The organism is Sphingobium sp. AP49, from assembly GCF_000281715.2.
Classification (GTDB): Bacteria; Pseudomonadota; Alphaproteobacteria; order Sphingomonadales; family Sphingomonadaceae; genus Sphingobium.
Window position 1 is genome coordinate 4213627 of the sequence record NZ_CP124576.1, and the last position, 56033, is coordinate 4269659.

54 protein-coding genes (2 of these 54 only partly in view) are annotated in these 56033 nt (G+C 65.9%); 29 read left to right on the forward strand and 25 right to left on the reverse strand.

Going from position 1 to position 56033, the window contains the following annotated elements; translation table 11 throughout:
* Positions 1–646: the 3' portion of an NAD(P)-dependent oxidoreductase gene (locus PMI04_RS19885; RefSeq protein ID WP_007713060.1), read on the forward strand. 308 nt of this gene lie to the left of the window's left edge; the window shows 646 of its 954 coding nt (coding positions 309–954); its start codon lies beyond the left edge, outside the window; the stop codon is at positions 644–646.
* Between the two features lie 162 nt (positions 647–808).
* Positions 809–940: a hypothetical protein gene (locus PMI04_RS19890; RefSeq protein ID WP_007713062.1), complete on the forward strand. Its 132-nt coding sequence runs from the start codon at positions 809–811 to the stop codon at positions 938–940.
* Positions 941–990: 50 nt separating this feature from the next.
* Here the strand turns inward: PMI04_RS19890 and PMI04_RS19895 are convergent, their stop codons facing one another.
* The 3 genes from PMI04_RS19895 to PMI04_RS19905 form a co-directional block, all read right to left on the reverse strand.
* Positions 991–1869 carry a UTP--glucose-1-phosphate uridylyltransferase gene (locus PMI04_RS19895; RefSeq protein ID WP_007713063.1) on the reverse strand — a complete coding sequence of 293 codons (879 nt, stop codon included), beginning with the start codon at positions 1867–1869 and terminating at the stop codon, positions 991–993.
* Positions 1870–1959: 90 nt separating this feature from the next.
* Entirely contained in the window at positions 1960–2436 is a 477-nt protein-coding gene (locus PMI04_RS19900; RefSeq protein ID WP_007713064.1) for a hypothetical protein, read from the reverse strand.
* 140 nt (positions 2437–2576) lie between these two features.
* Positions 2577–2750 (reverse strand): DUF1674 domain-containing protein, encoded by a 174-nt coding sequence (locus tag PMI04_RS19905; RefSeq protein ID WP_007713065.1) that lies wholly within the window; start codon positions 2748–2750, stop codon positions 2577–2579.
* A gap of 86 nt (positions 2751–2836) precedes the next feature.
* On the opposite strand from PMI04_RS19905, the gene htpX reads away from it, so the two are divergent.
* From htpX to PMI04_RS19930, 5 genes are all read left to right on the forward strand, one after another.
* Entirely contained in the window at positions 2837–3793 is a 957-nt protein-coding gene (htpX, locus tag PMI04_RS19910; protein ID WP_007713066.1) for a zinc metalloprotease HtpX, read from the forward strand.
* 356 nt (positions 3794–4149) lie between these two features.
* The gene (locus PMI04_RS19915) at positions 4150–5460 is read left to right on the forward strand and encodes a transcription antitermination factor NusB (RefSeq protein WP_007713068.1); all 1311 of its coding nucleotides are present in this window, start codon (positions 4150–4152) and stop codon (positions 5458–5460) included.
* A gap of 51 nt (positions 5461–5511) precedes the next feature.
* Complete coding sequence (locus PMI04_RS19920) at positions 5512–5997, forward strand: hypothetical protein (RefSeq protein WP_007713070.1); 486 nt, start codon at positions 5512–5514, stop codon at positions 5995–5997.
* A gap of 92 nt (positions 5998–6089) precedes the next feature.
* On the forward strand, positions 6090–6752 hold the full coding sequence (rpe, locus tag PMI04_RS19925; protein WP_007713073.1) for a ribulose-phosphate 3-epimerase: 663 nt from the start codon (positions 6090–6092) through the stop codon (positions 6750–6752).
* A complete protein-coding gene (locus PMI04_RS19930; RefSeq protein WP_007713075.1) occupies positions 6749–8518 on the forward strand; it encodes a heparinase II/III family protein in 1770 nt (589 codons plus the stop codon). The genes rpe and PMI04_RS19930 overlap by 4 nt, the downstream gene beginning before the upstream one ends.
* Positions 8519–8718: 200 nt before the next feature.
* Here the strand turns inward: PMI04_RS19930 and PMI04_RS19935 are convergent, their stop codons facing one another.
* A complete protein-coding gene (locus PMI04_RS19935; RefSeq protein ID WP_007713077.1) occupies positions 8719–10665 on the reverse strand; it encodes a S9 family peptidase in 1947 nt (648 codons plus the stop codon).
* Between the two features lie 160 nt (positions 10666–10825).
* On the opposite strand from PMI04_RS19935, the gene purH reads away from it, so the two are divergent.
* The 5 genes from purH (at position 10826) to PMI04_RS19960 (ending at position 16904) form a co-directional block, all read left to right on the forward strand.
* Positions 10826–12418, forward strand: a complete 1593-nt coding sequence (gene purH, locus PMI04_RS19940) for a bifunctional phosphoribosylaminoimidazolecarboxamide formyltransferase/IMP cyclohydrolase (protein ID WP_007713079.1) — start codon at positions 10826–10828, stop codon at positions 12416–12418.
* 229 nt (positions 12419–12647) lie between these two features.
* The gene (locus PMI04_RS19945) at positions 12648–12980 is read left to right on the forward strand and encodes a UrcA family protein (RefSeq protein ID WP_007713081.1); all 333 of its coding nucleotides are present in this window, start codon (positions 12648–12650) and stop codon (positions 12978–12980) included.
* Between the two features lie 187 nt (positions 12981–13167).
* Positions 13168–14694, forward strand: a complete 1527-nt coding sequence (locus PMI04_RS19950; protein WP_007713083.1) for an NAD(P)/FAD-dependent oxidoreductase — start codon at positions 13168–13170, stop codon at positions 14692–14694.
* 4 nt (positions 14695–14698) lie between these two features.
* Positions 14699–15118: a GtrA family protein gene (locus PMI04_RS19955; protein WP_007713085.1), complete on the forward strand. Its 420-nt coding sequence runs from the start codon at positions 14699–14701 to the stop codon at positions 15116–15118.
* Positions 15096–16904, forward strand: a complete 1809-nt coding sequence (locus PMI04_RS19960; protein WP_037486948.1) for a hypothetical protein — start codon at positions 15096–15098, stop codon at positions 16902–16904. The genes PMI04_RS19955 and PMI04_RS19960 overlap by 23 nt, the downstream gene beginning before the upstream one ends.
* Here the strand turns inward: PMI04_RS19960 and msrB are convergent.
* The 3 genes from msrB to PMI04_RS19975 are packed head-to-tail and all read right to left on the reverse strand — an operon-like array spanning position 16862 to position 19509.
* Positions 16862–17338 carry a peptide-methionine (R)-S-oxide reductase MsrB gene (msrB, locus tag PMI04_RS19965; RefSeq protein WP_037486964.1) on the reverse strand — a complete coding sequence of 159 codons (477 nt, stop codon included), beginning with the start codon at positions 17336–17338 and terminating at the stop codon, positions 16862–16864. The two genes, PMI04_RS19960 and msrB, sit on opposite strands and share 43 nt — an antisense overlap.
* 18 nt (positions 17339–17356) lie before the next feature.
* Positions 17357–18547, reverse strand: a complete 1191-nt coding sequence (locus tag PMI04_RS19970; RefSeq protein WP_007713096.1) for an ABC transporter permease — start codon at positions 18545–18547, stop codon at positions 17357–17359.
* Entirely contained in the window at positions 18544–19509 is a 966-nt protein-coding gene (locus PMI04_RS19975; protein WP_007713098.1) for an ATP-binding cassette domain-containing protein, read from the reverse strand. The genes PMI04_RS19970 and PMI04_RS19975 overlap by 4 nt, the downstream gene beginning before the upstream one ends.
* Before the next feature lie 22 nt (positions 19510–19531).
* On the opposite strand from PMI04_RS19975, the gene queG reads away from it, so the two are divergent.
* The gene (gene queG, locus PMI04_RS19980) at positions 19532–20590 is read left to right on the forward strand and encodes a tRNA epoxyqueuosine(34) reductase QueG (protein ID WP_007713101.1); all 1059 of its coding nucleotides are present in this window, start codon (positions 19532–19534) and stop codon (positions 20588–20590) included.
* On the opposite strand, the gene PMI04_RS19985 is transcribed toward queG, so the two are convergent.
* Positions 20571–20939 carry a hypothetical protein gene (locus PMI04_RS19985; RefSeq protein ID WP_007713111.1) on the reverse strand — a complete coding sequence of 123 codons (369 nt, stop codon included), beginning with the start codon at positions 20937–20939 and terminating at the stop codon, positions 20571–20573. The two genes, queG and PMI04_RS19985, sit on opposite strands and share 20 nt — an antisense overlap.
* Positions 20939–21613: an EI24 domain-containing protein gene (locus tag PMI04_RS19990; RefSeq protein WP_007713113.1), complete on the reverse strand. Its 675-nt coding sequence runs from the start codon at positions 21611–21613 to the stop codon at positions 20939–20941. Before PMI04_RS19990 ends, PMI04_RS19985 begins: the two co-directional genes overlap by 1 nt.
* Positions 21614–21732: 119 nt before the next feature.
* Between PMI04_RS19990 and PMI04_RS19995 the strand changes: the two genes are divergently transcribed.
* Positions 21733–22731, forward strand: coding sequence for an adenosine kinase (locus tag PMI04_RS19995; RefSeq protein WP_007713115.1), 999 nt, complete (start codon positions 21733–21735; stop codon positions 22729–22731).
* A gap of 70 nt (positions 22732–22801) precedes the next feature.
* On the opposite strand, the gene PMI04_RS20000 is transcribed toward PMI04_RS19995, so the two are convergent.
* The 3 genes from PMI04_RS20000 to tsaD are packed head-to-tail and all read right to left on the reverse strand — an operon-like array spanning position 22802 to position 26387.
* Entirely contained in the window at positions 22802–24334 is a 1533-nt protein-coding gene (locus PMI04_RS20000) for a lipopolysaccharide biosynthesis protein (RefSeq protein WP_007713117.1), read from the reverse strand.
* A 33-nt stretch (positions 24335–24367) separates the two neighbouring features.
* Complete coding sequence (locus PMI04_RS20005) at positions 24368–25339, reverse strand: NAD(P)H-dependent glycerol-3-phosphate dehydrogenase (RefSeq protein WP_037486952.1); 972 nt, start codon at positions 25337–25339, stop codon at positions 24368–24370.
* 13 nt (positions 25340–25352) lie between these two features.
* Positions 25353–26387 (reverse strand): tRNA (adenosine(37)-N6)-threonylcarbamoyltransferase complex transferase subunit TsaD, encoded by a 1035-nt coding sequence (gene tsaD / locus PMI04_RS20010; RefSeq protein WP_007713124.1) that lies wholly within the window; start codon positions 26385–26387, stop codon positions 25353–25355.
* Positions 26388–26431: 44 nt separating this feature from the next.
* Here tsaD and hemC point away from each other — a divergent pair, with 44 nt between their 5' ends.
* The 4 genes from hemC to PMI04_RS20030 all read left to right on the forward strand — a co-directional run bounded on the left by hemC (position 26432) and on the right by PMI04_RS20030 (position 29776).
* On the forward strand, positions 26432–27358 hold the full coding sequence (gene hemC, locus PMI04_RS20015) for a hydroxymethylbilane synthase (RefSeq protein WP_007713126.1): 927 nt from the start codon (positions 26432–26434) through the stop codon (positions 27356–27358).
* Positions 27355–28014: a uroporphyrinogen-III synthase gene (locus PMI04_RS20020; protein WP_283184819.1), complete on the forward strand. Its 660-nt coding sequence runs from the start codon at positions 27355–27357 to the stop codon at positions 28012–28014. The genes hemC and PMI04_RS20020 overlap by 4 nt, the downstream gene beginning before the upstream one ends.
* Before the next feature lie 28 nt (positions 28015–28042).
* Positions 28043–28915, forward strand: a complete 873-nt coding sequence (locus tag PMI04_RS20025) for a hypothetical protein (protein ID WP_007715308.1) — start codon at positions 28043–28045, stop codon at positions 28913–28915.
* Between the two features lie 111 nt (positions 28916–29026).
* On the forward strand, positions 29027–29776 hold the full coding sequence (locus tag PMI04_RS20030) for an alpha/beta fold hydrolase (RefSeq protein WP_037487506.1): 750 nt from the start codon (positions 29027–29029) through the stop codon (positions 29774–29776).
* 862 nt (positions 29777–30638) lie between these two features.
* Here the strand turns inward: PMI04_RS20030 and gltX are convergent.
* Together gltX and PMI04_RS20040 are read right to left on the reverse strand one after the other, a co-directional pair.
* Positions 30639–31967 carry a glutamate--tRNA ligase gene (gene gltX / locus PMI04_RS20035; protein WP_007711885.1) on the reverse strand — a complete coding sequence of 443 codons (1329 nt, stop codon included), beginning with the start codon at positions 31965–31967 and terminating at the stop codon, positions 30639–30641.
* A 182-nt stretch (positions 31968–32149) separates the two neighbouring features.
* Positions 32150–33811, reverse strand: coding sequence for an NAD+ synthase (locus PMI04_RS20040; protein WP_007711883.1), 1662 nt, complete (start codon positions 33809–33811; stop codon positions 32150–32152).
* 222 nt (positions 33812–34033) lie between these two features.
* On the opposite strand from PMI04_RS20040, the gene PMI04_RS20045 reads away from it, so the two are divergent.
* A complete protein-coding gene (locus PMI04_RS20045; RefSeq protein ID WP_007711880.1) occupies positions 34034–34969 on the forward strand; it encodes a ribose-phosphate pyrophosphokinase in 936 nt (311 codons plus the stop codon).
* A gap of 101 nt (positions 34970–35070) precedes the next feature.
* Here the strand turns inward: PMI04_RS20045 and PMI04_RS20050 are convergent, their stop codons facing one another.
* Both PMI04_RS20050 and PMI04_RS20055 read right to left on the reverse strand, forming a co-directional pair.
* The gene (locus PMI04_RS20050) at positions 35071–35307 is read right to left on the reverse strand and encodes a hypothetical protein (RefSeq protein ID WP_007711879.1); all 237 of its coding nucleotides are present in this window, start codon (positions 35305–35307) and stop codon (positions 35071–35073) included.
* A 49-nt stretch (positions 35308–35356) separates the two neighbouring features.
* Positions 35357–35797: a VOC family protein gene (locus PMI04_RS20055; protein WP_007711878.1), complete on the reverse strand. Its 441-nt coding sequence runs from the start codon at positions 35795–35797 to the stop codon at positions 35357–35359.
* Positions 35798–35870: 73 nt separating this feature from the next.
* Between PMI04_RS20055 and PMI04_RS20060 the strand changes: the two genes are divergently transcribed.
* Complete coding sequence (locus tag PMI04_RS20060) at positions 35871–36698, forward strand: inositol monophosphatase family protein (RefSeq protein WP_007711877.1); 828 nt, start codon at positions 35871–35873, stop codon at positions 36696–36698.
* 566 nt (positions 36699–37264) lie between these two features.
* On the opposite strand, the gene PMI04_RS20065 is transcribed toward PMI04_RS20060, so the two are convergent.
* The 3 genes from PMI04_RS20065 to PMI04_RS20075 form a co-directional block, all read right to left on the reverse strand.
* On the reverse strand, positions 37265–37801 hold the full coding sequence (locus PMI04_RS20065) for an O-acetyl-ADP-ribose deacetylase (RefSeq protein WP_007711876.1): 537 nt from the start codon (positions 37799–37801) through the stop codon (positions 37265–37267).
* Between the two features lie 4 nt (positions 37802–37805).
* The gene (locus tag PMI04_RS20070) at positions 37806–38219 is read right to left on the reverse strand and encodes a VOC family protein (RefSeq protein ID WP_007711875.1); all 414 of its coding nucleotides are present in this window, start codon (positions 38217–38219) and stop codon (positions 37806–37808) included.
* A 69-nt stretch (positions 38220–38288) separates the two neighbouring features.
* On the reverse strand, positions 38289–40451 hold the full coding sequence (locus PMI04_RS20075) for an AsmA family protein (protein WP_007711874.1): 2163 nt from the start codon (positions 40449–40451) through the stop codon (positions 38289–38291).
* A 159-nt stretch (positions 40452–40610) separates the two neighbouring features.
* Here PMI04_RS20075 and rpmI point away from each other — a divergent pair, with 159 nt between their 5' ends.
* From rpmI to PMI04_RS20105, 6 genes are all read left to right on the forward strand, one after another.
* On the forward strand, positions 40611–40814 hold the full coding sequence (rpmI, locus tag PMI04_RS20080) for a 50S ribosomal protein L35 (RefSeq protein WP_007711873.1): 204 nt from the start codon (positions 40611–40613) through the stop codon (positions 40812–40814).
* A gap of 13 nt (positions 40815–40827) precedes the next feature.
* Positions 40828–41190 (forward strand): 50S ribosomal protein L20, encoded by a 363-nt coding sequence (gene rplT, locus PMI04_RS20085; RefSeq protein WP_007711871.1) that lies wholly within the window; start codon positions 40828–40830, stop codon positions 41188–41190.
* Between the two features lie 190 nt (positions 41191–41380).
* Positions 41381–42001, forward strand: coding sequence for a LysE family translocator (locus tag PMI04_RS20090; protein WP_007711867.1), 621 nt, complete (start codon positions 41381–41383; stop codon positions 41999–42001).
* 71 nt (positions 42002–42072) lie between these two features.
* On the forward strand, positions 42073–43164 hold the full coding sequence (pheS, locus tag PMI04_RS20095) for a phenylalanine--tRNA ligase subunit alpha (protein ID WP_007711866.1): 1092 nt from the start codon (positions 42073–42075) through the stop codon (positions 43162–43164).
* The gene (pheT, locus tag PMI04_RS20100; RefSeq protein ID WP_007711864.1) at positions 43161–45578 is read left to right on the forward strand and encodes a phenylalanine--tRNA ligase subunit beta; all 2418 of its coding nucleotides are present in this window, start codon (positions 43161–43163) and stop codon (positions 45576–45578) included. The genes pheS and pheT overlap by 4 nt, the downstream gene beginning before the upstream one ends.
* Before the next feature lie 17 nt (positions 45579–45595).
* Positions 45596–46300: a DUF4386 domain-containing protein gene (locus tag PMI04_RS20105; protein WP_007711862.1), complete on the forward strand. Its 705-nt coding sequence runs from the start codon at positions 45596–45598 to the stop codon at positions 46298–46300.
* On the opposite strand, the gene PMI04_RS20110 is transcribed toward PMI04_RS20105, so the two are convergent.
* Positions 46290–46775 (reverse strand): hypothetical protein, encoded by a 486-nt coding sequence (locus tag PMI04_RS20110; protein ID WP_007711859.1) that lies wholly within the window; start codon positions 46773–46775, stop codon positions 46290–46292. The two genes, PMI04_RS20105 and PMI04_RS20110, sit on opposite strands and share 11 nt — an antisense overlap.
* 125 nt (positions 46776–46900) lie before the next feature.
* Between PMI04_RS20110 and PMI04_RS20115 the strand changes: the two genes are divergently transcribed.
* Both PMI04_RS20115 and PMI04_RS20120 read left to right on the forward strand, forming a co-directional pair.
* The gene (locus PMI04_RS20115) at positions 46901–47794 is read left to right on the forward strand and encodes an aldose 1-epimerase family protein (protein WP_007711856.1); all 894 of its coding nucleotides are present in this window, start codon (positions 46901–46903) and stop codon (positions 47792–47794) included.
* A 44-nt stretch (positions 47795–47838) separates the two neighbouring features.
* Entirely contained in the window at positions 47839–49416 is a 1578-nt protein-coding gene (locus PMI04_RS20120) for a peptide chain release factor 3 (protein WP_007711854.1), read from the forward strand.
* Between the two features lie 103 nt (positions 49417–49519).
* Here the strand turns inward: PMI04_RS20120 and PMI04_RS20125 are convergent, their stop codons facing one another.
* Complete coding sequence (locus PMI04_RS20125) at positions 49520–50770, reverse strand: MFS transporter (RefSeq protein ID WP_007711849.1); 1251 nt, start codon at positions 50768–50770, stop codon at positions 49520–49522.
* A 103-nt stretch (positions 50771–50873) separates the two neighbouring features.
* Positions 50874–53231, reverse strand: a complete 2358-nt coding sequence (locus PMI04_RS20130; RefSeq protein ID WP_007711847.1) for a TonB-dependent receptor — start codon at positions 53229–53231, stop codon at positions 50874–50876.
* A 203-nt stretch (positions 53232–53434) separates the two neighbouring features.
* Between PMI04_RS20130 and PMI04_RS20135 the strand changes: the two genes are divergently transcribed.
* On the forward strand, positions 53435–54061 hold the full coding sequence (locus PMI04_RS20135; RefSeq protein ID WP_007711844.1) for a TetR/AcrR family transcriptional regulator: 627 nt from the start codon (positions 53435–53437) through the stop codon (positions 54059–54061).
* A 147-nt stretch (positions 54062–54208) separates the two neighbouring features.
* Here PMI04_RS20135 and PMI04_RS20140 read toward each other — a convergent pair whose 3' ends face one another.
* The 3 genes in view from PMI04_RS20140 to PMI04_RS20150 are tightly spaced (each overlapping or abutting the next) and all read right to left on the reverse strand, a layout consistent with a single transcriptional unit that may run on beyond the window.
* Positions 54209–54895, reverse strand: a complete 687-nt coding sequence (locus PMI04_RS20140; protein WP_007711843.1) for a pentapeptide repeat-containing protein — start codon at positions 54893–54895, stop codon at positions 54209–54211.
* Positions 54896–55489 carry a methionine biosynthesis protein MetW gene (metW, locus tag PMI04_RS20145; RefSeq protein ID WP_007711841.1) on the reverse strand — a complete coding sequence of 198 codons (594 nt, stop codon included), beginning with the start codon at positions 55487–55489 and terminating at the stop codon, positions 54896–54898.
* Positions 55486–56033, reverse strand: the 3' portion of a protein-coding gene (locus tag PMI04_RS20150) for a homoserine O-acetyltransferase (RefSeq protein WP_007711839.1). Its footprint extends 604 nt past the window's final position; 548 of the gene's 1152 nt are visible here — the last part of the coding sequence; the start codon falls outside the window, past its right edge; the stop codon is at positions 55486–55488. The genes metW and PMI04_RS20150 overlap by 4 nt, the downstream gene beginning before the upstream one ends.

Consider the following 56033-nt stretch of genomic DNA (forward strand, 5'->3'; position numbering starts at 1 on the left):
GTTCGTCATGACATCGACGACATCGCTGATGATCAGCCAGGCGGTTCGTGACGAGGCCGGCGATGCGGCGGTATGGCTGGACGAGCAGAGCGGGCCGCTGGAACCGCGCAACATCTATGGCGTGACCAAGCTGGCGGCCGAAGGGCTGTGCCGGGTGCAGCAACTGGAGCATGGCATCGGCTGTACCCTGTTGCGCACTGCGCGTTTCTTCCCTGAAGATGACGATAGCGACGGCAGCCTGCCGGGGCAGAATCTGAAAGCCAACGAGTTTCTCCATCGCCGACTGACGGTCGAGGATGCGGCACGGGCACATCTGGTCGCGCTGGAGCGGACGCCGCCGGCCCAGTGCGAAGCCTATCTGCTGTCCGCTCCGACGCCGTTCGTCCGGGACGAAGCCGAGGCGTTGAAGCGCGATGCGGCGGCGGTGATCGTCCGCCATTTCCCCGAGGCAGCCGAACTATATGCCCGGCGGGGCTGGCAGCTGCCGACGTCGATCGGCCGGGTCTATGATGCGGGACTGGCACAGCGGCAGATGGGTTTTCGCTGCGAAACCGACTTTGCCGCGATCCTGGCATCGCTGCGGGCCGATATGGCTATGCCCTTCATTCATGATGCCAATTATGTGTCGCCGGCCGTCCGAAATTGACAGCGAAGCTGACAGGCGAAGCGCCATGTTGCATTACTGATTTCAGCATGGCCCGTCCGGCAATTCGTTACTTGAAATCATGAATGATGATCGATCCGCTGCATCAATGTGAGCGGAAGGATGAATGTGACTTTGCGTTGCGCATGAGTGATAATAGTTCGCATGAGCAAGATTGAAACCGCAATCGCCCTGCCGATCCGGCAGATGGTCAACCCGCTGCAACTGGCGATGGGCGGCGCAATCGCCCTGTCGGGCGTGGCGCTGCTACTGGCGCAAGCCGCCAGCCTCGCCTGACCGTGCAAAGCGGCATGGGATGGCCGAAGCCACCCCATCCGCCCGGCGCATCAGCCGGCCAGTTCGGCCTTGGCGAATTCACGGATATGGGCGCCGATATCGTCGCGCTCCAGCGCCAGGGCAAGATTTGCCTCGACATAGCCCGCCTTGGAACCGCAGTCGAACCGACGACCGTCGAAGGTGACGCCGTGGAAGGGCTGCTTGCCGATCAGCGCGGCCATGGCGTCGGTCAGCTGGATTTCCCCACCCGCGCCCTTTTCCTGGGTTTCCAGGATCTTCATGACGTCGGGCTGGAGGATGTAGCGGCCCGGCAGGATGAGATTGGACGGCGCGGTGCCGAGCTTGGGCTTTTCCACCAGGCCCTTCACTTCCGTCAGGGCGCCGTCGCGGGCACCCGGATCGATCACGCCATAGCTGGGCGTCTGGTCCATCGGGATTTCCAGCGCGCAGACGAGATTGCCGCCAACCTTTTCATAGGCATCGACCATCTGCTTCATGCAGCCCTTGCCCGGCGCACCCTTCATGAATTCGTCGGGCAGGATGATCGCGAACGGTTCGTCGCCGACGATGTCGCGGGCACACCAGATGGCATGGCCCAGGCCCAGCGGTTCCTGTTGCCGCAGGAACACCGCATTGCCGGGCGCCAGACGGGTGCCTTCGAGCGCCGACAGATCCTTGCCGCGTTCGCGCTGGGTCGCTTCGCATTCATAGGCGATGTCGAAATAATCCTCGATCGCGCCCTTGCCGCGCCCGGTGACGAAGATCATCTGCTCGATCCCGGCCTCGCGCGCTTCATCCACCGCATATTGGATCAGCGGCCGATCGACCACCGGCAGCAATTCCTTGGGCACCGACTTGGTCGCGGGCAGGAAGCGCGTGCCAAGGCCAGCGACGGGAAAGACGGCTTTGCGAATCGGCTTGGTCGACATGGGACTCCGTTCAAGATGGACGACGGGATGGGGGTGGAATTGCGAACTGGACGAGAAAGGTCAAGCGTTAGGGAAACTTGGCAATATTTGTCAGATTGCGAGCAGACGCTGGGCCACTTGTTCAAGCGCGGCGATTTCACCTTCCAGCTGTTCCAGGCTGACATGCTGGGGATTGTTACGCACATCACGGCACACGAAGCCGCCCGGTGCGGGTTGCTGGAACCCGCCGATGATGAGCGCGCGGAACCGGTCGATCCGCTGGACATCCCGCTCTACCTCCGCGATTTCCATCAGCGCGCTGGCATTGCGCCGGTCGCGCATCGCCACCATCGTCCGCAATTCGGTCATCAGCTTCGTCATGTTCGGGCGGGTCCGCGCGCCCACCGTGCGCACAGCGCCCATCGTCTCGCGCAATAGCTGGATGCGCGCCTCCAGACTCTGCTCCAGCATCGTCCAGGCGCACACCAGCCGCCCGACCCCGCACAGCAGCGCCGCATCCTCCGGCGCATAGGCCGCCACGGACTTCACATTGATATCCTGCACCAATTCAGTGCCCAGGCCCCGCATGCTCCTCATATTCCGATTGTGCGCAGCCATGATCGGAAAGACCAGAGCATGGTCCTGCATCCGCCCGCAGCATGGACACGGGCCAACGGCAGGCGTGCAAAATCATCGGCGAACCGAAGAGGATGCCCGGCCAAGCCCGGTCAGAAATCGACCGCGATGCCCTTTCGCTCCCAATCGCCATAGCGGACCGGGCTCAGTTCCTCGTCCAGCACCGGCTGCTGATCAAGCGGATCGGGTTGCGGCACGGGCGGGTTCTTGGAGAGATGCTCGGGGGCCTTCACATGCGCCGGGCGCTTGCCGTTGAAATGTCCCATGGCGGGCCTTTCGATTGCGGAGCGCGCGTGGCGCTCCCATATTCCGGTGAGGCCCGCTATCTGGGCCGCAAAGGAGCGATGTGCAAGTGAGTGGTTTTCGCACGGTGATGCTGTTGTCGGCGCTGACGGCGCTGTTCATGGCGCTGGGCTATACGCTGGGCGGCAGCGGCGGCGCGGTGATCGCCCTAATGGTGGCGGCGGGGATGAACCTGTTCACCTTCTGGAATGCCGACACGATCGTACTCCGCATGCACAATGCGCGCGAGGTGGACGCGCAGAGCGCGCCCGAATTTTACGGCCTGGTCCAGGCGCTGAGCCAGCGCGCCGGCCTGCCGATGCCGCGCGTCTATGTGATCGACCAGGACGCGCCCAACGCCTTTGCCACCGGCCGCAATCCGCAAAATGCCGCCGTGGCGGCGACCACCGGCCTGCTCAACATGCTGACCCGCGACGAGGTGGCGGGCGTGATGGCGCATGAACTGGGCCATGTGAAGAATCGCGACACCCTGATCATGACGATGGTCGCGACCATTGCCGGTGCCATTTCGATGCTGGCCAATTTCGGCCTCTTCTTCCGCGGTGGCGGCAATAATGAAAATGGCCATGGCAACATGATCGCGACCTTGCTGGCGGTGATCGTCGCGCCCTTTGCCGCGATGATCGTGCAGATGGCGATCAGCCGCACCCGCGAATATGGCGCCGACCAGGCCGGCGCGGAGATCAGCGGCAATCCGCGTGCGCTCGCCTCCGCCCTCGCCAAGATTTCGGGCCGGGCCGAGCTGATCCCCAATCCGGTGGCCGAGCGCAATCCGGCCGCCGCCCAGCTTTATATCGTGCCCGTCCATGTGAGTGAAATCTTCTCCACCCACCCGGCGACCGAGAAGCGCATCGCCGCGCTGGAGGAGATTGCGCAGGATATGGGTCAGAGCGATGGCCCGCCGCCCATGAGCCAGTCGTTAAAGACTGCCCCGCGCGCATCAGCCCTGTCGCCGGTGGCGGCACCCAAGCGACGCCGCAGCGCGCTGGACCCCAACGGGCGCTAAGCGACAATGGAAGAGATTGGCGAGGTTGCCGTCAAGATTGCTGGCGTGGCGCTGCGCGGGGCGGCCGGCATGGTCGTTGACATCGCCGTCGATTATATTTTTTTCCCGCCATGCCCCGCGCCTGTTCCATGCGATCGGCCGACGCACGATCGCGATCGTTACACTGGGACGCAAACGCATTCCGTCATCCTTGCGCGTAGTGCCCAAAGGGATGGTACCGCGTCCGCGCCGATCGGACTGGGTAGCGCTGTGGGTTGGGGTCGCCACCAGCATCGGACTGGTCGCGGCGGCCATCTACACGGCCCTGTGTTTCGTTTGAAGATGACCCCAGGGCCAAAAGCGCGTAGGGGCCGCTGATGTCCCGTCCTTCTACTGCCCGTTCCCGCGCGCCCCGCGCCGATGATGTCCCCGGCCTGCCCGCCCGCCGCGCTGCGCTGAAGCTGCTGGACGCGGTGTTGCGCCGGGGCGATCCGCTGGAACTGGCGCTGCATGGCGCGACCCAGGGCCTCGCCGACCGGGCCGACCGCGCCCTGGTCCATGCCATCGTCGCCGAAACGCTGCGCCACCTGCCCGATCTCGACGCGCTGATCGATGGCGCGACCAAGCAGCCCCTGCCCGACGATGCCAAGGCGCGCATGGTGCTGCGCATCGCCCTGGTCCAGGTGCTGGCGCTGGGCACCGCCCCCCATGCGGCAATCGCCACCGCGCTGCCGCTGGTCGATGGCGGCCCGCGCAAGCTGGTCCATGGCGTGTTCGGCACCGTGACCCGTGCCGAGCCGAGCCTGCCCGTGCCGCCCACCCTGCCCGCCGACGTCGCCGCGCGCTGGGCCGGGCAATGGGGTGAGGCGATGCCGCTGGCCGCCGCCCATGCCTATGCCGTGCGGCCGCCGGTCGATGTCAGCCTGCGCGACCCGGCCGAGACCGACAAATGGGTCGAGGCGCTGGGCGGCACGAGCCTGGCGCCCGGCCATGTCCGCCTGCCCGAGGGCGCGGTCGTGCCCGACCTGCCCGGCTTTGCCGAAGGCGCCTGGTGGGTGCAGGATCTGGCCGCATCCTGTCCGGCCCGGCTATTGGGCGCGGGCGCAGGCCGCAGCGTGCTGGACCTGTGTGCGGCACCGGGCGGCAAGACGATGCAGCTGGCCGCCGCCGGATGGGCCGTCACTGCGGTCGACCAGTCGAAGAAAAGGCTGGAACGGCTGAGCGACAATCTGGCGCGCACGGGCCTGTCGGCCAATGTGGTGCCGGCGGACCTGCGCAGCTGGGCGCCCGACGCGCCGGTCGACGCCGTGCTGCTCGACGCCCCCTGCACCGCCACCGGCATCTATCGCCGCCATCCCGACGTGCTGCACCGGATCGGCCCGCGCCAGATTGACGAACTGGCCGAGTTGCAGGGCGAATTACTGGCACGGGTTGCCGACTGGGTGAAGCCGGGCGGCACGCTGGTCTATGCCACCTGCTCGCTGGAGCGGGCCGAGGGCGAGGAGCAGATGGCCCGCTTCCTGGCGGCGCGGCCGGATTTTGCGGTCCAAGCGGCACAGCCCGGCGAATTGCCGGCCGGGATGACGCCGAGCGCCGACGGCTGGCTGCGCACCCTGCCCGATACGCTGGCCGAACAGGGTGGCACGGACGGATTTTTCATTGCAAGAGTCGTGCGCATCGGGAACTAAGCCTTAACCTTGCAGGGCTTAGGTTGATGCCCTTCGTTGGAAAGGCTTGATTTGCGTCCGACCGAACCCCTGCCTCTGCACCATAGCTGGCCGCTCTACGACCTGCGCGAGCATCTGGCCCCGGTCGTGCTGGACCAGCGGATTGCGGGCAATGAGGCCGCGCTGGCGGAACGGGGCCTGGGCCTGTGGCGTTGCAATCTTGCCGACAACAGCCTCGGCTGGACCCAGGGCGTCTATGAGATGTTCGGCCTGGAGCCGGGCAGCCATGTCCCCAGATTATTGTCGGTCTCGCTTTATGCCAATGACAGTCGCGAAGCGATGGAAAGGCTGCGCGCCTATGCGATCCGCCATCAGCGCGGCTTCACCCTGGACGTCGATATCCACCGGCCGGATGGTACCGATTGCGCGATGCGCCTGATCGCCGCACCAATCGTGCGCAACGACCAGACGATCGCGCTGCATGGCGTAAAACAATGGCTGCCCAAGGGGAGCATGCCCTCGCGCGGGCAGGAACCGACGCTGTTTTTCCTGCCCTGAGCGACGGCACAGCGCGCGCGGATGCGATACTGGCGGCCGGTCGCAAAACTTCCGTTGCCCTTGCCCCCCGGGAGGATTAAGGCGAGCGGTCAATGACCCGTCCGATCCTCATTTCTCCGTCCATCCTGTCCGCCGACTTCGCACGGCTGGGCGAGGAAGTCCGCGCCATAGACGAAGCCGGTTGCGACTGGATCCATATCGATGTGATGGACGGGCATTTCGTGCCCAACATCACCATCGGCCCGGCCGTGGTGAAGGCGCTGCGCCCGCACACGCAGAAACCGTTCGACGTCCATCTGATGATCTCGCCGGTGGACCTCTATCTCGACGCTTTCGCCCAGGCCGGCGCCGACATCATCACCGTCCATCCCGAGGCCGGTCCGCACATCCACCGCAGCGTGCAGCATATCAAGTCGCTGGGCGTGCAGGCGGGCGTGGTGCTGAACCCCGGCACGCCGGCCAAGATGCTCGACTATCTGATCGATGATATCGACCTGATCCTGGTGATGAGCGTGAACCCCGGCTTTGGCGGCCAGAGCTTCATCGAGAACCAGCTGCGCAAGATCGAGGCCTGCCGCAAGATGATCGACAAGAGCGGGCGCGACATTCGCCTGCAGGTCGATGGCGGCATAGACATCCATACCGCCCCCAAGGCCATCGCAGCCGGTGCCGACGTGCTGGTGGCGGGTACCGCGACCTTCCGCGGCGGGCCAGGCGCCTATGCCGACAATATCAGGAAGCTGCGGGGCGGGTGACGAACCATCGGCGTCTGACCACCCCTGCCGCTCCGATCGAGGCCGACCCTCTTCCGGCCGACGACGGCATCGAACAGGGCAAGCGGCTCATCCGCATCGCGGATGACAAGGGTCTGTCGCTGGCGGAACGGATCGCCAATCATTTCTACCTGCTCAGCTGGAAGACCCCGCTGCACAGCCGTCGGCTGAAGGGCAAATATCCGCTCAAACTGCTGGCCGTACCGGACGATGCGATCCCCGGCGACCTGCGCGCCGGTCAGGCCATACGGGCAGGCTATTTCCTGTTCCGCGGCCAGAAGCTGCCGATCGACACGATCGATTTTGCCCGCCTGCCGGTCGGCCCCGCCTTTGCCGACTATCTGCACAGTTTCCGCTGGCTGCGCGACCTGTCGAGCGCGGCGACCCGCGAACAGGGCGCGCCGCTGGCCGAGGCGCTGATGCGCAAATGGCTGGCTGCCCATGCAGAGACGCCGAGCGAACCGGCCTGGCGCGCCGACAACGCGGCCTGGCGACTGTTGTTCTGGACCGCCCATGCACCGCTGATCCTGTCGTCGAGCGACCTGGTCTATCGCTCGCTGGTGCTCAACTGCATCGCGCGGACCGCACGCCATCTCGACCGCAGCGCCGACAAGGCACCGCTGGGCCTGCCGCGCCTGACCGCCTGGGGCGGGATCGTCGCGGCATCGATGCTGATGCCGGGCGGCAACCCCCGCAAGCTGTTCGGCGAGGCCGGGCTCAAACGCGCGATCGACAGCTGTTTCCATCCCGACGGCGGCATCATTTCGCGATCGCCACTCGCCCAGTTGGAGGGGATCATGCTGCTGTCCATGGTGGCGGCGGTCTATGACGTACGGCGTGAACAAATACCGTCCTTTCTGGTCGAGGGACTGACCCGGGCCGTGCCGGCGTTGCTGGGCCTGATCCATGGCGATGGCGGGCTTGGCAGCTGGCAGGGCGCCGGGGCGATCGATCCGGCGACCGTAAGCGCTGTGGTGCAGGCCAGCCGGGTGCGCACCCGGCCACTGCGGCAGGCGCGCGACTGGGGCTATCAGCGGCTGGCGGCCGGCAACACCGTGCTGCAGATCGACGCCGCGCCACCGCCGGTCGCGCGGCTGGCCGCCGCCGGCTGCGCCTCCACCGGCGCGATCGAAATCAGCGACGGTCAGCAGCGGCTGGTGATCAACTGCGGCGGCGCCGGACTGGAAGGCGCATTCGTGCCGCGCGACCTGGCGCAGGGGCTGCGGACCACGGCCGCCCACAGCACGCTGGTGCTGGATGACAGCAATTCGACCGCGCTGATGCCCGACGGCACGCTGGGCCGCGGCGTGACCGAGGTCGAGCTCAATCGGCAGGAGCTGGAAAATGGCAGCCGCGTCGACCTGAGCCATGACGGCTATGTCCGGCGCATGGGCTATGTCCATCGTCGCCTGTTGTTGATGAGCGGCGACGGCAAGGAAATACGGGGCGAGGATATGTTGACCCCGGCGGAACGGCGCAAGAAGCCGACGAAGGCGCCGGTTCACCTGCGTTTCCACCTGGCGCCGGGCGTGGAGCCCACATTGACAGCCGACAATCAGGGCGCGTTGTTGCGCATCGAACTGGGCGCCCTGTGGCAATTCCGCACCGGCACCGGCGTGCTGACCGTGGAAGACAGCTTGTGGGTCGATGGCGAAGGGCGTCCGCACCCGACCCGCCAGCTGGTCGTCACCGCCGAAGCCCTTCCCGGCGGGTCGAGCTTTGGCTGGCTGTTCAAACGGGTCGGCTAGTCCGCGATCGTTTCAACTGGATCGGCCTTCAACAGCACGCCCCATCGTGCCCGTGATGAAGAACACGGATAGCATCACGCCATTGTGCAAAGACGGACCATGGCACACATATGACAGGTGCGATCCAGGGGCCGTTTGCTACCAATCAGCGACCTCGATCCTGGCCCGGCCGCGCAGGCGGCCGGGCCTTTTAACCCGTTCTACCGGGCTGCGGCAGGTTTCAGATAGGTGTCGAACCAGGCGACCGTGCGAGTCAGCGAATCGAGCTGATTCTCCTTCTTCTGGAAACCATGGCCTTCCGCCGGATAGAAGATCGTTTCGACGACATTGCCCTTGGCCTTGAGGATGTCATGCACCTCCTGCGCCTGGCCGCGCGGCACGCGAATGTCATTCTCGCCCTGGATGGTGAGCAGAGGCGCCTTGGCCGCGCGGATATAGGTGAGCGGCGAGGCAGCGTCATAAACCTGGGGATCGCTGTCCGGCGTACCGAGCAGGCTGCGCTGATAGGCCTTTAGCTGTTCGTCCTGATCGCGATACATGGTGCGCCAGTTGATGATGCCGAACCACTGGACGGCAGCCGCGAACTCGTCGGGCGCCCGGCCGATCGCCATCAGGGTCATGAAGCCGCCATAGCTGCCGCCGAAAATGCCCACCCGCTTGGCATCGACATAGCCGCTATCGACCAGGAAATGCTTGGCCGCGATCGTATCCTTGAGGTCCCCGCCACCCAGATCCTTGACATTGCCGTCCTGGAACGCCTTGCCATAGCCAGTCGAGCCGCGGAAATTCGGCTGGATCACGACATAGCCCCGGCTGGCAAAAGCGGTCGCGTAGCGGCTATAGCCGTCCAACGCCTGACCGGTGGGGCCGCCATGGGGCAGGACGATGGCCGGGTTCGAGCCGTCGCGCTTCAGATTGGCCGGCATCGTGACGATCGCGCTGATCAGCGTGCCGTCGAAGCTCTTGTAGGTGACGATATCGGACTTGGGCAGGGCTGCGGGCAACAGGCTGGCGATGGCGAGCTGGGTCGCGGGGCGCGAGGTGCCGCTGCTCAAATCGTAGAGATAGAGGTTCGCCGGCGAATCCGCCCCCGAATGATTGACCATCAGGGTCCGGCCATCGGGCGAGCGGGGCTCGCTGCCGACAGGATAGTTCACGCCGGGCGGGATCGCCAATGGGGTTTCGGTCCCGGTCGCCAGATCATAGCCATAGAGTGTGCTGCGCGTGTCCGCGTTGGTGCCGAAAATCAGCGTTCTGCCATCCCGCGTGAAGATACTGGCGGTCTGTTCCCAGGGCGTGGGCTTCAGCCATTTCCACTGCCTGGAGACGCTATCGTACAGGCCAGCATGAATCTGGCCGGTATCGACGTCGGTGTTGACCGCAATCCACCGGCCGTCAGCGGTGGCGTCCGCGGCGGTATAGACGGTATCGGCCTTGGCGATCAGCTTGGTTGCGGCACCGGTCGCGATATCGATCCGCCAGACCTCCCCCACCTTGGAATCGACTCGGTCGCGATTGGCGATCAGCGCCTTGCCACCGTCGATCCAGGCGATCGGCGACCAGCCATATTGCGGATCGGCTTCCTTGGTCAGCACCCGGACCACGCCATTCGCATCCATGACCGCGACGTTCGACTGGCCTTCGGACCGGAGCTTGGTCGACAACGCCACCAGTCCGCCGCTGGGACCAGGCAACATACCGCTTTCACGGCGGTCGGGGGTATTGGTGAGATTTTCGACCGCGCCGCCATTCACCGGCACACGGTAGATATCGCTATACTCGTTGCCACCGACATCCTGCTGGAAATAGAGATATTGGCCATCGGCCGATGCGGTAAGACCGGTCTGCGCATCATCGGACTGGGTAAGCTGGACAGGCCAGCTGCCGGCTGCGTCGGTCCGCCAGATGTTGGTCCGCCCGGTCAGGTTGGTCGCGACGAATATCCGCTTGCCGTCGATACTCCATGCAACGCTACCCAGGCTGCGCGAGGCGCCAATATCCGCCACTGGGACAGCGCGTGCATCGGGATTGACCGGCGAGCTGAGGCTCTTGGGATCGGTAACTGCCCGTTCCGGCGTCGGAATTTGCGCCAGCACCGGGAAGGCGACGAGCAAGGGCAAGGCGGTAGCGGCGAGCAGATAGCGCATGTCAGATCCCCCAACTGTTATGCGATCACAATATAGTAGCGGCAAAAGCCCGCAAGATCGGGAAATTCCCTGCGCTTGAGGACTGTATTTTTGCGCCGCGCGCGACTAGAGGGCTGCGGCAAGCCTGAAGCGGCATCCCGAACAGCAGGAAGCATCCCCCATGACCACCGACGTCACCATCAAGCGCGCCCTCCTTTCCGTATCGGACAAGACCGGCCTCATCGAACTGGGCCAGGCACTGGGCCAGCATGGCGTCGAACTGGTATCGACCGGCGGCACCGCCAAGGCCCTGCGCGAGGCGGGCCTGGCCGTGAAGGATATTTCCGAGCTGACCGGCTTCCCCGAGATGATGGACGGCCGCGTCAAGACGCTGCACCCCAAGGTCCATGGCGGCCTGCTGGCGGTGCGGGGCAACCCCGAGCATGTCGCGTCGATGGACGAGCATGAAATCGGCGCGATCGATCTGGTGGTCGTCAACCTCTATCCCTTTGCCGCGACCGTGGCCAAGGGCGCCGACCGCGACGAGATCATCGAGAATATCGACATCGGTGGCCCGTCGATGGTCCGTTCCGCCGCGAAAAATCATGAGAGCGTCGCGATCGTCACCGATCCGGCCGACTATGCCCGCCTGATCGCCGAAATGGCGGAGAAGGGCGGCGCCACCAGCTATGATTTCCGCCGGATGCTGGCGGCCAAGGCCTATGCCGCCACCGCCGCCTATGACTCGATGATCGCCAGCTGGTTCGCCTTCGCCGACCAGGGCGTCGCCTTCCCCGAGAGCCTGTCGCTGTCGAGCAAGCTCAGCACCACGCTGCGCTATGGCGAGAATCCGCACCAGTCGGCCGCGCTCTACCTGCCCAACGGCCCGACCGCGAACGGCATCGCCCAGGCCAAGCAGATCCAGGGCAAGGAACTGAGCTACAATAATTATAACGACGCCGATGCGGCGCTGGAGCTGGTCAGCGAATTCCGCAACGGCCCGCCGACCGTCGTCATCGTGAAGCACGCCAATCCCTGCGGCGTCGCCACCGGCGAGACGCTGATCGAAGCCTATGAAGCGGCGCTCGCCTGCGACAGCGTGTCGGCCTTTGGCGGCATCATCGCCGTCAACCGTCCGCTCGACGGCCCGACCGCCGAAGCGATCAGCGGCATCTTCACCGAAGTCGTCGCCGCGCCCGACGCCGATGACGAAGCCAAGGCGATCTTTGCCAAGAAGAAGAATCTGCGCCTGCTGCTGACCGGCGATCTGCCCGATCCGGCCCGCCCCGGCCTGATGGTCAAGAGCATCGCCGGCGGCCTGCTGGTCCAGAGCCGCGACAATGGCAAGGTCGACCTGGATGCGCTCAAGGTCGTGACCAAGCGCGCACCGACCGAGCAGGAGCTGAAGGACTGCCTGTTCGCCTGGACCGTGGCCAAGCATGTGAAGTCGAACGCGATCGTCTATGCCAAGGGCGGCAGCACCGCCGGCGTCGGCGCGGGCCAGATGAACCGTCTGGAATCCGCCCGCATCGCCGCCTGGAAGGCGAAGGACGCGGCGGAAAAGGCCGGCTGGAGCGAACCGCGCACGATCGGTTCGGCCGTCGCTTCCGACGCCTTCTTCCCCTTTGCTGACGGCCTGCTGGCGGCGGTGGAAGCCGGCGCGACGGCGGTGATCCAGCCGGGCGGTTCGATCCGCGACGAGGAAGTCATTGCCGCAGCAGACGAAGCGGGCCTGGCCATGGTCTTCACCGGCATGCGCCACTTCCGCCATTAAGGCTTGTTTCCCAACGCGCTAGACGGCGGGTCGGGACAGCCAGGCGACAAAGTTTATGCGGGTGCGAAACGATCCTGTTCGCACTCGCAAAATCGCAGAAAACTGCCATTTTTTGGCAATTGGCCTCTTTTCAATGCGTCCGGAGAATCCTATTTAAAGGGACGACCCCGCACCCACGTCAGGCGTTGGGCACGACACAAGAAAAAGACATGTTCGACAGGAGAATAGGATGACCAAGAAGATGCTGGTGGCGATGGCCGCCACGATGGCATTCGCCATGCCCACCCTCGCCATGGCCGGCAGCAGCGATCCCGAAGTGATCGTCGACGGCACCACCGGCCAGACCACCCGTACCATCGCCGTCTCGGTCGCCGACCTCAACCTGGCCAGCGCCAACGGCATGCGCCGGGCTGATTATCGCGTCACCCGCGCCGCCAAGGAAGTGTGCGGCTGGATGAACGGGTCGATCCTGCCCGCCACGCCCGACTATCGCGCCTGTTTTGGCGAAGCGCTGGATGGCGCACGCAGCGATCTCAGCGCCATGGCGCAACGCCAGGGCTGATCAGCCGCAAGAAGAACCGCTTCCCCGCCATGGGGACTGCAGGGGGCCGTTCCGCGTCAGGCGGAGCGGCCCTTTGCCTTATCGGTGCGATGCTGGCCCGGCTCGTCATGCTTACCCGCCATTAACCACTCCTTAGAGGATTTCCTTCAGTCACCGAGACACGAAGGACCATTCGGGGGAATAAAGCATGCCGCGTGCCGACCAGAGCGTGGACGTCGCCATCATCGGGGCCGGCCCGGCGGGACTGACCGCCGCCTATTTGCTGACCAAAAAGGGTTTTTCGGTCACCGTCATCGAGAAGGACCCGGTCTATGTCGGCGGCATCAGCCGCACCGTCGAGATGGACGGCTATCGATTCGATATTGGCGGCCATCGCTTCTTTTCCAAGTCGAAGGAAGTGGTCGACCTGTGGAACGAGATCCTGCCCGACGACTTCATCCAGCGCCCACGGATGAGCCGCATCTATTATGAGGGCAAATTCTACTCCTATCCCCTGCGCGCGTTCGAGGCGCTGTGGAACCTGGGCATCTGGCGCTCGACCCTGTGCATGGCGAGCTTCGCCAAGGCCAGGCTGTTCCCCAACCGCAACATCCGTTCCTTCCAGGACTGGACCGTCAACGCGTTCGGCCACAAGCTGTTCTCGATCTTCTTCAAGACCTATACCGAGAAGGTCTGGGGCATGCCGTGCGACGAGATGTCGGCCGACTGGGCGGCACAGCGGATCAAGGGCCTGTCGCTGTGGGGCGCGGTGGTCGATGGGCTGAAGCGCAGCCTGGGCCTCAACAAGAAGCCCAATGACGGCATGGCGACCAAGACGCTGCTCGAAACCTTCCGCTATCCGCGCCTTGGCCCCGGCATGATGTGGGAAGCCGCGCGCGATCGAGTGATCGAGGGCGGCAACCAGATATTGATGGCGCATAGTTTGAAGCAACTGGCGCAGGACCAGGGCACCGAGCGCTGGCGCGTGGTCGCCGACGGACCGGACGGCGATGTCGTGATCAATGCCGCGCATGTGATCTCGTCCGCGCCGATGCGCGAGTTGGCCGCGCGCATCCATCCGCTGCCCGAAACGCTGCCCGATGCGATGGAACTCAAATATCGCGACTTCCTGACCGTGGCGCTGATGATCAAGTCGGAGGATCTGTTCCCCGACAACTGGATCTATATCCATGACAGCAAGGTGCAGGTCGGCCGCATCCAGAATTTCCGCAGCTGGTCGCCCGAGATGGTGCCCGACGAATCGGTCGCCTGCGTGGGCCTGGAATATTTCTGTTTCGAGGGCGACGGCCTGTGGGCGTCCGCCGATGCCGACTTGATCGACCTCGCCAAGAAGGAAATGGCGATCCTGGGCCTGTGCAATCCCGACGATGTGGTCGGCGGCGCAGTGGTCCGTCAGGAAAAGGCCTATCCGGTCTATGACGATGCCTATGCCGACCATGTGCTGGCGATGCGCACCGAACTGGAGGCCGTCGCCCCGACGCTGCACCTGGTCGGCCGCAACGGCATGCACCGCTACAACAACCAGGATCATGCGATGATGACGGCGATGTTGACGGTGCGCAACATCGAGGCTGGCGCGCGTGTCTATGACATCTGGGCGGTCAACGAGGATGCCGAATATCATGAATCGGGCGAGGAAGGGCAGGATGTCGCCGGCGAGCAGGCCGCGCTGGCCAGCACCCGCCTGGTGCCGTCGCGCCTGAAGGCCGCATGAGGCCATGGGTGCTCGCCTGCGCGCCGTGACGGCCCGGCTGGGCACGATCGCCGCGCGCTTCATGTTCGCCCGCTATCTGCTGGCGAGCATCATCGCGTTGGCCAGCGACATGCTGCTGTTCCTGGCCCTGTCGCATGGCGGCGCGGCACCGGCACTGGCGGCCTTTGGCGGCTATGCAACAGGACTGGTCGTCCATTGGCTGATCAGCAGCCGCTTCGTCTTCGACACCGGCAGTGGTCCGACCCACGCACAGCGCCTGGGCTTTGTCCTGAGCGCCCTGGTCGGCCTGGGCATCACCATGGCGATGGTGGGCGGGCTCAGCGCGCTCGGCATGGCCCCCGCCACCGCCAAGCTCCTGTCCATTCCCGTGAGTTTCCTGTCCGTCTATGCGATCCGCAAATATGGCATCTTTGCCCGCGCCTGACCCCCGCGCACGGGTGTGGGCGCTGCTGGCCTGGCTGCTTTGCAGCATAGTCATGCTGTGGTTGTTCCGTAGCGATTTCGGGACGCTGGGTTTTCGCGATCCCGATGATGCGATGCGGCTGCAGCAGGTACGCGACTGGATCGGCGGACAGGCCTTCTGGGATGTCAGCCAGCATCGGGTGAACCCGCCGATCGGCGGACCGATGCACTGGTCCCGTATCGTCGACATGCCGATCGCGGCGCTGATCCTGCTGACACGGCCTTTGCTGGGCGAGAGCGGCGCCACCATCCTGGCCTGCGCGCTCGTCCCCCCGTTGCTGCTGGGCGGCCTGACGGCGGCGCTGTTCCTGGCGACGCGGCGTATCGCGGGTGCGGGCGTAGCGCTGCTGGCCGTGGTCCTGCTGCTGACCGCGCCGACCGTCCTGGTCCAGTTCACGCCGTTGCGGATCGATCATCATGGCTGGCAGATCTGGATGGCGACGGTCGCGCTGGGCGGTGCGATGGATGCCCGCCGCACCCGCGGCGGCATCATCGCCGGCCTCGCGCTGGCGATCTGGTTGCAGATTTCGAGCGAGGCGCTGCCCTATGTCGCGCTGTTCGCTGCGCTGTTCGCGCTGCGCCAGTGGATCGAGCGGGCGGAAACATCGCGTTTTGTCGCCTTTGCGACGACGCTGGGCGCGGCGGCGCTGGGCGGGCTCCTGCTGTTGCGCGGCTGGTCGATGGCGATGCAGAGCCGGTGCGATGCACTGTCCGCCGTCTATGCCTGGCCGCTGGTCGCGCTGGCGTTGATGACGCCGCTGGCGTGGCGCCTGATCGGCGGCGGGAACGCCACGCGACGGTTCCTGCTGGCCGCGAGCGGGGGTGGCGCCGCAATCATAACCCTGCTGGCCACCGGTGGCCCCTGCCTGTCGGGCGATCCGTTCCAGGCACTGGGGCCGCTCGCCTACAAGCTCTGGTATCTGCAGGTGCTGGAAGGCCGGCCGATCTGGGAGCAGAGCCTGTCCATGGCAGGCGTCATCCTGCTGCCCGTCCTGGCCGGCCTGGCCGGTACGCTGGTCGCCGCGCGCGCCGCGCATCGACCGGACGCGCGCCAGCGATGGCTGGCGCTGGCGCTGCTGCTGGCCGGCGCGGGCATGGTGGCGCTGATGGTGATGCGCGCGGCGTCGGTCGCCCATGTCTTTGCCGTGCCCGGCATCGCCTGGCTGTTGATCTGTCTGTTCCGACGAATCCAGGCTTCGTCACGGGCGGTGATACGCATAGGGGGATCAGTCGCGCTGGTGCTGCTGACGCCGGTCGGCCTGAGCGCCCTGTGGGTGGCACTGGCGGCCGCGCCCGAGCCGCCGACGAAGAGTGCCAGCGTCAATTGCCGCGCGGCAACGACGCTGGCGCCGTTGCGGGCATTGCCGCCGGCAACCCTGTTCGCGCCCCTGGACCTTGGCCCCGACATATTGGTGCAGACCCGCCATAGCGTGATCGGGACCGCCCATCATCGCAATGCCGCGGGCATCACCGCCGTGATCGAAGGGTTCGTCGCATCCCCCGACCAGGCGCGGCGCGTGGTGATGGCGCTGCAGGGCGGCAAGGGCGCGGACTATGTCGTGACCTGCACCGGGCTCAATGAATTTTCCGGCTATGCCAAGGAAGGGCCGGCAGGGCTGGCCGCGATGCTGAACAAGGGGCAGATCCCCGCCTGGCTGCGGCCGCTGCCCGGCAAGGGGCCACTGCATATCTACCGGGTGGTGGATCAGCCCGGGACGAAGGCCATCGCCACGCCGTTCATGCAATAGCGCAGGCCGGTGGGTTTCGGCCCATCGTCGAACACATGACCCAGATGCCCGCCGCAACGGGCACAATGCACCGCGGACCGGGGATAGCCCAGCGCGAAGTCCCGGGTGGTCCCGATCGCCCTGGGCAGCGGGGCATAGAAGCTGGGCCATCCGGTTCCGCTGTCGAATTTCGTGCGCGAGCTGAAAAGTCGCTGCGCGCAGCCTGCGCAGGTGAAGGTGCCGGCGCGATGTTCGTCATTGAGCGGGCTGCTGCCAGGATATTCGGTCGCGCTCTGGCGCAGCACCTTATAGGCCCAGGGACTGAGTTTCTTGCGCCATTGCGCATCGGTCAGCGCATAGGGATAGGCGGCCTCGGCCCTTCCCGGGTCGAGACGCCACAGGGCCAGGCCCACCGCGCCGGTCAGGGCGCCACCCAGAAGCTGCCGCCGATTCATCATCGACAGTCTATAGCATCAGCCTGTCGTGGCCCTGAACAACTGCTTCCACCAGCGACCGCCCGATTTCAGCACATGGCGACGGAACAGCAGCACGCCGATGCGGATGATGAGCGCAACCCAGGCCCCCTGCCACAGAATCGCCACCAGATGCGGCCAGATGCTGCTATCCTGCGCCGCCCGCGCGATCATCGCGAAGGGCGAGGAGAAGGGAAAGACGACCGCCGCCACCTCCATCGGTGATCCCATATGATCGACGGCATAGGTCGCGAAGAAGAAGATCAGCATGTTCGCCATGGTGACCGGCATGTTGAGCGTCTGCACCTCACGCACGGTGGCGGCCTGCGCGCCGATGCCCAGGAACAGCGACCCCAGCAGCGTGTAGGCCATCGCAAAATAAACAATGCCCAGCAGCAGAAAGGCGGGCCAGCCGACCGCCGGCACCGGCAGCCCCGCATCCACCCCCTTCACCAGCAGGAAGGTACCAAAGGCCGTCCCTCCCCAGAAGGCGATTCCCACCAGGCTCATCCCCAGCATCGCCGCCAGCTTGCCGATGAAGATCGCATCGATCGGCACGGCAGCAGCGAGGATTTCTATGATCTTGTTGGTTTTTTCCTCAACGAGATTGGACAGGACCATGCCCGCCAGCAATATGGTGAGGAAGAATATGACGATCTGTCCGATCCGGCCGATCGCGAGGCGCGCCTGCGACTGGGCACCCAGGCTGGTGGCCACGTCCTGATGTTCGACCCGGACCAGATGCAGCACCTTTTCCGCCAGCGCGGCGCTGGCAAGCAGGCTGATATCGCCGTCGAGTTTGTCGATATCCTCCGCCTTGCCGGTCAATATCGGGTGAGCGACCGTCCCCGAAACGATGGCGACGAAGTCCGAATCGGGCCGCGCCAGCAGATCGCGGGGCGTGGGTGACAGGGGGGCAGGCATCAACCGCGGCAGCGACTGCGGCCCCATGCGCTCGGTCAGGCGGTCATAGGCCCGCTCGATCCGGGCGACATCCGCCGGTGTCATCGCCAGCCCGACCGTGGGGCGCAGGTCACTGGTCGAAATCTTCTGGCCCAGCCCGCCAAAGGCCATGCCGAGCAGGATCGGCAGCAACGGGCCAAGCAGGAACAGGATGAAGGTACGCGACAATACCACGGCGGAAAAATCGCGCCGGGCAATGACGAAGGCGGCCCGCAGCAATTCGCTCATGCGTCCACCTCCTGCACCGCATCCTGTTCCATCTGGCGCGCCGTCGCTTCGCCGGCGATCGCGACAAAGGCATCGTGCAGGCCGGGCCGCTCGATCGACAGACTCTCAATCCCTGCCTGCCCGTCGAGCAGCGCGCGCAACAACGGCTCGATCCCCTCTTCGGGCAAGGCGAAATGCCACGCGCCGTCCTGCGCCAGCGTGTCGGTCGGCAACGCCCGGCGCCAGGCGCCATCGCTCAGCCGCGTGCGCAGCCGCACCTGGGGCGGCAGCCGGTCGCGTGCATCGCTGACCGATCCCTCGAACCGGATGCGGCCACCCGCGACGATGGCGATGCGTTCGCACAACCGTTCGGCATGGGCGATGACATGGGTGGAAAAGAGGATGGTGACGCCCTTGCGGGCCTGGTCGCGAATCAACCCCTCCAGCTTTTCCTGATTCATGGCGTCGAGGCCGGAAAAAGGTTCGTCGAGGACGATGAGGCGCGGTTCGTGCACGATCGTGCCGAACAGCTGCACCGTTTGCGCCATGCCCTTGGACAATTGCCGGATCGGCTTTTCCGCCGACGCGCCCATCCCATAATCCTGCAGCATCGCCCGCGCCCGTTCGCGCCCGATGCGCAGCGGCAGGCCGCGCAGCGCGCCCATGAAGGCGATCGCCTCATAGGCTTTCATCGACGGGTAGAGCCCCCGTTCCTCGGGCAGATAGCCGACCTGCTTGGCCATGCGCAGCGGCGCGGGATCGCCCAGCAGGGTGCGATACCCCTCATCCGGGTCGATGATGCCGAGCAGGGTGCGCAGCAGGCTGGTCTTGCCGGCACCATTGGGGCCGAGGATGCCATAAATGCTGCCTGTGGGCACGGCGATGTCGACGCCGTCCACCGCGCGAAAATCGCCGAACGCCTTGACAAGAGCATGGCCTTCGACGGCATAGGGGGCGGCAGGAGCCGGAGTGTCACCGATCATCCGCCCCTGATAATCCCGGACCATGCCAGTGCAAAACGAAACATTGGAGCAGCGCCTGAAAGCGCAGGCCGCGCAACTGGGCTTTGCCGCCTGTGCGATCGCGCGCGCCGATGCCGCGCCCAAGACCGGCGAACGGCTGCGCCAATGGCTGGATGCGGGCCATCATGGCGACATGCTGTGGATGGAGGAACGGTCCGAACAGCGCGGGTCGCCCAGAGGGCTGTGGCCCGAGGTACAGAGCGTCATCATGCTGGGGATGAGCTATGCCCCCGGGCGCGATCCGCTGGCGCTGGCCGATGTCGGCGATCGCGGACGCATTTCGGTCTATGCGCAGGGCCGCGACTATCATGACGTGGTCAAGAAGGCGCTGAAGGCGCTGGCCCGCTGGCTGGTCGAACAACAACCGACCGCGCTGAAAGTGTTCGTCGATACCGCGCCGGTGATGGAAAAGCCGCTGGCGCAGGGCGCGGGGCTGGGCTGGCAGGGCAAGCACAGCAATCTGGTGAGCCGCCAGCATGGCAGCTGGCTGTTCCTGGGCGCCATCTATACCGAGATCGCGCTGGAGCCCGATGCGCCGGAGGTGGACCATTGCGGCAGTTGCACCGCCTGCCTGTCATCCTGCCCGACTGACGCCTTTCCCGCGCCCTATATCGTCGATGCGCGGCGCTGCATTTCCTATCTGACGATCGAGCATAAGGGGCCGATCCCGGAGGAGTTCCGGGCACGGATGGGCAATCGCATCTATGGCTGCGACGATTGCCTGGCCGCCTGCCCCTGGAACAAGTTCGCGCAGGGGGCGGCGGCCAACCGCGCCTTCATCGGCCGGGCGGAGCTGGCGACACCGGCGCTGGGCGATCTGCTCGACCTGGACGATGCGGGCTTTCGCGAGATTTTCTCCGGATCGCCGATCAAGCGGATCGGCCGCGACCGGATGGTGCGCAATGCCGCGATCGCGGCGGGCAATAGCGGCGACCTGCGGCTGGTCGATCGACTGCGGTCACTGACGGCCGATCCCGATCCGGCAGTGGCGGAAGCGGCCGAATGGGCGCTAGGCCAATTGCTCAGCGCTGCTGGAGCGTAGCCGCGCAGGCGGCATGGTCGACGTCGGTACCGGCCGGCGTGCGGGCATCGACATGGGTCACGACCGGTTCCTTCCCCTTGGCGGGCGAATAGAGATAGGCGTCGAGCACGCAGCGGCCGTTGGCGAATTGCAGCTTGCGCACGGTCGTTTCGCGAATGTCGAGGCGCGGCGTGCCGAACATCTGGGTCAGGCGCTTGGCATCCATGCCCATTAAAGGCCCGGTCTTGGTGAAGGCGCTGGCAGGCGGGCCGGCGGGCGGCGGGGTGTAGCTGGTGGCGGGCGGCACGACGCCTCCGCAGGCCGCGAGCGGCAGCGACAGGAGCGCGGCGAGCGCGAAACGGGGCGACATCAGACCGGCTTCCTCTTGGACCCAAGCAACATGTGGACCGCCATAGCCGCGCTCCAGATCGGCGCAAGCAGGTTGACCACGGGTATGAGGAAGAGAAGCGCCGAAACGAGGCCCAGGAGCCACCGGTTGCCACGCCCTATCGGTGGCAGGGCGGGATGGCGCGGTTCGACCATGTCGGCCAGGTCACGGCCGAGCAGATAGGCGTTCACCGCCAGGAACAGCCCGATCGTGCCGATCCCCGTGACCAGCAACAGCACATAGGCGGGCAATGCCAGCAGGTTCCAGCCGAGGGTGCGCCCGACCGACCGCAGCGCATAGTGAAGGCTGCGCGTGAACCCCACCGGCCGTCCTACAGCCTGGGGATAACTATCCCGCTCCACCGCTTCGATCACATCGTCGGCGAACAGGCCCATGACCAGCATGGCGATGGTGCGGAACAGCAGCCAGCTGGCCGCGATCATCGCAAGACCGGTCGCTGCCGCTTCTGCCATGCCGCCCCAGCCATCGCCCTCGCCCCAGCCGAAATGCAGGCGGGTGGCGTGGAAGCCGGACCATAGGCCAACGCCCAGCAACGCGAAGAGCAACAGGGTCAGCCCCAATGTCTTCGCCAGCAGCCGGCGCGCGGCAGTGTGGAAGATCAGGGGAAAGGCGCGCAGCGCTGCGGTAATGATCATGGCCCGATATCCTGCGGTCCGGCACGCCCGTCAATCAGCAGCGTTGCGCGGCGGCCCCCGGACCGGTAGAGACGGCCCAATTTACCGCCATTTTCCTATCATCTTTCACAGGAGCCCGCGTGACTTCTTCCCCCACGCTTGACGTTGTCGCGATCGGCAATGCCATTGTCGACGTTCTGGCCCGCAGCGACGACGCCTTTCTGGCGCAACATGCGCTGACCAAGGGCGGCATGCAGCTGATCGACGCCGAAATGGCCGAAACCCTCTATGCCGACATGCCCCAGGCCAAGGAAATCAGCGGCGGTTCGGCCGCCAACACGCTGGCCGGCCTGGCGGCGCTGGGCGCCAAGTGCGGCTTCATCGGCCAGGTCAATGACGACCAGCTGGGCGGCGTCTTCGCCCATGACGTGCGCGCGCTGGGCATCAAGTTCGACACGCCGGCGGTGCAGGGCGACATTCCGACCGCCCGCTGCCTGATCCTGGTGACGCCGGACGCGCAGCGCACCATGAACACCTTCCTGGGTGCGTCGCAGTTCCTGCCCGAAGCCGCATTGGACCTGGAGCTGATCCAGTCGGCCCGCATCCTGTATCTCGAAGGCTATCTGTGGGATCCCGAGCAGCCGCGCGCCGCGATGCGCGCCGCGATCGACGCCGCCCGTACCGCCGGCCGCAAGGTCGCCTTCACCCTGTCCGACAATTTCGTGATCGACCGCCATCGCGCCGACTTCATCGACCTGATCGAACAGGGGCTGATCGACATCCTCTTCTCGAACGAAGGCGAGATCCAGTCGCTGGCGCAGATCGATGATTTCGATGCAGCACTGGCCCGCTTCGCCGACAAGGTGCCGGTGCTGGTGTCGACCCGCAGCGAAAAGGGCGCGGTCGCGATCGTCGATGGCGTGCGCCACGAGGCACCGGCGGCTCCGGTCAGCCAGATCATCGATACGACCGGCGCGGGCGACCTGTTCGCCGCCGGCTATCTGGCTGCGCATCTGGAAGCCCGCAGCGTCGAGGATTGCCTGGCGCTGGGCGCGGCAGCCGCCGCCGAAGTCATTTCGCACTGGGGCGCGCGTCCCGAGGAAGATCTGAACCTGATCCGCGCCAAGCTGTTCGCCTGATCGCGACAGAGGCTGACAAAAAAGCCCGCCTCTCCGGTCGAGAGGCGGGCTTTTTTTTTAATTGGCCGGATCAGGCCGGGCTTTTCTGCTTGCGGAACAGGGCGCGGTCGTCAGGCCCGAAGCCCCAGCGCCAGATGACGAAGCCATAGGCGCCCAATATCGCCCAGACGCCGATCGCCAGTTCGACCCATTCGAGGCGCGCCGGCAGGGCGACGAAGGCCGCGCCGACGATGCAGGCGACGCCCGAAGCGCTGAGCAGCGGCCAGCGCCAGGCATTGACCCGGGCGTGGAGCAGGCTGGAGAGCAGGCGCGCCTTGACGAAGGCGCCGGCGCCGAGCGCGATACACAGGCCCAGGGCCGGCGCAGCGGCGATTTCCTGCGGCGTGAGGCCGAACCGCTTGCCGAGCAGGATCAGGGCGAAGCTGAGCCCCGCCTGCAGCGCGATCATGCTGAGCGAGATCATCAGGTTGCGGTGACGCGCGATATAGACCAGCGCGGATTCGCTGACCACGGCGGTGGCTGCGACCACTTCGGCGAGCAGCAGGAAGGCCAGTGCACCGGTGCCACCGACGAAATGGGGGCCGACCAAGCCCATGACGGCCTCGCCCGGAATGCCGAGAGCCAGCGCGATACCGGCCTGCGCCGCGATGATCCAGAAGCCGACCTGGCTGACCTGCTGCGCGATCGCGGCGAGATTGCCCTCGGCCAGATTGCGGGTGATGACCGGACCCAGGATCGGGTCGAAGCTGGTCTTCAATTTCTGCGGCAGCGAGGCGACCTGCTGCGCGACGTAATAAATGCCGATGATCGCCGGACTGACAAACAGGCCCAGGATCGCCATGTCGAGCCGGCGCGAGCCCCATTCGACGCCGTCCGCGGCGGCGAGCGGCAGGTTGCGGCGGGCAAGGCGCCAGAGCCGCCCGGCATCCGGGCGCCAGCCGGCAGGAATGCCATAATGACGCAGCATCGGGATGATCGAAGCCACCATCGCCGCGATCATCGATACGACATAGGAGAGGATCAGACCGTCACGCAGCGAATAATAGGCAAAGCCAAAGGCCCCTATACTGATCGCCCAGGGTTCGATGATCGAGCGTGCCCGTACCGTCGCCCCGATATCGAACCGATAGGCACAGGCCGCCAGCGACACGTCGGACGTGGCAACGGCGATGACGATCAGCGCCAGCAGCCGATCCAGCCCGTTGATGCCGCTATTGGGGAACATGGCCTGCGGAAAGGCGATCAACAGACCTGCCCCCAGCAAGGATGCGATCAAGGTCACGACCATCGCGTCGGTGACGACATGGCTGTGCGGCCGTTCGGTCTGGCTGAGCGCGCCGGCGAGGCCGCGCTTCAGGCCCAGCGTCGCGATCTGGGCGACGAACTCCACCACCAGCACGGCATAGGCAAAGCGGCCGAGCGCATCGGCGCCATACCAGCGGCCGGCGATGAACAGGAAGGGCAGGCGCGCGGCAAGGCGCAGCAGAAAGCCGAAGATGTTGGTCCGCCCGCCCTTGGCCAGGGCCGCGATATCATCCTTGGATTCGGCAGGGGATGCCTGCGCGCTCAAAGGCCCCTGGTCCCCCTCGATTGTCATGGTCATGGCTATAGGCGATCTGTTGCGCGGCGGCGATGATTATTCGGGACGCAGCGGACGCGCGAGCAGCGCATCGACGACCTGGGCCAGCGGCGCAGCGTCATTCAGCAACGCGCAGACGGCTTCGACGACCGGCATTTCGACACCCGCCGCCCGCGCCGCGTCGCGCAGCACCGGCGCGGTATGCGCGCCTTCGGCCACGGTGCGGCGGTTGGAGAGAAGGTCAGCGGCGCTCTGCCCCTCGCCCAGCCCCTTGCCGAGCGAGAAGTTGCGCGAATTGGTGGAGGAACAGGTGAGGACGAGGTCGCCCAGGCCCGACAGGCCACCCAGCGTTTCGGCACGGGCGCCGCGCGCCAGGCCGAAACGGGTCATTTCGGCAAAGCCCCGGCTGATCAGCGAGGCGCGCGCATTGAGGCCAAGGCCGGCGCCTTCCGACACGCCGCAGGCGATGGCGAGCACATTCTTGACCGCGCCACCAATCTCCGCGCCGACGACATCATCGGACAGATAGGGGCGGAAGGTCGGGCGGGCGATGCGCGCCGCCAGCTTTTCGGCCAGCGCCCGATCGGCGCAGGCGAAGGTGACGGCAGTCGGCAGCCCTTTGGCCACTTCATGGGCGAAGGTCGGGCCGGAGAGGACGGCGATCGGCGAGATCGGCTGCGCCTGCGCCGCGACTTCCGACATCAACAGACCGGTGCCCGCCTCTATCCCCTTGGAACAGAGGACCAGAGGCACGCCGGCCGGCGCCTGCGCGACGACGCTGCGCAGATGCTGGGCCGGGCTGACCACCAGGATCAGGTCGCGATCGGCCAGGTCCGCCAGGACGCCGGTCGCGCGGATCGAGGGCGAAAGCGGCAGGCCGGGCAGGTAGAGCGGATTTTCATGGACGCCGTTGATCGCATCGACCACGTCGGCTTCCAGCGCCCAAAGGCGCACATCCTGCCCGTCGGCGGCCAGCAATTGCGCCAGCGCGGTGCCCCAGGCGCCTGCTCCGATGACTCCCGCCTTCATGCCTTCACACTTTTCATGCTTTGACTCCGGCGCCACGCGCTTTTTCCGCCGCCGGATCGAGCGGCCAGCGCGGCCGGGCGGGGATGGTGAGATCGTCGGTCATGCCCACCGCATAGCGCTCCGCGCCGGCCCAGGCGATCATCGCGGCATTGTCGGTGCAGAGCCACAAAGGCGGCGCGACGAAGGGCAGATCATGGTCCTGCGCCAGCGCCGTCAGCGCGCCGCGCACCGACTGATTGGCGGCGACCCCGCCGGCGACGACCAGCGCGGTCACGCCTTCGCTCGCGGCGAGTGCGCGGCGGGTGCGGTCAAGCAGGCAGTCGATCACCGCCTGCTGGAAACTGGCGGCGATATCCTCGACCGCATATTGGCCGGACTGGGCAGCGCGCATCACCGCGCTCTTGAGGCCGGCGAAGGAGAAATGCGGCTCGTCCGTGCCGACCAGCGGGCGCGGCAGCGGCACGGCGCGCGGATTGCCCTTTGCCGCCGCCTTTTCCACCGCCGGGCCGCCGGGAAAGCCGAGACCGAGCAGCTTGGCGGTCTTGTCAAAGGCTTCGCCAGCCGCATCGTCGATCGTGGTGGCGAGGCGGCGATACTGGCCGACGCCCTCGACCCGCAGCAACTGGCAATGACCGCCCGACACGAGCAACAGCAGATAGGGGAATTGCAGATTCTGGTCGGCGAGGCGCGGCGAGAGCGCATGCCCCTCCAGATGGTTGACCGCGACCAGCGGCTTGCCGGCGGCATGGGCGAGCGCCTTGCCGGTGACGAGGCCGACCATCACGCCGCCGATCAGGCCGGGGCCGGCGGTGGCGGCGATGACATCGACATCGGCCAAAGTCATTTTTGCGTCGGCCAGTGCCGCCTCGACCAGCGGGGCCAATGCCTCGACATGGGCGCGGGCCGCGATTTCGGGCACGACGCCGCCATAGGGACGGTGCGCGTCTTCCTGCGTGGCGAGGCGATGGGCCAATATCTGCCCGTCGGCCGTCACCAGCGCCGCCGCGGTTTCGTCGCAGCTTGATTCCAGGCCGAGAATGATGGTCATTGCCGCTTCCATCTAGTGCCCGTGGCCATTAGAGCAAGCCGCTTATGAAAAGACCCGAACGACCGTTGCGCCTGGGCACCAGGGGATCGCCGCTTGCGCTGGCCCAGGCCCATATGACCGCGCAGGCCCTGCGCGACGCCCATGGATGGGATCAGGACGCCATCGTCACCGTCATCGTCCAGACCAGCGGCGACCGGATCCAGGACCGGGCGCTCGCCGAAATCGGCGGAAAAGCCTTGTGGACCAAGGAGCTGGACCGGGCGCTGGTGGAGGGCGAGATCGATTGCGCCGTCCACAGCATGAAGGATGTCGAGACGATCCGGCCCGACGCGATCCATGTTGCCGCGATGCTGCCGCGCGCCGATGTGCGCGACCGGCTGGTGGGCGTGGAAAATTTTGCCGCGCTGCCCGCCAATCCCATCATCGGCACCAGTTCGCCGCGCCGCGCTGCGCAGGTGAAGCGGCTGCGCCCCGATGCGCAGATCATCCTGTTCCGCGGCAATGTCGCCACCCGGCTGGCCAAGTTGGAGACGGGCGAGGCCCATGCGACGTTGCTCGCAGCCGCCGGGCTCGACCGGCTGGGCCAAGCCGATATCGGTGCGACGATCGAGATCGACACGATGCTGCCGGCCCCGTCGCAAGGGGCCGTCGGCATCGAGACGCTGGCCGACAATGACGCCATGCTGGGCTGGCTGGCGGCCATCAACCATCGCGATACGTTCGATTGCGTGATGGCGGAACGCGCGGTGCTGCGCGGGCTGGGCGGGACATGCCATTCGCCGATCGCGGCGCTGGCCGTGCTGGAAGGCGCACAGATTCACCTGCGCGCCGAGATCATTAGCCCGCAGGGCGACGAGACGGTGCGGGAAGAGGCAAGGCTGGCGCGCGACGATCTGGCGGCGGCCGAGGCAATCGGCCGAGGCCTGCTGGAGCGGGCCAGCCCAACGCTGCGCAGCCTGTTCGAGGGGTGAGGCCGCTCATCATCCTGCGGCCCGAGCCCGGCGCCGGCAGGACGGCGGCCAAGGCGCGGGCGATGGGGCTGGCGGTGCGGCTGTGCCCGCTGTTCGCGGCCGAGGCACTGGCCTGGACGCCGCCGCCATCCGGGGATTTCGACGCCTTGCTGGTGACGAGCGCGCAGACCGTGCGGCTCGCCGGGCTGGCACTCGATCGCTATCACGCCTTGCCCACCTATGCGGTTGGACGCGCGACCGCCGAGGCACTGGCGGCCGCCGGTTTCGACATCGTGGTCGCCGGCGACGGTGACGCCAGCGCCAGCGCCGCGCGGATCGCCGCCGATGGCCATCGTGCGGTTCTGCACCTGTCAGGCGAGGCCGTAGCGCCGATGACGGCCGGGCCGCTGCGGCTGACGCGGGTGCCGGTCTATCGGATGCGCCCACTGCCATGCGATCCGCCGGAAATTTCCAGCGGCGTGATGCTGGTCCATTCTACCCGGGCCGGGGGCAGGCTGGCAGAAATCATCCCGGAAAATCAACGCGCAGCATTCGACATCGTGGCGATCAGTCCGGCCGCCCTCACCGCCTGCGGCTCGGGCTGGGCCAATGCACAGGCCGCCGACGCCCCCAATGATACGGCGGTACTGGCCCTCGCCCGTCGATTGTGCGAATGAGTCGCCCGTCGCAAACAAGAGGCCATGGATGACCGAGCAGGAGAGCGTTGAGATCAGAGTGGAGGCCCCGCCGCCGGCGCGCCGGCGCAGCCCCTGGCCGATGCTGGCCTTGCTGTTGTTCGCCTTCCTGATCGGCGCCGTCGTCGCGCTGTGGGCGATGCCGCAGATCGAACGCCGTTGGGGCAGCGACAAGGCCGCGACGCCGGCGCTGCCGGCGCCACTGTTGGGAAGCGACGCCATACCGGCCGGCCGGCCGCTGACCGCCGATGCGGCGCAGATGCTCGATTCGCGGGTGATCCAGCTGGAAGAGCGGCTCAACCGCATCACCGTCGAGGCACAGGCCGCGTCGGGCAATGCCGCCCGCGCCGAAGGGCTGCTGGTCGCCTTTGCCGCGCGCCGCGCCCTCGATACCGGCGCGCCGCTCGGCTATATCGAGGGGCAGTTGCGGCTGCGCTTCGGCCAGGCCCAGCCCCGCGCCGTCGCCACCATCATCAACGCCGCGCGCGAGCCGGTGACGCTGGCCGACCTGCGCGCCGGCCTGGTCGATGTCGCCGACCGCGTCACGTCGCCGCCGGCCGATGCGAGCTGGTGGGACAGTTTCGAGCATGAGGCCCGCGAGCTGATCATCATCCGCAAATCCTCCACCCCCTCGCCCCGGCCGCAAATGGCGATGCAGCGGGCGCTGCGCTATATCGACGCCAGCCGCGTCGGCGCGGCGCTGGCCGAGGTGGAGCGCATGCCCGATCGCGCGGCGGCCGATCGCTGGATGCAATATGCCCGCCGCTATCTGGAGGCGCGCCGGGCGCTCGACCTGATCGAGACGGCCGCGATATTGGAGCCGCGCCAGCTGCGCACGACCGAGGGCGCCAGCGTCGCGCAAACCTCTCCCCTCGCCCCCTGATCCGCTTTTCCTGAGACGGACCGTTCATCGCTTGCGATGAAACCCATGGACGCACCCAGCGTTTGTCACGAGAATGTCACCTTTTCCGCCCGGTTCAGGACAGAGTCTCTCGTGCCACCCTATGCCGATGCCATTGCCAGCTTCTGGAAGGGCCGCCTTGCCAGCGGTCCGCGCGCGTCCGCGCGCCCGTCGCTGTCGCATCTGCTGGGCAATGCGTCTGTGCCGTTCGATATCAACCGCACCAGGGCGCAGGCCGAGCAACTGAGCCGCGCGATTCGCGGTGACGGGCGACATATATTGCTGGTGCCGGGGCTGATGGCGTCGGAACATCGCATGGAGCCGCTGCGCGCGATCCTCAACGCGGCGGGCTATCAGGCGCATGGCTGGGACATGGGCCGCAATTTCGGACCACGCGCCGACACGCTGGAAAAGATCGACGCCCGCGTCGACGCGATCCGGCGCACATGCGGCAAGCCGGTGACGCTGGTCGGCTGGAGCCTGGGCGGCCTTTATGCGCGCGAATATGCCAAGTTCGCGCAGTCCAAGGTCGGCGGCGTGGTGACGATGGGCACGCCCTTTTCCGGCGACCCGCGCGCCAACCATGCCTGGCGCCTCTATCAGCTGGTGTCGGGCTTCCCCGTCGACACACCCCCCTTCCCCTGCACCCGCGAGGAAAAGCCGCCGGTGCCGACCGTAGCGCTCTGGTCGCAGCGCGACGGCGTGATCCTGCCCGAATGCGCGCGAGGCCGCGCCGGCGAGCGCGACCGCGCGATCGAGGTCGATTGCACGCACATGGGCTTCGCCGCAGCGCCGGAGGGGATCTTGGCCGTCGGCAAGGCGCTGGAGATGATGGCCGCCTGATCGGTTGGCGCTGCTTTCAGGGTCACGGGTTCGACCGACAGGGTCACACCACCAAAGTTCACACCGTTGATGGCGACGCATTTCCGCGCTTTCGGGCCGGAATTGCCACAGCAACGCGCGCCCGACGCGCCATTCACTCGCCTGTTGGATCATGATGACGCGCCGCCCACGCGCCGGTGACGCCTCACTTGGGTCACGGTGAAAGATACCGTTCACGGGCGGGTGGTGGCGAAGGGCAGGCTGCTCCATCCATGAGGATAAATCAGCAAAAATCCTACATTGAAAGCCAATAGGTGCGGCGGCGTGCGCGGGGATGGCCGCCTGCGCGGCAAATGCGAAAGCATATGGGTGACGGCGGTGCGGATTGCCGCCCCTCCGCGTTCTCCGCGCCTCCGCGTGGTTATTTTTCGCGCGGAGACGCGAAGACGCGGAGGGAAAAGGACCGGCTGCCTTCAGGAGATTTCGTCATGCCAGCGCAGGCTGGTATCTCAGGCAGCCGCACGCTAGGCGGACGGATAGCGCAAGGCGGCTGACCTCCTTCTGTTGCTGCCTGAGACCCCAGCCTTCGCTGGGGTGACGGAGTTGGGTGGGAACAAGACATTCCCCCCCGGTACGGGGAGGTGGCAGCGCGAAGCGCTGACGGAGGGGCAGGTGCCTATAAGCGCTGCGCTATTGGGCCAGTGCCCCTCTACCATTTGCTATGCAAATGGTCCCCCTCCCCGTCCCGGGGAGGAATGCCTGCTTCTGGTCGTTAGCCGTCAAAGCCGGACATCGTCATTGCGAGCGTAGCGAAGCAATCCACCGGCGCGAGATGGATTGCTTCGCTACGCTCGCAATGACGGGAGATGGTCGATACCGGCCTTCAGGCGCTGAGGCGCCTCAGCGCCTCTTCCTGGCCGATTAGCGGCAGGAGCTGGCCCATGTCGGGGCCGTGGTCCAGGCCGGTGAGGGCGCGGCGCAGGGGTTGAAACAGGGTCTTGCCCTTGCGGCCGGCTTCTTCCTTCAGCGCATTGGTGAGCGTGCGCCAGATGTCGGCGTCGAAGGGGACGGCGGACAGGATGCGGTGGGCGGCGGCGAGGAAATCGCGGTCTTCATCGGCCACTTCCGGCGCGTCAATCGGGCCGGTGACGATCTGCCACCAGGCGGCGGCGCCCGCCACCGTCTCCAGATTGGGGCGGATCGCGGCCCAGGCGGCGGCGTCCATGCCGGCGGGCAGGCGGTCGGCGACCTCCTCATAGGGCAGGGCGTGGACGATCTTCTGGTTGAGGCTGGCCAGTTCGGCTTCGTCGAAGCGGGCGGGGGCGCGCCCGAAATGGGCGAAGTCGAACGTCTCGATCAGCGGCGCACGGTCGGCGAAGGGCTCGATCGGCTGCGAGCTGCCGAGGCGGGCGAGCAGCGATGCGATCGCGGCCGGCTCCAGCCCGATCTCGCGGAAATGGGCGACGCCGAGCGATCCCAGCCGCTTCGACAGCTTGCCCTCGCTGCCGGTCAGCAGCGCCTCATGCGCAAAGGCGGGCAGCGCCGCGCCGAGCGCGGTGAACATCTGGATCTGGGTCGCGGTGTTGGAGACATGATCCTCGCCGCGCAGCACATGGGTGACGCCCATGTCGACATCGTCGATGACCGAGGGGAGCATGTAGAGCCAGCTGCCGTCGGCGCGGCGGATCACCGGGTCGGACAGCAATCTGGGGTCGAAGCGCTGCTCGCCACGAATGAGGTCGGTCCAGACGATCGGCTGGTCATGGTCGAGCTTGAAGCGCCAATGGGGCGGGCGCCCTTCGGCTTCATGGGCGGCGATCTGGTCCGGGGTGAGCGACAGGGCAGCACGGTCATAGACCGGCGGCAGGCCGCGGCCCAGCAGCACCTTGCGGCGCAGTTCCAGCTCCTGCTGGGTTTCATAGGCGGGGTAGACATGGCCCGAGGCCTTCAATGCCGCAAACCGCGCTTCATAGAGGGCGAAGCGTTCCGACTGTTTTTCCTCGCCGTCCCAGTCGAGGCCGAGCCACTTCAGATCGGCCTTGATCGATTCCGCATATTCTGGGCGCGACCGCTCCAGATCGGTGTCGTCGAGGCGCAGCAGGAATTGGCCGCCGGATTTGCGCGCCCACAGCCAGTTGTGGAGCGCGGCGCGGATATTGCCGACATGGAGATGGCCGGTCGGCGACGGGGCGAAGCGGGTGATGACGGTCATAAATCCAACCCGTTCGTGCTGAGTGGGGCTGAGCCTGCCGAAGCCCCGTATCGAAGCATCCTTCGATACGTTGAGCAGGTCGGATTGTCCCCCGGAAAATCCTGAACCATCCGGGGGATGGTTCACCTGCTCAATTCGACTTCGCTCAATGGCTACTCAGGACGAACGGCCTTTTCCATTGGTTAAACGCTGCGGAAGGCGTTGGTGATGGGATAGCGGCGGTCGCGGCCGAAATTGCGGATGCCGAGCTTCACGCCGGGCGGCGCCTGGCGGCGCTTATATTCGGCGATGTAGAGCAGATGCTCGATCCGGGTGACGACCGCCTTGTCGAAGCCGCGCTCGACGAGCTGGGCCACCGACAATTCCTCCTCCACCAGGCCATAGAGGATCGGATCCAGCACCTCATAGGGCGGCAGGCTGTCCTCATCCTTCTGATTGTCGCGCAGTTCGGCGCTGGGCGGCTTGGTGATGACGCGTTCGGGCATGACGGGGCCGGCCGGGCCGAAGCCTTCGCCGAGCGAGGGCATATTGTCGTTGCGCCAGCGGCAGAGGTCGAACACGGTGGTCTTGTAGGCGTCCTTCAGCACCGAATAGCCGCCCGCCATGTCGCCATAGATGGTGGCATAGCCGACCGACATCTCGCTCTTGTTGCCGGTGGTCAGCAGCATATGACCGAACTTGTTGGAAAGGGCCATCAGGGTGAGGCCGCGAATGCGCGACTGGATATTTTCTTCGGTGAGGTCGCGCGCCTTGCCCTCGAACACCGGCGCCAGCATCGTGTCGAAGGCGGCAACCGCCGGTTCGATGGGAATGGTGTCGTAGCGGACGCCGAGCAGGCGGGCACATTCGACCGCGTCATCCAGGCTTTCCTGGCTGGTGAAGCGCGAGGGCATCATCACACACCAGACCCGGTCGGCGCCCAGCGCATCGACCGCGACGGCGGCGGACAAAGCGGAATCGATGCCGCCCGACAGGCCGAGGACGACGCCGGGGAAGCGGTTGCGGTTCACATAGTCGCGCAGGCCCAGCACCATCGCATTGTAGATGTCGGCCGGGCGCGGATCTAGCTCATGCTTGTCGCCGGGCAGGCAGACCCACTGGCCGTCCCATTTCTCCCATTGGGTCAGCACCAGCGCCTCTTCCCAATCGGGCAATTGCTGCGCCAGGCTGAGGTCGCCGTTCATCACGAAGGAGGCGCCGTCGAACACCAGTTCGTCCTGCCCGCCGACGCGATTGAGATAGACGAGCGGCAGGCCGGTTTCGCGCACGCGGGTGCCGGCGACGAGGTTGAGGCGGCGATCATCCTTGTCGACCTCGAACGGGCTGCCATTGGGGCTGATCAATATTTCCGCGCCCTCGGCCCGCAGATGGGCGGTGACGAAGGGGAACCAGATATCCTCGCAGATCGGCACGCCGATCTTCACGCCGCGAAACTCGATCGGTGCGGGCAGCGGGCCGGGCGCGAACAGCCGCTTTTCGTCGAACGTGCCGTAATTGGGCAGTTCGCGCTTCTGGCGGATCGCGGTTACGGCGCCATTTTCGATCAGCGCAACGACGTTGAAGAGAACGCCCTGCGCGGCAACGACGGTGCCGACCAGCATCGCCGGGCCGCCATCGGCGCTTTCCTGCGCCAGCCGGTCGAGATGATAATTGGCCTGGTCGAGCAGCGCGGGCTTGAGCACCAGATCCTCGGGCGGATAGCCGATCAGTTGCAGTTCGGGATAGACGATCAGGTCCGCGCCCTTGGCGCGCGCGCGCCATTCCAGCATGGCGTCGGCATTGGCCCGGGGGTCGCCCATGGTCTGGGTCATCTGGGCGAGCGCGATCACGAGTTTGTCGGTCATGCTCCGCGCCCTAGAGCATTTTGCCTATTTGCGAAAATGCTCTGTTTTCCGATGCCGCATTTTCGAACCGGACGCCCGCTTCGCGCGCGTTCTGAAAATGCGGGGTGCATTTTGTCGCAGGGCGCAAAAGCGCCTTTCCACATCGGACATGCACCGCTAAAGGGGCCGCGTTTCGCGCATCGTCATCAATTCGTCACGCCAATTAGCTTGGGGGTTTTCGCCATGAAACTCATGACCGGCAATTCTAACAAGCCGCTTGCGGCTGCCATCGCCGATTATATCGAAATCCCCCTGACCGAGGCCAGCGTCCGTCGCTTCGCCGACGAAGAAGTTTTCGTGGAAATTCATGAGAATGTCCGCGGCGAAGACGTTTTCGTGATCCAGTCGACCAGCTATCCCACCAACGACAATCTGATGGAATTGCTGATCATGATCGATGCGCTCAAGCGCGCATCGGCCAAGCGAATCACCGCCGTCGTCCCCTATTTCGGCTATGCCCGCCAGGACCGTAAGCCCGGCCCGCGCACGCCGATCAGCGCCAAGCTGGTCGCCAACCTGATCACCACCGCCGGCGCCGACCGCGTCCTGTCGGTCGATCTGCATGCCGGCCAGATCCAGGGTTTCTTCGACATCCCGACCGACAATCTGTTCGGCGCGCCGGTGATGTCGGCCGATATCCAGGCCCGTTTCGGCGACAAGAATATCATGGTCGTGTCGCCCGACGTCGGCGGCGTGGTGCGCGCCCGCGCGCTCGCCAAGCGGCTCGACAACGCGCCGCTCGCCATCGTCGACAAGCGCCGCGAGCGTGCCGGCGAGTCGGAAGTGATGAACATCATCGGCGACGTGAAGGGCCGTTTCTGCATCCTGATCGACGATATCGTCGATTCGGCCGGCACGCTGTGCAACGCCGCCGCCGCGCTGAAGGCGCAGGGTGCCGAGGATGTCGTCGCCTATGTCAGCCATGGCGTGCTGTCGGGCGGCGCCGTCGCCCGCGTCGATGCGTCGGAACTGCGCGAACTGGTCATCACCGATTCGATCCAGGGCACCGATGCGGTGATCAACGCCAAGAATATCCGCCACCTGCCGATCGCCCCGCTGCTGGGCGAAGCGATCAAGCGCATTGCGGACGAAAGCTCCGTTTCCAGCCTGTTCGACTGATCAAATGCAAGGGGCTGGCTGCCGATCGGTCGCCAACCTGTGAGAGGATCACAGACCCACGCCGGCCTGGCCTCGCTCGGCCGGCGTTGTCGTATCTGGCGTCAATGCGTCGGGAACAGGATGATCGGCAGGGCGAAGACGAGCGCCAGGCCCGAGACGATGCGCTGGCCGCGCGAGACGCCCAGCGGCAGTTCGCGCCACACCATCGGGCAGGCGAGCAGGGCGAAGACGACGAGGATGTTGGACATCGCCACCGATCCGCCGATCGGCATGTCCTGCCGCAGCGCGAGGCCCGCGAACAGGCAGATGAAGCTCAAGATCCAGCCAAGCAGCGCCATTACGGCCCCCTTTCCCCTGGGAGGCTAGAACGGCACGGTTTCCAAAAGCTTAATCACCGTCTTCGGGGATCGGCACCCAGGGGTCATAGCTGCCGAAGCTCCAGACATTTCCTTCAGGGTCGAGCGCGGTATAGCCGCGCCCCGGATAGCCCGGATTGTCATGCGGCTCGTCCACCACCACCGCGCCTTCGTTGCGGGCATGGAGGCAATGGGCGTCGACATCGGGCACGACCATGTAGACGCAGGCGGTGATGCCGCCCAGGTCGCGGACCGTCGACCAGGTGTAGAGCGATTCGCCCTCCATATCCTTGACGCTGCCCAGCATCACCATGCCCTCGCCCAGGACAAGCTGGGCATGATGGATGATGCTGTTGTCGAGATCGTCGGGATAGACGGCGTGCCGCTCGAAACCGAAGGCGGCGCACAGGAAATCGATGGCGGCGGGCGCATCGGCATAGCGCAGGCACGGGATGACGGGTGAACCGGACATCTTTCCTCTCCCCTTGGGTGAATCGGGTGAGGCCAGTCTAGCGCGGCGCCCGCCAACGGGCTAGGCGGAGCAGATGACCACCCGCGATGACCTGGCCCTTGCCAACCGCCTTGCCGACGCCGCCGGCGCCGCCATCCGCCCTTTTTTCCGCGCCCGCTACGACATGGAGATCAAGGCCGACAAGTCGCCGGTGACGGAGGCCGACCGCGCCGCCGAAGCCGCGATCCGCGCGATTCTGGAGAAAGAGCGCCCGGATGACGGTATCATCGGCGAGGAATATGGATCGGTCCGCACCGATGCCGAGCGGGTGTGGATTCTCGATCCGATCGACGGCACGCGCAGCTTCATCGCCGGGCGGCCGATCTTCGGCACGCTGATCGCGCTGACGCAAGGCAGCTGGCCGACGATCGGCATCATCGACCAGCCGATCGCGCAGGAACGCTGGGCCGGGATGAGCGGCCAGCCCACCACCTTCAACGGCAAGCCGGTGCGCACCCGCGCCTGCAAGGCGCTGGAAGGCGCCGGCATCGCCACCACCAGCCCGCATCTGTTTGGCGAGGGCGACGTGCCCCATTATATGGCGCTGGTCGGCGCGGTGTCGGGCGGATCGCCGCGGCAGGGGCCGGTCTATGGCGGCGACTGCTATAATTATGGCCTGCTGGCCTCGGGCTTCCTCGACATCGTCATCGAATCCGGGCTGCAAAGCTATGACTTCGCCGCGCTGGTGCCGGTGGTCGAGGGCGCGGGCGGCCTGATGTGCGACTGGAATGGCGAGCCGCTGACCGCCGACAGCGAAGGCCATGTGCTGGCGCTGGGCGATCCGGCGCGGCTGGAGGATGTGCTGGAAGCGATCCACGGCGCGGGCGATGGGCATGACCATGGGCATCATCACGATCATTGAGGTGGTGTTGGGCGTTGCCATACGCCATTTTTGGTCATTTAAATGACATCACGTCGAGCCTGATGTCGGATAGATAGGGTCTGATAGATGTTTCGTTCCACAGCAGATGTCCCACGCGGCCCACACATAACCTATCAATGCATGATATGTGGCGGCTCCATACCATCCGCCCCGCGCGGCAACATTGGTTGCGATTGCGGCAATCTTTTTATCGACAAAGATTGCCATCGCTTTGTGGTTGAGAACCTTAGCAAGCTAGATGTCCGTGATCGCTCGCAGCCTCTGCCCAAAGGCAAAGTCCGCTAGACGTAGATCGACCAAAAGTAGCTCTAGCGGTCATTGTCACCCTGAACTTGTTTCAGGGTCCATTCCTCCCAACAGAACAATGGCTTGCTGGGCCTGATGGATGCTGAAACAAGTTCAGCATGACGTTAAGGGATGAAATCACTTAAATTCGTCATCCCAGCGAAGGCTGGGATCTCATCTCTTCTGCACTCCGAGAAGAACAGAGAGATGCCAGCCTTCGCTGGCATGACGGTAAAAAGGGTGGGCCTTCGCTTACCGCCTCACTCCCCCGCCACCGCATCCCTGACGGCCGCGTCGTAGAGGTCGCGATTGTCTTCGTCGAAGCAGACGAAGAGGATGTGGTCGAAGGCATCGGGATCGCGGCGCAGCGCTTCCGCCACGGCGCGCGCGGCGACCTTGGCGGCCTGCCCCTTGGGATAGCCATAGACGCCGGTCGAGATCGCCGGGAAGGCAACCCTGCGCAGGCCGTGGTGGCGGGCGAGCGACAGGCTGTGGCTGTAGCAGCTGGCGAGCAGGTCGCGCTCGCCCTGATTGCCGCCTTGCCAGACCGGGCCGACCGTGTGGATGACATAGCGGGCCGGCAGTCGATAGCCGCGCGTTATCCGCGCCTCCCCGGTCGGGCAGCAGCCGATGCCCCGGCATTCCGCCAGCAGATCCGGCCCGGCGGCGCGGTGGATCGCGCCATCCACGCCGCCGCCGCCGAGCAGGCTGTTATTGGCGGCGTTGACGATCGCGTCGACCGCGCAGCGGGTGATGTCGCCCGTCACCACGTCCCAGCGCGTCGTCCCGATCATCATGCCGTCAATCCTTGAGCGGCCCGCCGATCGACCAGACATGGCCGAAGGGATCGGTGAGCTGGCCGTAGCGGGCGCCCCAGAACTGGTTGTCGATCGGGAAGCGGATCGCCGCGCCGGCGGCCACCGCCCGGTCCCACCAGCGATCGGCATCGTCCACTTCCAGATGCAGCGTGACCGCCGCCGGCTTGTCCGCTGGGGCGCCGCCGCACATTTCGGGAAAATGATCGTTCAGCATCAGCCCGCCATCATTGACCGTCAGATGGGCGTGCATGATCCGCGTGCCGGCATCGTCCATATGGCGGCTCTGTTCGGTCGCACCGAAAGCAGCTGTGTAGAAGGCGATGGCGTCGGCGGCCTTGCCGTCGGCGATGGTCAGATGGGGCGTGACCCCCGGCAGGACGAACGGCGTGTCGCTCATGATCCTCTCCTTCGCGTCGACCCATGCTCCGAGTCGGCTGGGCCGCAGGATAGGCCCGGCGCACGCCGTTCAGAAGATGCCGAGGAACTTCTTGTCCTGCGCCTTCTTCTCGCCCTTGCTGCCCTTGCCGGCCTCATCCTTCGCAGTGGTGCCGCGCCCCACATCATCGCGCGCCGCCCCGCCCCGCGTGCGCTGGGCGGCGGCATCGGCGCCCGCCAGCACCGGGCCGCAGGCTGCCGCCTTGGCATCGCCGACATCGACAAAGGCGAGCGTCGCGGCGATCGGCGTCGCGACAATGCCCAGCGCCGCCGCCGCACCGCCGCGCGCGATCAGGTCCGGGCTGATGACGTTGATCGACGGCCGGGCGAAATAGCCGCCAATGCCGACCGGCGACTGGCCGGAGAAGAGGCTGATCTTCTTGCCGTCGGCGCGGAAAGCCAGGTCCAGGCTCTCATTCCTAAACGAGAAGCCGCCCCGGCCGACCATCACATTCTTGCGCGTGTCGATCAGGATCGGGTCGGCCGCCGCCACGCCGTTGCGCACGGTGAAGGCAATGAGGCCGCAATTGATCTGCACCGGATCCTTCAGCTTCTGCTCGAACATCTTGGTGATGAAGGTGCCGACATCGATTTCCGACAGCTGGACATTGCGCGCCCACATGCTGCCCGCCGGCAGGATGACGGCGATGCGGCCATTGGCGGTGCTGAGCGAGTCATGCACGGTATCGCCCAGGCCCGTCATCTGCATCCGCGCCTTGACCATACCGGTGGTGCCCGATTGCTCCACGCCCCAGCGGGCGAGCAGCGTGCCCATCGGCGTGGGTGCCAGGCGGACGTCATAGGTCGTGCGCACTGGCTGGTTGCGGGCGTTGATCTCTATGTCCGACGCGACATGGCCGCCCGCCATGTCGAAGGTCAAAGGCGACAGGGTGAGCAGGCTATGGTCAAGCTTCACCGTCATAGCGGCGTTGGCGATCGGCACATTGGGCGCGCGGATCGTCTTCACGCTGTAGCGGACATTGGCGTCGAAATTGCGGATCGCCTCGATCCGCAGCGGCGCGTCGGGCAGCAGCCGGGGCGTGCCCTGCACCGTCGTGATCGCGCCCGCCCCACCCTGCGCATCCAGAATTTGCGGATCATAGCCGATGAAGGGGCCGACATCGATGATGTCGAGCCGCTGCGTCGCCAGATCGGCGTCGAGCAGCAGGCGGTTGTTCGGCAGCGACACGGTGAAGCGGCCGGCAAGGTCGGAAGCGCCGAACCGGCCCTTGAGATGCGTGAAGCGCCACTCCTCACCCGCCTTGGTCAGGGCCGAGGTGAAGCGATAATGGCGGGTGCCGGGAATGGCGACGCCGAGGAAATCGAACAAATGGCTGAGATTGGAGCCCTGTGCCACGACGCGCAGGTCGCTGCCCTCCAGCTCGGTCGCACCGGGCAGCGTGCCGGCGACCTCCAGCACGGTCGCGCCCGCCTGTGCCCGCAGCGCCAGGCTGTTCTTGCCGCCAGTGACGGTGGCGTTGGGCGACAGCAGCCCGCCCTTGAGGGTGAAGGGCTTGCCACGCATCGTGCCGGTGCCGGACAGGCGGACATCGCTGGCAAAACGAGTGTCCTGCGCCTTCACCGTCTCGAATCCGATATCGGTCGACAGCATCAGCACCGGATCGCGATAGCGCATGGTCGTGCCAGCGAGCAGCGCGCGGCGGACGAGCGGCATGTTCATCGGCTCGCCCTTTTGGTCGGGGTCGCCCAGCGTCCATGTATTATGCTGCCGGTCACGCGACCATTCGAGGTCCACGGCGGCACCCCGTAGCTCCAGCCAGGGGACGCGATATCTGCTGCCGAAGATCAGGCTCAAGGGCGCGATCCGCGCGTCGATCAGGTCGGCGCGAAACAGGTCGGGCCGGCTGGCCCAGGGCAGGTTGGCGATCCGCATCCCCTCCGCCCGGAACTTGATCGCGATCGGCGCGAAATAGAGCTGAAAGTCGCCGCCGACCGCTACCTGCCGCTCCAGCCGGGCGGACAGGATGCGCTCGAACGGCCCTTTCAGGAAGCGCCCCTTGGTGATGAACAGGATCAGCCAGATGGCGAAGAGGATGCCGACTATCCACAGGATGATCCGCACCGGCAGCGGCAGGGCGCGCCAGCGGTCGCGCGCCCGGCCCAGATGCGCGCCCGCGCCGCTCGGCGAAGCGGGCTTGGACGCACTATGCGGCACAGGTTCGACATCGGCCATGGCGGGGTCAACGCGGGCGCGCCGCTTTTGGGTCCGAATCGCTTGCTTTTGCGGACGCGGCCGACTATGGGCCGCCGTTCGCGATATTCAGTGAGACCGCCCGGCTAACTAGGGCTGCCGTGGCTGTCTGTAATCGTCGCGCCAGACAAGGAGACGAAAATGCCCAAGATGAAGACCAAGAGCGGTGTGAAGAAGCGCTTCAAGTTCACCGCGACCGGCAAGGTCAAGCACGGCGTCGCTGGCAAGCGTCACCGCCTGATCAGCCACAACGCCAAGTATATCCGCCAGAACCGTGGCACTTCCGTGCTGTCCGATGCCGACGTGGCTCACGTCCGCCTCTGGGCACCCTACGGCCTGAAGTAAGGAGTAGAGGACAATGGCACGCGTAAAACGTGGTGTAACCACCAAGGCGAAGCATAAGCGGATTTTGGATCAGGCGAAGGGCTATTATGGCCGTCGCAAGAATACGATCCGTATCGCTCGCCAGGCTGTCGAAAAGGCCGGCCAGTACGCTTATCGCGACCGCAAGGTCAAGAAGCGCACTTTCCGTGGCCTGTGGATCCAGCGCATCAACGCGGGTGTCCGCGCTGAAGGCCTGACCTATTCGCAGTTCATGCACGGCCTGAAGCTGGCCGGCGTCGAGCTGGACCGCAAGGTCCTGGCCGACATCGCGATGCACGAAGGCGAGGCGTTCAGCGCCATCATCGCCCAGGCCAAGGCTGCGCTGCCCGCAGCCTGAAGCTGATCGATCGCAAGATCGTCAAAAAGGGCGCCGGGGCAGATGCCTTCGGCGCCCTTTTTGTTTTTCCGGTTTTGTCCCGTCCGCCCTCAGCGAAGTCGAAGTGCCTTCGCTGCGCTCTGGCGGGGGCTTCGACAGGCTCAGCCCGAACGGATTTTAGGGGACAGCCTGACATTTTAGGACCCATCCCATGTCGCTGCATCTCTGGTGGTTATATGTCACGGCGGTCTTCCTGATTTCGGCCACGCCCGGCCCCAACATGCTGCATGTGATGACGCAGAGCATCGCCCATGGCCCGCGCAAGGCGCTGGTGACGATGGCGGGGCTGATGAGCGCCGTGCTGCTGTGCCTGATCGCGTCCGCGCTGGGCCTGGGCGCACTGCTGAAAGCCTCGCCACGCCTGTTCGACATATTGCGCTATGCCGGCGTCGCCTATCTCATCTGGCTGGGGATCAAGGCCTGGCGCGCACCGGTCGGCCATGCCGAGGGCGGCGATGCCGGCCCGGTCCGCTCGGCCCGTGCGCTGTATGCGACCGGCCTGCTGACGGGGCTTTCCAACCCCAAGCTCATCATCTTCGCCGCCGCGCTGTTCCCCCAGTTCATCGACCTGGCCCGCCCCTTCTGGCTGCAGCTGGCGATCCTGATCGTCAGCTTCGTGGTGATCGAGAGCTTCTGGTATTGCGTCTATGCGCTGGGCGGCCTGCGCCTCGCCCGCTGGCTGGCCCCCGCCAACCGGCAGAAGCTGTTCAACCGCGGGACCGGCCTGATGTTCATCGGCTTTGGCGGCGCGCTGCTGGGCGCGCGCGCCTAACCCTTTCCTTGATCGACATGCCCCGCTAAGGCCGCGGGCATGTTTCCGCCACCACAGGCTCTGGAAGAAGAATGACCGAAATTAGCGCATTGAAAGCCGGCCTGATCGCCGACATCGAGGCTGCCGACACGCTGGACGCGCTGGAAGGACTGCGCGTGGGCGCGCTGGGCAAGAATGGGGTCGTCACCGGCCTGCTCAAGACGCTGGGCGGCATGTCGCCCGAGGAGCGTCTGGAGAAAGGCCCCCCGATCCAGGATCTGCGCGAAAGCGTGACCGCCGCGATCGCCGACCGCAAGGCCGCGCTGGAGCAGGCCGCGCTCGACGCCCGCCTCGCCTCGGAAAAGGTCGACATGACCCTGCCGGCCGATCTGGGGCCGCAGGGCAGCGTTCATGCAGTAAGCCAGGTGATGGACGAGCTGGCGGAAATCTTCGCCGACCTGGGCTTCTCGGTCGCGACCGGTCCGGAGATCGAGGACGACTGGTATAATTTCACTGCGCTCAACATCCCTGAGACGCACCCGGCCCGCGCGATGCACGACACCTTCTACTTCCCCGACGAGGAAGGGCAGAAGAAGATGCTGCTGCGCACCCACACCTCGCCGGTGCAGATCCGCACGATGATGACGCAGGAGCCGCCGATCCGCATCATCGCGCCCGGCCGCGTCTATCGCAGCGACTCCGACGCGACCCACACGCCCATGTTCCACCAGATCGAGGGTCTGGTGATCGACAAGGGCATCACGCTCGGTCACCTGAAATGGACGCTGGAAACCTTCCTCAAGGCCTTCTTCGAGCGCGAGGATATCGTCCTGCGCCTGCGCCCGAGCTATTTCCCCTTCACCGAACCGTCGGTGGAAGTCGATGTCGGCTATACCCTGACCAATGGCCAGCGCGTCATTGGCGGCGACGGCGATGCGCCCGGTGGCGGCTGGCTGGAAGTGCTGGGCAGCGGTATGGTCAACCGCCGCGTGATCGAGGCCTGCGGCCTTGATCCCGACGAATGGCAGGGCTTTGCCTTCGGTACCGGCGTCGATCGCCTCGCCATGCTGAAATATGGCATGAACGACCTGCGCGCCTTCTTCGACGGCGACCTGCGCTGGCTCAAACATTATGGTTTTTCGGCGCTCGACGTGCCCACGCTGTCGGGAGGAGTCGGCGCATGAAGTTCACCCTGTCCTGGCTCAAGACCCATCTCAACACCGATGCCGATCTGGCCACCATCCTCAAGACGCTGAACGCCATCGGGCTGGAGGTCGAGGATGTGGAAAACCCGGCCGAGAAGCTGGGCGCGTTCAAGATCGCCAAGATCCTGACCGCCGAGCGTCACCCGCAGGCCGACAAGCTGCAGGTGCTGAGCGTCGACCATGGCGACGGTACCCCGCTGCAGGTCGTGTGCGGCGCCCCCAATGCCCGCGCCGGCCTGATCGGCGTGTTCGGCATCGAGGGCGCAGTGGTGCCGGTCAACGGCATGGTGCTCAAGAAGACCGCCATTCGCGGCGTCGAATCCAACGGCATGATGTGCTCCACCCGCGAGTTGGAGTTGGGTGACGATCATGACGGCATCATCGAACTGGCCGCCGACGCGCCGGTCGGTGAAGTCTATGCGAACTGGGCGGGCCTCAACGACCCCGTCATCGACGTGTCGATCACGCCGAACCGTCAGGACTGCATGGGCGTGCGCGGCATCGCCCGCGATCTGGCGGCGGCGGGCCTCGGCACGCTCAACGCCATCATCGTGCCGGAGATTGCCGGCGTCGGCCCCGGCCCCGACGTGCGTACCGACGATGTCGATGGCTGCCCGGCCTTCTTCGCCCGATCGGTCAAGGGCGTGACCAATGGTGCCTCGCCCGAATGGATGGCGCGCAGGCTCAAGGCGATCGGCCAGAAGCCGATCAGCGCGCTGGTGGACATCACCAACTACATCATGATCGACCTCGGCCGGCCGCTGCATGTCTATGACATGGCGACGCTCAAGGGCGGGCTGGTCGCGAGGCTGGGCAAGGCCGGCGAGCAGGTACTGGCGCTCAATGGCAAGACCTATGCCATTGACGAGACGATGACCGTCATCGCCGACGACGAAGCCGTGCACGATATCGGCGGCATCATGGGCGGCGAACATTCGGGCGCGCAGGACGGCACGACCGACGTGCTGATCGAATGCGCCTATTTCACGCCCGAACGGATCGCGGTGACCGGCCAGAAGCTGGCGCTGACCTCAGATGCGCGTGGCCGGTTCGAGCGCGGCGTCGATCCCGCCTTCCTGGACGATGGCCTGTCGATCGCCACCAGCCTGGTCATGACCCTGTGCGGTGGCACAGCATCGGAAGCGACCCGCGCCGGCACCCCGCCCGCCACGCCCAAGATGGTCGCCTATGCGCCCGACCAGTGCCTGGCGCTGGCCGGCGTCGACGTGCCGCAGGATGTGCAGAAGCGCATCCTGGAAAGCCTGGGCTTCGGCGTCAGCGGCGAAGCCGCCAGCATCGAATATCAGGATGGCGTGCCGGTGAGCGTGCCGGGCCATTGGACGATCAGCGTGCCGACCTGGCGCCGTGACGTCGACGGCTGGCCCGACATTGTCGAGGAAGTGGTGCGCATCGTCGGCCTGGACCATGTGCCGTCCACCCCGCTGCCGCGCGTGCCGGGCGTTGCCCGCCCGACCGCCACGGCCGAGCAGCTGGTCGAGCGCCGCGTGCGCCGCACCGCCGCCGCCCGGGGCCTGGCCGAAGCGATCAACTGGTCCTTCATTTCCGAGAAGGAAGCCGCGAGCGTTGGCGGTGGCGACTGGACGCTGGCCAATCCAATCTCCGAAGATCTGAAGGTCATGCGCCCCTCGCTGCTGCCCGGCCTGCTGTCGGCGACCAAGCGCAATGTCGATCGCAGCGCGACGTCGATCCGGCTGTTTGAGCTCGGCCGGCGCTATTTCAAGCAGGGCGAGCGCGCCACCGTCGGCTTCGTGCTGGCCGGCGAGAAGACGGCGCGCAGCTGGCAGAGCGGCAAGGCCCAACCCTTCGACGCATTCGATGCCAAGGGCGAAGTGATCGCGCTGCTGGCGGCGGCCGGCGCGCCGGTCGGCAATCTGCAGAGCATGGGCGAGGCATCGGCGGCCTATCATCCGGGCCAGTCGGGCACGCTGCGCCTCGGCCCCAAGGTGGTGCTGGCCGAATATGGCGTGCTGCATCCGAGCCTTGCCAAGCAGTTCGGCCTGTCCGGCACCGTGGTCGCGGGCGAAATCTTCCTCGATGCGATTCCGGCCAAGCGCAAGAGCGGCTTCATGCGCGCGCCCTATGCGCCGCCGGCGCTGCAGGCGGTGAAGCGCGACTTCGCCTTCCTGGTGCCGGAGGCGGTCGAGGCCGATGCGCTGGTGCGCGCGGTCAAGGGCACGGACAAGAAGGCGATCGTCGAGGCGCGCCTGTTCGACGTCTTCACCGGCCCCGGCGTGGATGAAGGGCACAAGTCGCTGGCGGTGGAGATCACGCTGCAGCCGGGCGAAAAGAGCTTCGCCCAGGAAGAGCTGGACGCGATCAGCGCCGCCGTGGTCAAGGCCGCCCAGAAGCTGGGCGCGAGCCTGCGCGGCTAAAGCAGGAAAGGCTGGCGATGGACGGGAAGGCTGAACGACTTCAGGCCCGCCTCGCCGGCCTCTTCTACATCGGCACCATTGGCTGCGGCATGTTTGCCGAGGCGGTGGTGCGCGCGGCCCTGATCGTGCCCGGCAGCGGGCGCGAGACGGCGCGCAACATTGCCGACTATCCCTGGCTCTACCGCGCCGGCGGGGCGAGCGATGTTGGCATGCTCTGCTGCTATCTGGCGGTCACCGCCCTGCTCTATGGCCTGTTCGCGCCGACCGGGCGGGTGCTGGCCCGCATAGCCACCCTGTTCAGCCTGACCGGCATCGCCGTGCTGGCGGGCAACAGCCTGCTTCATCTGCTCCCCCTCGCACTGCTCGATGGCGCGCCGCATCCCGGCATCCCGATGGCGGAGGTGCAGTCGCTGGTGCGGATCAGCCTCAGCCTCCACAATGATCTCTATGGCATCAGCCTCATTTTCTTCGGCATCTATTGCCTGCTGATCGGCTGGCTGGCGATCCGCTCGCGGCGGTTGCCGGTGGCGGTCGGCGTGCTGCTGATGGCGGGAGGCGCGGTCCATCTGGTCGCCCGCACCCTGGCGCTGCTGTCGCCGGCGATCGGCGAGGCGATCCCCGGCCAGCTCGATTTCGTGCCTTTGCTGGGCGAAGGCGCCTTTGCCGTCTGGCTGTTGCTGTTCGGCGCGCCGCGCCCGGCGGCGCCCGATCCTATCCCGTGATCTTGCAGCCCTTTTCCACCGCCATGCCGCGCAGATAGGCGCGCCGGGCGATGCCGGCGGCGACCGCCGCGCGCAGGCGGCGTTCGGCCGGGGCCGCGCCGCTGACTTCACGGACGATGCCGCGGAAGGGGATCAGCGAATTGACCACCGCCTTGCCGACGCCTTCGGCGATCTTGCCGGTACGATCTTCATTCGCCGCTTGGCCGACGGTGAAGTCCGGGCCAAGCACGGCATTGAGTTCGCCCATCGATGCGTTGAGGCCCTTGCAGGTCTTCGAGGGCGGTGGCGCATAGGGATTTTCCACCGCCTTTTGCAGCAGCGGCGGCGTTTCGGTCTTGTCGAGACCGACGTCGCGCACCGGCTGGCTGGCAATGTCGCCCGCCTTGTCGAGCGTGTCGTCCTTCTTCTTGTCCTGTGCCAGAGCAGATGTCCCCAGCAGCAGCAACATCATGGCGGTCGATATGGCAATCTTCATCGATAGTCCTCCCGCTGGCTCAACCCGTCATGCCCTTGTCGGTTCCCCAACGTAACGATTGCGCAGCGGGCAAGACAGAGGCCTTTTGCCGCGCTATGTCGCTGGGCAAACAGGAGTGTTTCGCCATGAACGACCGCATCGCCATCGCCTCCGACGACCTGTCCGCCACCCTATCGCCGCTGGGTGCCGAACTCTGGTCGCTAACCGATGCGCAGGGCCGCGAATTGATGACCGATGCCGACCCACAATGGTGGACCGGCCATGCGCCCCTGCTCTTCCCCTTCGTCGGCCGGTCGCGCGGCGACGTCTATCGGCTGAACGATGTCGACTATCCGATGGGGCAGCATGGCTTTGCCCGGACCAGCGCCTTCACCCTGGTCCATCGCAACGCGGAAGCCGCGCTGTTCCGGCTGGAGGCGGACCGGGACAGCCGCGCCGTCTATCCGTTCGATTTCCGGCTGGACATGGGTTTCGTGCTGGAGGGGCCAAGCCTGCGCATGACGGCCACCGTCATGAACCGGGGCGAGACGGCGATGCCGTTCAGCTTCGGCTATCATCCGGCCTTCGCCTGGCCACTGCCCTATGGCGGCAGCGTCGAGGAGCACCGCATCCTGTTCGAGCAGGCCGAACCCGCGCCGATCCGCAAGGTCGGCAGCGAGCCGGGGCTGATCGCACTGGACAGCGTGCCCTCCCCGGTCGAGGGGAAGGAACTGGCGCCAACCCATGACATGTTCGCAGGCGACGCTTTGATCTGGGACGATCTCAACAGCCGGTCGCTGACCTGGGGCGTGCCCGGCCAGCCGCACCTGAAGATCGATTTCCCCGATACGCCTTGGCTCGGCCTGTGGCAGAAGCCGGGCGCCCATTATCTGTGCGTCGAACCCTGGGCCGGCATGGCCGACCCGGTTGGCTTCACCGGCGATGTCTGGGACAAGCAGGGCATCATGACCCTGCTGCCGGGCGATGCGCGCAGCTTCCGCATGGACGTGACGCTGGTTGGGGCTGACGGCGACGCCTAACGCGCGACTCGCTTTGGGCGCAAAAATCCCTATATGGGCGCCCCATGAGCATCCCATCCCGCCGCACCTTCGCGATCATTTCCCACCCGGACGCCGGTAAGACCACGCTGACCGAAAAGCTGCTGCTGGAAGGCGGCGCGATTCACCTGGCCGGCGAGGTCAAGGCGCGCGGCGCGAACCGGCGCGCGCGGTCGGACTGGATGAAGATCGAGCAGCAGCGCGGCATCTCCGTCACCTCCTCGGTCATGACGTTCGAGCGGACGCGCGATGGCGAGACCATCACCTTCAACCTGCTCGACACGCCGGGCCACGAGGATTTCAGCGAAGATACCTATCGCACCCTGACCGCGGTGGACTCGGCGGTGATGGTGATCGACGCGGCCAAGGGCATCGAGCCGCAGACGCGCAAGCTGTTCGAGGTCTGTCGCCTGCGCAACGTGCCGATCATCACCTTCGTCAACAAGGTCGACCGCGAGGGCCGCGAACTGTTCGGCCTGCTCGACGAGGTGGCGGACCAGTTGCAGCTCGACGTCTGCCCGATGAGCTGGCCGGTCGGCATGGGCGGCGAGTTCGAGGGTATCTACGACTTCGCCACCAACCGGCTGATGCAGCCCACTGGCCCGTCCAAGGAATTTGACGGCACCCGCCACCAGTTCAGCGGCCTGGATGATCCCAAGCTGGCCGATTATCTGTCGGAGCGGGGCCTGGCAAAGCTGCGCGAGGAGGCCGAGCTGGCCCAGGGCGGCTATGCCGAGTTCGACCTGGAACGCTATCGCCATGGCGACCTGACCCCGGTCTATTTCGGGTCGGCGTTGAAGCTGTTCGGCGTGACCGAGCTGATCGACGCGCTGTCGGCGCATGCGCCGCCGCCGCGCGCCCAGCCGGCCGAGCCCGCGCCGGTCGAACCCGAGGGCAGCGAAGTCACCGGCTTCATCTTCAAGGTGCAGGCCAACATGGACCCGATGCACCGCGACCGCATCGCCTTCATGCGGCTGGTGTCTGGCAAGTTCCGCCGCGGCATGAAGCTGACTCCGTCGGGCAGCGGCAAGGCGCTGGCCGTCCACTCGCCGATCCTGTTCTTCGCGCAGGACCGCGAACTGGCGGACGAGGCCTTCCCTGGCGATATCATCGGCATCCCCAATCATGGCGCGCTGCGCGTGGGCGACACGCTTAGCGAGAAGCCCGGCCTGCGCTTCACCGGCCTGCCCAATTTCGCGCCGGAAATCCTGCGCCGCGTCCAGTTGAAGGACCCGACCAAGACCAAGCAGCTGCGCAAGGCGCTGGATGACCTGTCGGAAGAGGGCGTCATCCAGGTCTTCTATCCCGAGATCGGCAGCAACTGGATCGTCGGCGTCGTCGGCCAGTTGCAGCTGGAAGTGCTGATCAGCCGGCTGGAGGCCGAATATAAGGTCGCGGCAGTGCTGGAACCCTCGCCCTTCGACACGGCGCGCTGGATCAGTGGCGACGATCAGGCGATCAAGGATCTGGTCGCCTATAATAGCGCCAACATGGCCAAGGACCGCGACGGCAATCTGGTGTTCATGGCGCGCAGCGCCTGGGACATCGGCTATCAGCAGGAGCGCCACCCCAAGGTGAAGTTCAGCGCGACCAAAGAGCGTTAAGCTGACAACGAAGTTGACAGGATGACGGCCTGTCGCACTGTTGAATTGACGGAATGACGAGGGCAGATTGCTGATCTGAAATCAGCAATCTGCCCTTATTGTTTCAGGCCGTAACCCAATCCCTGCGCAGCGCCTTGCCGGCCAGCGCCATGAACAGCCCGGCGAGCAGGTAGAAGCCGAGCGCCGCGACGATGGCGTAGCGCAGCGCTTCATGGCCATAGGTAGGCGCCAGTGCGTCGGACAGGGCGCCGACGCTCCAGCTGCCAAGGCCAAGGCCGACCAAATTGTTGATCAGCAGGAAGGTCGCCGAGGCGCTGGCCCGCATATGCGGCGGCACCAGATGCTGCACGGCGGTCAGCACCGGGCCGAGCCAGACATAGACCAGGGCCTGCGGGATCAGGAACAGGGCGAAGGCGAAGCCGACACTGGACGACAGCACCCCGACCACGAACAAGGGCATCCCGATCACATAGCTGATCGCCGGCACCCAGGCGAACCAGGCCTTGTCCCGATTACCCATGGCATCGCCCAGGAAGCCGCCGAGCAGCACGCCCGCAACCCCGCCCAGCAGCAGCAGCCCGCCCAGGAACTGGCCCGCGCCCAGCAGGTCGAGGCCGAAGCTGCGCATCAACAGGCTGGGCAGCCAGAAGGCGACGCCATAGCCGCACATCGAACTGCATGCCGCGCCCAGCGCCAGGAACCAGAAGCTGCGCTTGGCCGCGAGGATGCCGAACACGGCGCTGACGGGTACAGGCGTGCCGGCCTGCACCGGGCGGGCCGGTTCGCGCACCACGAGGCGGAAGATCGGCGCGATGATGATCCCCATGATGCCGACCGCGATGAAAGCGACACGCCATTCCACCGTCTGCGCGATATAGCCGCCCAGCAGCACGCCGCCCGCCGACCCCAGCGGAATGCCGAGCGAATAGATGGACAGGGCGCGGGCGCGCTGATGCTGCGGGAAATAGTCCGAGATGACGGCATAGGAGGGGGCGACACCGCCCGCCTCCCCCACGCCGACGCCGATGCGGAACAGGAACATCTGCATGAAATTGCCGGCTAGCCCGCACAGCGCGGTGAAGCCGCTCCATATCGCCAGACTGACGGTGATGACCCAGGTGCGGCTGGTCCGGTCGGCAAGCAACGCCAGCGGGATCGCCAGCGTCGAATAGAGCAAAGCGAAGGCGATGCCGCCCAGCGCGCCGAGCTGGGTATCGGTCAGTCGCAGCTCCGCCTTGATCGGCCCGGCCAGGATGCCCAGGATCTGCCGGTCGAGGAAGTTGAAGGTATAAACCAGCAGCAGCATCGCAAGCACGACGCCGCGATAGGCAGGGGAAGAGGTTCGGTCGGTCATGCGGGCCTGATACCAAATTTTCCGTTCGCTTCGAGCCGAGTCGAGAAGCCGGTTATGCAATGGTTCTCGACAGGCTCGAACCGAACGGATGGGGTAGACAGGATCAGAACTTGACCGTGCCGGTCACGAACACCTGGCGCGGATTACCGTAGAAGGCGGTCAGCGTGCCTTCCCTGCCGAGCGAGGGGTTGGGATAGCCGGCGGCATTGTTGATGATTTCGCCGGTTACCGGATTGGCCGAGACGAAGGTATAGCCCGAGGTCTTATATTCCTTGTCGAGCAGATTCTTGCCGTGCAGGCCCAGGGTCCAGCGATCGCTGGGCGCGGTATAAACCAGGCTGGCATCCCAGAGCGCATAGCCCTTCTGGTCGATATAGGGATTGGGAATCTCGAACTGATAGGTCTTGGAGCGCCACGAGACGGTGGTGCCGAAATAGACGCTGCCATCGCCCACCGGCACATTGTAGCTGAGCGTGCCGCTGGCGGTCCATTTGGGCGTATTCTGCACCTTGCGATAGTCGGCGACGTCGGTCGGCACGCTGGCGATATTGGCGATATATTCGCGATAGTCGGCATCGATGAAGCCGATCGCGGTCTGCAGGTTCAGCCGGTCGCCGCCGCTCAGGATATCGCGGCCCAGCCGCGCATTGCTCTCAAACTCCAGCCCCTTCATCCGCGCCTTGCCGGCGTTGGACACGACGCCGCAGAAGGACGGGGTCGGCACGCCGCCAACGCTGACGGTGCAGGCAACCGAGCCGGGAATCTGCACATTCTTGTAATCGGCATAGAAGCCGGCGACCGCGACATAGAGGGCGCCGTCCATCAGGTTGCCCTTATAGCCGATCTCATAGCTGTTCACCTCTTCCGGCTCGAAGCTCAGGAAATCGGCGATCTCGCTTTCCTGGCGGATGCCGTCGCCATTGAGGTCGGGCGCGTTGGTGCCGACGCCGCGCGGGTCGAAGCCGCCGCCCTTGAAGCCCTGCGAATAGCTGGCGTAGAGATTATGTTCGGGCGTGGGCTGATAGCTGACCGAGAAGCGCGGGGTGAATTTCTTGTAGGTCTTGGTACCGCGGAAGTCGGTGCTGGGCGCGCCGAACGGGGTGCCCGCGCCGCCGAACACGGGCGAGCCACCGCCCAGATAGCTTTGCCGCAGTATGTCGGCCGTGCGCTGATCCCAGGTATAGCGACCGCCGGCCGACAGGCTGATCTGGTCGCTGAGGTCGAAGGTCACATCGCCGAACACCGCATAGGTTTCGGTATCGACATTGGCCTGGGTGAAGGCGGTCAGGCCCGGCACGGTGGTGAATATGCGGGTGTCGAACTGGGTGTCGGCGCTGGCATCGAGATAATAGAAGCCGACCATGCCATGGACCCGGCCCTTGTCGTAGAGCAGCTGGAATTCCTGGCTGAGCTGTTCATTGGCGTAGAAGGCCGGCACGTCGACATCGACGGCGGGCAGCGCGTCGAAATCGATCGGCGAGGCACTGTCATCCTTGCGCCAGGCGCTGATCGAGCGCAGCGTCACCGCGTCGTTGAGTTCCGCCGTCAGGTTCATCGACAGGCCGTAGGACTTCACATATTGCCTGGGATCGATCAGCGCGCCCTGGCTGTCGAATACATCGTCCAGCATCGGCGTGCCCGACAGCTGCCCCGGCATCAGCCGATGGCCACCGCGCGGATTGCTCTTGTCCTTGCTATAGTCGCCGGTGATGCGCATCAGCACCGGCGCGTCATAGCCGCCGACCTCGAAGGTCGCCCGGCCGGCCCAGATATCCTTGTTGTAATTATCCTCGCCGGTGGTGAGATTGGTGCCGAAGCCGCCGCGCGACAGGCGGGCGAGCGCGCCGCCGACGCGCACCAGATCGCCGATCGGCGCCGACACGGTGACGATGCCGTCCGCCTGATCATAGCTGCCATAAGTGCCCTTGAGCTTGAGCGAGAAATCCTGCGGCAGCTGCTTGGTCACATATTTGACCGCGCCGCCGATCGTGTTGCGGCCATAGAGCGTGCCCTGCGGTCCGCGCAGCACCTCGATCCGTTCGACGTCGTAGATGTCGAGCAGCGCCCCCTGCGGCCGGTTGAGATAGACATCGTCGAGATAGATGCCGACGCCCTGTTCAAAGCCGGAGACCGGATCCTGCTGACCCACGCCGCGGATGAAGGCGGTCAGCGTCGAATTGGTGCCGCGCGATGCCTCCAGCGTGGTGTTGGGGGTGACGTTGGCGAGATCGCTGATGTCGATCGCCCCGCCCCGTTCCAGCGCCTCGCCGGAAAAGGCGCTGACCGCGATCGGCACATCGACCAGGCTTTCCTCGCGGCGGCGGGCGGTGACGATGATCGCGCTGTCCTCCGCCTGCGCCGCCGGCCCGGTAACGGCCTGGGCGAGCGCGGGCATGGCGCACAGGCCGCTCCACGCGGCGGATGCGAGGGCAAGGGCACGAATGCTGTGATGGGCCTGCATGGGCGGTTCCTCTCCTGAAGCGGCCCCCGGTGATCCGGGCGGCCAATCTGCTTGAAGAGAGGAATAATGAAAGTTGAACCATCTTTCAACTTCAAATATGAGGGGGTGGCGAACAAGGCCGCGAAACGTCTTGCGGATGTGGGACCGACCCACGGCAACAAGGCGTTGGACAGGCCTGTGGAATATAGGCGCATGGAGAGAGCATGACCGAACCGGCACCCCCCAAGGATGAGGCACGGGGCGACAAGGCGCCCCGCACCGCACGGGGCGAGCGTACCCGCCGGGCCTTGCTGTCGGCGGCGGCCGAGGAATTTGGCGAGAAGGGTTTCCACGAAGGGTCGATCAGCGGCATCACCCGCCGGGCGGGCTGCGCACTCGGCAGCTTCTACACCTATTTCGATACCAAGGACGATATTTTCCGGGCGCTGGTCGCCGACATGTCGGGCCAGGTGCGCGACTATGTCTCCCCCCGCATCGCCGAAGCCCGCGACGGCATCGACGCCGAACGCATCGGCCTGCTCAGCTTCCTGGAATTCGCCCGCACCCACAAGGAAATCTATCGCATCATCGACGAGGCGGAGTTTGTCGACCAGGCCGCCTATCGCGCCCATTATGAAAATACCGCCACCCGCATGGCGGCGCGGCTGGCCAAGGCGGCGGAACGTGGCGACGTGCGCGCCGATATCGGCGAGGTCCATGCCTGGGCGATCATGGGCATGAACGTGTTTCTGGGCCTGCGCTACGGCGTGTGGGACGACAGTCGCCCCGCCGACGAGATCGCCGCCATTGCCAACGAACTGATCGAAAAGGGGATCGGCAAGCGGAGCTGAGAGCCTGCTTGGAAAATGCGCGCAAGAGCGCATTTTCGATGCGGCACCGGCCCGCTCCCCCGCCCAACCGCCCGATCCAGTGTCATCCTGTCGGGTGGTTGGGCGGGGGAGCGGGCTGGTACCGGCTTTCTCAAACAGTCTGAACGATCAGCGCACGTTGAGGCCCAGCTCGCCCAGCAACTGCCCCGCCTGATCGCGTGAGATGGTCGCGCCCCGGAACAGCCGGGCATCCATCAGGCGCAGCCCGCCCAGATCGCAGGCGCGCAAATCCGCTCCATCAAAGCGCGATCCGGCCATATGGGCGTCGCGCAGGCTGCAATCGATCAGCACGGCCGCGCGAAAATCGCATTTGCGCAGATCGGCCTGCGCGAAATCCACCTTGCGCACGACCTGCTTGAGGAAACTGACCCCGGCCAGCTTCGCGTTGATCAGCAGGCTTTCCTCGAACTGCAGATCCATCGTCCGGGCATCGCTGAAATCGGCACCGGTCAGTTTCGATCCGGTGAAGGTGGTGGCGCTCAGCCGCGCGCGCCGGAAACTGCCATTGTTGAAATCGCAGGCATTGATGCGTGCCTCGCTCAGGTCCGCGCCGCTACAATCGACGAAGGCGCCCCGGCAGGATTGCCACAGCGAATCGCCCAGCCTTGCGTCGCGCAGATTGGCCTTGCGCAGGGTGCAGCGCTCGAACACCCAGCCGGTGAGGTCGAGGCCGGACAGATCCGCATCGTCCAGATCGCAGCCGGTCAGGCGATGCGGCACGGCCGGGGCCGCCGCAATGTCCCGCCGGGTCAAAGGCCGGTCCTGCAGGACCGGCAGTTCGGACGGCCGATCCATCTATTTGCGCAGCAGGAACACCGCATGTTCGGCGAACAGGTTCGCGTTCGCATGGGTGGTTTCCCGGTCGCCCTTCAGGAACCACTGGCCGTCGATGGTCCAGCCGCGTTCCTTCACCAGCGCGCGGAAATCGTCGACCGTGACATGGTGGATGTTGAGCGTGTCATACCAGGTGTCGGGCAGCAGCCGCGTCACCGGCATCCGCCCGCCCCACAACAAGGACAGGCGTCCGCGCCAATGGGCGAAATTGGGGAAGGAGACGAAGGCCTGCTGCCCGATGCGCAGCAATTCCTCGACCACCAGGTCAGGCCGCCGCGTCGTCTGCAACGTCTGGCTGAGGATCGCATAGTCGAAGCTGGCGTCGGGATAGTAAGTGAGGTCGGTGTCGGCATCGCCCTGCACCACCGACAGGCCGCGCCCGACCGCGGCAGCGACATTCGACCCGTCAATCTCCAGCCCGCGCGCATCGACGCCGCTCGTGTCGCGCAGCGCCGCCATCAGCGCGCCGTCGCCGCACCCGACATCGAGCACCCGGGCGCCCTGTCGCACGGTCCGCGCGATCAGCGCCAGATCGGGCCGCAGAAGGTCGCTCATGCCCGGCCGCCCCGCAGGAAGCCGTCGACCACCCGGTTCAATTCCGGACTTTCCAGCAGGAAGGCGTCATGGCCGAAGGGGCTGGACAGTTCGACAAAGCTTGCCTGCGCGCCCGAGGCGTTGAGCGCATGGACGATCGCGCGGGATTCGGCGGTGGGATAGAGCCAGTCGGTATCGAAGCTGACCAGGCAGAAGCGCGCGCGCGTCGCGGTGAACGCCCTGGCGAGGCTGCCGCCATGATCTTCGGCGATGTCATAATAGTCCATGGCGCGGGTGATGTAGAGATAGCTATTGGCGTCGAACCGCTCCACGAAGCTCAAGCCCTGATGGCGCAGATAGCTTTCCACCTGGAAATCCGCATCAAAGCCGAACGTCTTGGCTCCGTTCGGATTTTCCGGCCTGCCCTGCAGCCGCCGCCCGAATTTCTCGGTCAGGCCCGCTTCGGAGAGATAGGTGATATGCGCGGCCATGCGCGCCACGGCCAGGCCCGCGCTCGGCACCTTGCCATCGGCATAATAGTCGCCGCCGCGCCAGTGCGGGTCGG

What these genes read in the sequence shown, in the direction of transcription:
- PMI04_RS19890 (WP_007713062.1), top strand. Translation starts at nt 809, where the DNA reads ATGAGCAAGATTGAAACCGCAATCGCCCTGCCGATCCGGCAGATGGTC.
- PMI04_RS19895 (WP_007713063.1), bottom strand. Translation starts at nt 1,869, where the DNA reads ATGTCGACCAAGCCGATTCGCAAAGCCGTCTTTCCCGTCGCTGGCCTT.
- PMI04_RS19900 (WP_007713064.1), bottom strand. Translation starts at nt 2,436, where the DNA reads ATGCGGGGCCTGGGCACTGAATTGGTGCAGGATATCAATGTGAAGTCC.
- PMI04_RS19905 (WP_007713065.1), bottom strand. Translation starts at nt 2,750, where the DNA reads ATGGGACATTTCAACGGCAAGCGCCCGGCGCATGTGAAGGCCCCCGAG.
- PMI04_RS19915 (WP_007713068.1), top strand. Translation starts at nt 4,150, where the DNA reads ATGTCCCGTCCTTCTACTGCCCGTTCCCGCGCGCCCCGCGCCGATGAT.
- rpe (WP_007713073.1), top strand. Translation starts at nt 6,090, where the DNA reads ATGACCCGTCCGATCCTCATTTCTCCGTCCATCCTGTCCGCCGACTTC.
- PMI04_RS19935 (WP_007713077.1), bottom strand. Translation starts at nt 10,665, where the DNA reads ATGCGCTATCTGCTCGCCGCTACCGCCTTGCCCTTGCTCGTCGCCTTC.
- purH (WP_007713079.1), top strand. Translation starts at nt 10,826, where the DNA reads ATGACCACCGACGTCACCATCAAGCGCGCCCTCCTTTCCGTATCGGAC.
- PMI04_RS19945 (WP_007713081.1), top strand. Translation starts at nt 12,648, where the DNA reads ATGACCAAGAAGATGCTGGTGGCGATGGCCGCCACGATGGCATTCGCC.
- PMI04_RS19950 (WP_007713083.1), top strand. Translation starts at nt 13,168, where the DNA reads ATGCCGCGTGCCGACCAGAGCGTGGACGTCGCCATCATCGGGGCCGGC.
- PMI04_RS19955 (WP_007713085.1), top strand. Translation starts at nt 14,699, where the DNA reads ATGGGTGCTCGCCTGCGCGCCGTGACGGCCCGGCTGGGCACGATCGCC.
- PMI04_RS19960 (WP_037486948.1), top strand. Translation starts at nt 15,096, where the DNA reads ATGGCATCTTTGCCCGCGCCTGACCCCCGCGCACGGGTGTGGGCGCTG.
- msrB (WP_037486964.1), bottom strand. Translation starts at nt 17,338, where the DNA reads ATGAATCGGCGGCAGCTTCTGGGTGGCGCCCTGACCGGCGCGGTGGGC.
- PMI04_RS19970 (WP_007713096.1), bottom strand. Translation starts at nt 18,547, where the DNA reads ATGAGCGAATTGCTGCGGGCCGCCTTCGTCATTGCCCGGCGCGATTTT.
- PMI04_RS19975 (WP_007713098.1), bottom strand. Translation starts at nt 19,509, where the DNA reads ATGATCGGTGACACTCCGGCTCCTGCCGCCCCCTATGCCGTCGAAGGC.
- queG (WP_007713101.1), top strand. Translation starts at nt 19,532, where the DNA reads ATGCCAGTGCAAAACGAAACATTGGAGCAGCGCCTGAAAGCGCAGGCC.
- PMI04_RS19985 (WP_007713111.1), bottom strand. Translation starts at nt 20,939, where the DNA reads ATGTCGCCCCGTTTCGCGCTCGCCGCGCTCCTGTCGCTGCCGCTCGCG.
- PMI04_RS19990 (WP_007713113.1), bottom strand. Translation starts at nt 21,613, where the DNA reads ATGATCATTACCGCAGCGCTGCGCGCCTTTCCCCTGATCTTCCACACT.
- PMI04_RS20000 (WP_007713117.1), bottom strand. Translation starts at nt 24,334, where the DNA reads ATGACCATGACAATCGAGGGGGACCAGGGGCCTTTGAGCGCGCAGGCA.
- PMI04_RS20005 (WP_037486952.1), bottom strand. Translation starts at nt 25,339, where the DNA reads ATGAAGGCGGGAGTCATCGGAGCAGGCGCCTGGGGCACCGCGCTGGCG.
- tsaD (WP_007713124.1), bottom strand. Translation starts at nt 26,387, where the DNA reads ATGACCATCATTCTCGGCCTGGAATCAAGCTGCGACGAAACCGCGGCG.
- hemC (WP_007713126.1), top strand. Translation starts at nt 26,432, where the DNA reads ATGAAAAGACCCGAACGACCGTTGCGCCTGGGCACCAGGGGATCGCCG.
- PMI04_RS20025 (WP_007715308.1), top strand. Translation starts at nt 28,043, where the DNA reads ATGACCGAGCAGGAGAGCGTTGAGATCAGAGTGGAGGCCCCGCCGCCG.
- gltX (WP_007711885.1), bottom strand. Translation starts at nt 31,967, where the DNA reads ATGACCGTCATCACCCGCTTCGCCCCGTCGCCGACCGGCCATCTCCAT.
- PMI04_RS20040 (WP_007711883.1), bottom strand. Translation starts at nt 33,811, where the DNA reads ATGACCGACAAACTCGTGATCGCGCTCGCCCAGATGACCCAGACCATG.
- PMI04_RS20045 (WP_007711880.1), top strand. Translation starts at nt 34,034, where the DNA reads ATGAAACTCATGACCGGCAATTCTAACAAGCCGCTTGCGGCTGCCATC.
- PMI04_RS20050 (WP_007711879.1), bottom strand. Translation starts at nt 35,307, where the DNA reads ATGGCGCTGCTTGGCTGGATCTTGAGCTTCATCTGCCTGTTCGCGGGC.
- PMI04_RS20055 (WP_007711878.1), bottom strand. Translation starts at nt 35,797, where the DNA reads ATGTCCGGTTCACCCGTCATCCCGTGCCTGCGCTATGCCGATGCGCCC.
- PMI04_RS20060 (WP_007711877.1), top strand. Translation starts at nt 35,871, where the DNA reads ATGACCACCCGCGATGACCTGGCCCTTGCCAACCGCCTTGCCGACGCC.
- PMI04_RS20065 (WP_007711876.1), bottom strand. Translation starts at nt 37,801, where the DNA reads ATGATGATCGGGACGACGCGCTGGGACGTGGTGACGGGCGACATCACC.
- PMI04_RS20070 (WP_007711875.1), bottom strand. Translation starts at nt 38,219, where the DNA reads ATGAGCGACACGCCGTTCGTCCTGCCGGGGGTCACGCCCCATCTGACC.
- PMI04_RS20075 (WP_007711874.1), bottom strand. Translation starts at nt 40,451, where the DNA reads ATGGCCGATGTCGAACCTGTGCCGCATAGTGCGTCCAAGCCCGCTTCG.
- rpmI (WP_007711873.1), top strand. Translation starts at nt 40,611, where the DNA reads ATGCCCAAGATGAAGACCAAGAGCGGTGTGAAGAAGCGCTTCAAGTTC.
- rplT (WP_007711871.1), top strand. Translation starts at nt 40,828, where the DNA reads ATGGCACGCGTAAAACGTGGTGTAACCACCAAGGCGAAGCATAAGCGG.
- PMI04_RS20090 (WP_007711867.1), top strand. Translation starts at nt 41,381, where the DNA reads ATGTCGCTGCATCTCTGGTGGTTATATGTCACGGCGGTCTTCCTGATT.
- pheS (WP_007711866.1), top strand. Translation starts at nt 42,073, where the DNA reads ATGACCGAAATTAGCGCATTGAAAGCCGGCCTGATCGCCGACATCGAG.
- pheT (WP_007711864.1), top strand. Translation starts at nt 43,161, where the DNA reads ATGAAGTTCACCCTGTCCTGGCTCAAGACCCATCTCAACACCGATGCC.
- PMI04_RS20105 (WP_007711862.1), top strand. Translation starts at nt 45,596, where the DNA reads ATGGACGGGAAGGCTGAACGACTTCAGGCCCGCCTCGCCGGCCTCTTC.
- PMI04_RS20110 (WP_007711859.1), bottom strand. Translation starts at nt 46,775, where the DNA reads ATGAAGATTGCCATATCGACCGCCATGATGTTGCTGCTGCTGGGGACA.
- PMI04_RS20115 (WP_007711856.1), top strand. Translation starts at nt 46,901, where the DNA reads ATGAACGACCGCATCGCCATCGCCTCCGACGACCTGTCCGCCACCCTA.
- PMI04_RS20120 (WP_007711854.1), top strand. Translation starts at nt 47,839, where the DNA reads ATGAGCATCCCATCCCGCCGCACCTTCGCGATCATTTCCCACCCGGAC.
- PMI04_RS20125 (WP_007711849.1), bottom strand. Translation starts at nt 50,770, where the DNA reads ATGACCGACCGAACCTCTTCCCCTGCCTATCGCGGCGTCGTGCTTGCG.
- PMI04_RS20130 (WP_007711847.1), bottom strand. Translation starts at nt 53,231, where the DNA reads ATGCAGGCCCATCACAGCATTCGTGCCCTTGCCCTCGCATCCGCCGCG.
- PMI04_RS20135 (WP_007711844.1), top strand. Translation starts at nt 53,435, where the DNA reads ATGACCGAACCGGCACCCCCCAAGGATGAGGCACGGGGCGACAAGGCG.
- PMI04_RS20140 (WP_007711843.1), bottom strand. Translation starts at nt 54,895, where the DNA reads ATGGATCGGCCGTCCGAACTGCCGGTCCTGCAGGACCGGCCTTTGACC.
- metW (WP_007711841.1), bottom strand. Translation starts at nt 55,489, where the DNA reads ATGAGCGACCTTCTGCGGCCCGATCTGGCGCTGATCGCGCGGACCGTG.